A 55,650-nucleotide genomic window follows, 5' to 3' on the forward strand; every position below is an offset into this window, starting at 1 on the left:
GTTCACGGAGCGGCAACCCTGCCTGACTGTGCAATTTTCGTCCGCCAGAAGTGTGCAAATTACGTCCGCCACCGACAATCAACAGGTGTAGATCCCAAACCACACCCTGCTACGCTACCTCCGCGCCGAGTTGTGACGGCCTTGAGCACGCCGTTTGTGAACCACGCCGTGAGGTATTCGCATTGACCAAAGCCAACGACATCTTGGTACTGCCATGCCTCGTTGGTTTCATCAAACGAGCGCCCGTCGGGATTACCAAGTAGCTCCTTTACCTGCGCTGTCGTCATGCCCGGATTCAGCGCCTCTTTGCCACGAGCTGTAGTGCTCGCGCATCCAAGGAGACAGCCGCAAGCCAATACGGTCACAAGCAACTTCATCATTCTTCTTCTCCTTAGTCTGTTGCCCAACTCAGATGTAGGTGACCTAAGTGACGTGACATATCACACTACAGCTTCCTTCACCGATCATTATCGTCGGGTATTCAACGTCGTGTGCTGCATTCTGACACGAATTCCGCCGCGGGATAGGTCTGCAGCTGGTTCACTGCCCCCCTAGAAGCTCCTTCTGTGAACGAAGAGTTTTTGCCAACGTACGCAAGAGCAGTCGCGTTCCTCCACCGTACGCGTTGCGACTGGCTCGCGCCTTGCCCTCGGGACTTCTAGGCCCGGTCGATCGTTCCCACGGCTTCCACGTCCGAATCCGCTCCGACTGCCGGCGTCGTCGCTCCAAGGTCCAACCGTTTGCCATCGGTCACCTCCAATAGTTCGTTCGGCGCAATTTCTGATTCCCGCGCGCGCGGGGCGTCGGTGGCGGGAGCGTTGTTAACCTGCTGCGGTCCATGTGCAATGTTCGCTTGACGCACAAATGCCACCGGCGGGTTCTTCATCGTCGCAAGCGTTTCTAAGGTCGCGCGACATTGACTTTGCGCCTTGAGCGCCAGGCGCATGTAGGTCTCAGCAGCTTGCAGGTACTCTCCCATGTTGAGACCCGCGCGTCGCGCCAACTCGTGAAAGATGCCTTCGAGCACGTGGGCTTGCGCAATCAGCATCGCCTCTGCTCGCCGCAAGTCGCCGCCAGTCACAGTCGCGATTTGGCTGGAAAGTTCATCGGCGAGGGCTGTTAGATCCACATCACCGAACTCAGGCTTTACGAATCTCTGGACGGACACCGCTGCCCTTACGCTCGGACGCAAGGCCACCTTGGCAAGCGTCGTAGAGGTGTCGACACCGGGCGTCGTGCTTACCTTCAAGGCATTGTGCGGCTCGACCTTGGTCTTTGAATCGTTTGCTCTGCGGCCGGTTGTCATGAGCTTTCGTCCGGGGTTTGGAACCCGGGGGCGTCGACACCGAGATGGCGGCGAGTTACCCCCGAGCCGGTAGAAGTCAGAAGGTAGACAGACTCTGACTTTCGCCCAACCGTGAACCACGGGCGAATTCGTTGCCAAGATTCAACCTGGCGATGAGTACATCGAATCTGAAAATACCGGCACTTGAATGCGCCCCCCATGGCGTTTTGGGTAGGTGCAGGTACAGGTGTAGGAGTAGGTACAGGTAAGAGTGCGTCATTGCTTGATGCATCGAATCTTCGCGATGACCGAGTAGGTCAGCCCGCCGGGAATCTGTTCCTGGCGCGATCCTTTCTGGACCGTGCGTACCGTCGCGATGAAGATGTGATTCTCGAAGTTCGACATCGGGATACGATCCAGCCGCACGGGTGTGCCAAACAACGCAGCGAATTCCCTCAGGAAGTCGCTGTGAAAGCCGACCTTGAATCTGCCCCAAGGACCGGGTCGGCCGATCAATCGTTTGACGTTGCAGAAGCGACTGAGCGGCTTTTCGAAGTGCTCGCCCATCGTCATGATGCGGAACATCAGATGCACCTTCGGCGCTCGGCCGAACATCATGAACGTTGAATAGCTGTCGAACGCGACGTCGTACACGCCCGGCGGCACCAGCACGGGCCTGTCGCCATCGAGTTGCGCAATTGCGCCATCCGCGCCGCGCATTCATAGACCCGTCACATGAGTAAGGGTCTGCGGAGATCGCGTCTCCTGCTCGCGCGGTCGGCGCTTCTGATGGCGTTCTCCACGCCTCCGCTCGATCCAGAAGCCCTGAGCGTTGACGGTCATGCCGATTGCGAGCATTTCGCCGGGCTCTCGACAATGACGATCAACCCCGGCTTTGCCTGCTCGATGCAGGTCGAAGGCTGAAGCCGAGTTGAAACGTTGATGGCAACCGCCGCACTCGCAACGGTCGCCGGTCAGGCCTTGTGATATCGTTTGCATGTGAAAACCTCAGGCCGGCTCGCATTACCAGTGCGCCCGGCCTTTTTTCTGCCGGGGCGGCCAATTGGGGTGAGTTCGATCGGTCCGGTGTCACCGGGCGACGGGTTGCACTGAACGGCTGCGCTCGATCTGGCGAGCGATCCAGCTTTCAATGTCCGCTTCGATCCAACCAACGGCGCGAAAGCCGAGGTTGATCGCACGCGGAAAATCGCCGGCGGACATCCGCAGGTAGATGGTGGATCGGCTTAGGCCGGTGCGCGCCTTGACGGCGGGAAGTCTCAGGATGGATTGCGCCACGTTCACACCTCGTAGGGCGTTGTTGAACATGGGCAGCGATTAAGAACGAGCTAGGGGACTAGCCCGCAAGCTGTCTCGTTCGGCGCGCGCAAGAGCGCCTGTTACCGAATGTTTTTCTTTTGCGAGATAGCTGTCGATCTCCTTGCCGACTTGCCTACTGGAACCATGGCAGCGCGGCCCAAAATCTGCTTCACGCGACTAACCGAGAGCGTTTCCTCAATAGCGATCTGCTTCAAGAATGCTTTGACGCGTCCCGCCTTTAGTTCCTGCACACGCTGTCGGATCCTCATCTGTCGTTCCGATGCTGATTCGATGTCAGCATTGCTGCCGACAGGATGGTTCACGGCACGCAACAGTCGTCGACGATCTACAATGAAATGATCCCCCTTAAGCTCGAGCAAATCGGACAGCGCGAGAAGGTGTCCGCCCACTGCAACTGTCAGTTCTCCATTCACCAGAAGCTTCACATAGCCGGCGTGCTTGACGCCTCTCAATAGCCCAAGTTGCCATACTCCGCCTTCGCGGCTGTGATTCAGTGGCCGGCGCAGAGCGAGCACAGCGGCGATAAGGTCAGCGACAGCATCGACGGTGGCCTGCCACTGTTCGAGGTTGTCCAGCGGAACGGCTACGCGATTAATGTCGCGGCGCTTGTCGCATACGATGAACGCTACCGGAGTTGCGGACTGATTGGGGGCGACATCTACCGGCATGACGCATTCCCGCTCGCAGCCGGAACACACTGTGCTGACTGCCGGGCGTGTTCTCACAAGCAACCCGTTAGCCTTCAGGAGTGAGAGCGTTGCTTCTGGCCAGCGCGTCAACTCCTGCGTGCTGATGACCACGGGGGCGCCCTGATTCGCGCCGAGGCGTGCAATTAATTGGGTGAATGGCTCTGGCGCAGTCATCCGCACGCCGATGCTTTGGGCGCGTTGAATGGTGGGGCCGGCTCCTGCGGCTCGATGCTGGAGGCGCGCAGCATGTCGCGGAGCTTCAAATCCAACTCGTCATATTTCAGCGAGCAGGAGTTGGGATGCGTGAGCCGAAAAGTTACTGTCTTCTGTGACTTGCCCGCATCGGTGACTATTGTCGCCGCGATCTCCACTTGCGTGACGTTATAAAGATCCAGCGGCAGCGACTTGCCTATCTGCTCCATTAGCCTGTACACCGCATCAGGCTTCTGCGTGGCGTCTGCTTCAATCGTGATGCGATCACCCTTATTCACGACTGAGGAAAGCCGCAGCTTTCTTATCACGGCACCCTGGATTCCGCTGCCAACGTCAAAGACGAAATCGAAGCCTCGTTGGCGCAGCGGGTTCAGATCGTAAACGCGCCCGTCCTTCGGGTCCGGTGGCAACTCGCTCAGCTTCAAGATTGCCTGGGCGAACATCTCCTGAAGCGGTTCAACCGCCTTGTATGATCCGGGGCAGCTCAGATCGAGGGTGCCATTCTTCTCCGAATAAACGTAGATCACCTCGAAGGCGGGATTGTGCGGGCGACGATCGAACTCGCCATTCACCCATTCCACTGCTTGCTGCGAATAATCCTCTGGATAGGCGTAGAAATAATCCAACTCGCCACGTCTGAACGGCTCCACCACGCAGTTATTCCCTCGACCTTCAGTGCGGTGGAAATAGATACGGATCAGATCCGCCAATTGCCGAAGACTATCAGCGTCCACCGCGACCGAAAGATGCGGAAGGTTCTTACGCTTGCGCCAGTTGGACAGAGTGTCCGCGTGATAAAACAGTGTCGCGGCCTTCCAGAATTGACGGTGGTCAAGGAAGGTAATCATCGCGCGCTCGAAATGGTTAGACATTCCCGCGAGCTTGTCGACGAAGGCCGCATGCATTTGCGGATCTCTGGCCATCGTGAGCAACTGCCATTCCGCTTCATCAAGGATGGCGCGAAATCCCTTTTCGCAACTTAGCTCGAAGATCGAACTGAACTCCGCATCCATTCGGCGGCGATGTTCGTCGGGGATCAGTAGCCATGCTTCGAAGAGGTTCTTTGTTGAATAGTCTCCTCGCTCTGCGAGGCTTGCTATTGCATCCTCTTCCGTCTCGCGGAAGTAGCGCGCGAGCAGGTCCGATGACATCTGCCGAAAGAAGTTTTTCGGTGAATAGTGCCGCGCCATGACTTCCGGGTTACGCGACGTGGGCCTTTTCCGTTTCCCTTATCTACGTTAGAACCCAATTGCTGCGCAAGCGGTTAGGAGTGCGGATATTACGAGGGTTGAGAACGCATCATGCGCTGAAGCGCAGCGGCACTACCTTTGCTCCGGCCCGCAGTACGTCCAGATAATCCGCCCATGCCTGCATCATCTTTCGGCGCTCGGTGAGCCTCTCGGCGCGGTTATAGGCGGCCCGAACCTTGTTTCGCTCGGCATGCGCCAGCTGCAATTCGATGATGTCCGGGTGCCATCCCTGCTCATTCAGGCGGGTCGACGCCATTGCGCGGAAGCCGTGGCCGCACATCTCGTCCGATGCGTATCCAAGGCGGCGCAGGGCCGAATTGATCGTGTTGTCGGAGATCGGCCGCTGGTTACTGAGCACGGAAGGAAAAAGAAACTCGCTAGTCCCGCTCCACGGCCTTAAGTCGTCCAGCAGCTTCACAACCTGCTTAGACAGCGGAACCACATGGGTCTCGCGCATCTTCATGCGCTCGGCTGGAATGCGCCATAGCGGCTCCTTGGCGTCCAGTTCGAACTCTTCCCATCTAGCGCCACGCAATTCTCCGGGGCGAACGAATAGCAGCGGCGCGAGCTTCAAGGCGAAGGCGGTTGAGGCATGGCCCGTGTAGCTGTCAATGGCGTTGAGTAGTTGGCCGATCTGAGCCGGCTCTGTAATGGCGGGCCGATTCGTCCTGACGACGGGAGCGAGTGCGCCACGTAGATCCGAAGTCGGATCACGGTCTGCTCGGCCGGTGGAAATGGCAAATCGGATCACCTGCCCGCAGCGCTGCTTCGCGCGGTGTGCCGTCTCATGTTTCCCGCGAGCCTCGATGCGCCGAACGACAGCAAGGACGTCAGCCGCCGTTAACTTCCGAATTGGTTGTGACCCGATGCTTGGAAATAGCAGCGTCTCGAAAATCCACAGCGCTTTGACATACGTCGTCGGGGAAAGCTTCTTGTGCTGAAGCTCTAGCCATTCGCGGGCGATTGCCTCAAATGTATCGGCGGCAGCCAGTTTCTCCGCCCTGCGTTGGGCGTTGGGGTCTATGCCATCGGCGAGCAGCCGCCGTGCATCGTCGCGCTTCTCTCTGGCGCGCTTCAATGACACATCGGGATAGGCACCAATCGCCAGCAGTTTTTCTTTGCCGTGAACTCGATACTTGAGTCGCCAAAGCCGCGAGCCTTGAGGGTTCACCAGGAGATATAACCCACCGCCATCGAACAGCTTTGTGGGCTTCTCGGCAGCCTTCGCGGCTTGAATCGTCTTCTCGGTCAGCATGGGGGTACGACCGGTGACTAGGTGGAAGATACCCCTACATCTACCCCCAGCTATGCTAGGCTGTCAATGGACGGCTTCGGATGGCGGCGGACGGGTTTTACCGGGAATTACAGCGCTTTTCTTGATTCGCGAGGCGTCTTCGGACGCTCTTGGATTTGGAGATGGTGCTGGCTGAGGGACTCGAACCCCCGACCCACTGATTACAAATCAGTAGCTCTACCAACTGAGCTAAGCCAGCCCGGAGAAGGGCGCGCATTGTAAGCCAGATCCGGCCCGGCGGGAACCTCCCGGTTGCCGACCTTGTCAGGCGGCCACGGTCAGCCTGACACCCAGCGAGTCCAACACCTTCCGGACCGTCTCGTATCGCACCTTGGCGCCGGGAGCGAGCGCTTTGTAGAGACTCTCGCGACCCAACCCTGAGGCCTTCGCGACCTGAGATACTCCGCGCGCCTTGGCTACGTTAGCTACGGCGCGAAGAAATACATCCGGGTCGGGATCCTCCAGCGCGGCCGCGAGATACTCGGCAATGACCTCCTCGTTGTCGAGGAATTCAGAAGCGTCGAAAGGCGCAAGCTCAGCGGAGCGCGACTTGGCCTTCGCTCGTTTCTTTGCCTTCGCCATACTTCACTCCTCCAGCTCTCGTGCAAGCTGGATTGCACGCTTGATATCCCGCTTCTGCGTCGACTTGTCTCCGCCTAGCAACCGCCGCAACCACTCGGCGAACTCGGCCGTTCGGATGAGGGTGTTCACCGGCTGAATTGTATCCGCCTGGATACAGGATTGCCAACGGAGAGGTCTTGGGCTCTTGCACCTAGTGGTTTTTGGCTCGTGCCTACTGACCACTCCAGCCGCAGGGTCGGCCCCGGCCGACCGTCCGTCTGATATACGGTAGGGTATCTTCCACCTCGTCCGAGACGCCATCGTTCGGGCGGGAGCGCCCCTTCAGTCGTCACCAATAGGACGAGTGACCCGAGCCGGATTTCCTCCAACAAGAGTATTCGGCGGCACGTCTTTGGTGACTACGGAACCCGCAGCCACAACCGAGTTTTCGCCTACGGTCACTCCACCAATGATCGTTGCGCCGGTTGCAATCCATGCATTTTTTTCGATCAAGATGGGCTTGCCGATGGTAACGGCGCGGCGTTGCGAAGGTTCAAGCGGATGGCCGGTCGTGATGATGCTCACGTTCGGCCCGATCATCACTTCGTCGGCAATGTCGAGCCCGCCAAGGTCATAGAATGTGCAGTTCTGATTGATGAAGACATTGCGCCCGACGCGAATCTCGTTCCCGTGGGCGGTATAGAACGGAGGAATCAGTAGCAAACTCTCATCCACCTGCTGGCCGATGAGCTCGCTGAACAAGGTTCTGACTTCACCGGCATCGTTGAACGTCAAACGGTTGAGCCTGGCGGTGATCGCCATCGCTCGTTTGGTGTTTGCCACCATCGCCGCTGATTCCGGCGTCCTTCTATGAATGATCTTCGTGCCGCCATCGTTCGACATTCGTTAAGTTCCCCGACCCAAAGCTCAGCATGCGTTTCGGCGCACGAAAACGGCACCGAGATTCGCTAGTGTAGCCGCAAAGCGGAAGTGCCCTCAGTGCACCGCTGTCACAGTGCAGGCTGCGACCTGTCATGGCCGCCAGGAATGTTCGACATCAACATCTCGGGCTACTTTGGCTTTGGCCCGGCGGGCACCATAGGTAGTTGTAGTATCGATCACATCTGATCGGGGACAGCTCACGCCGCCTCGGCCGCAGCCGATGGCTGGTGCCGCACCAACAGAACCGGCACGGGCGCGCGGCGTACGATGTACTCCGCGTCGCTGCCCATCAACAATCTGCGAACCCCGCGGCGCCCGTGAGTGCCGCAAACGATGAGGTCGGCTTTTGCCTCTTCGGCTTCTTTCACGACACATTCGCCGGCCGAGCGCCCGAGCGCCTCGATCAACGCTCGATCGACTTCAACGCCGGCTTTCGCAACCTGCTGCTCGCATTCTTTGAGCAGCTCGGAACCGGCCTGGCGGATGCCTTCGGCGAGCTCGATGACGGCGCCGGCCATCGCTTCCGCGGGCATCATGACGATGGGCTCAACGACGTGCACGAGACGGAGGCGCGCTTTCAAATTGCTGGCGAGCTCGATGGCCTCATCCAAACCTTGCGATGCTGCCGCGCTGCCATCGACTGGAACCAGGATTCGTCGGTACATGACAAAGCTCCTGAGACTGACGAGCGAAAGTGAGCGAACCGTGGCGACGGGTCTATGCGGCCTTGGTCCAACAAATTTTCACACGCGACGATGGCCCGTCTGCTCAGGGCTTCTCGATCAGTTTTCCCGGGTCGGCGTACAGGCTGACGGTCTGGCACTTATCGAGAAGTGCGGCGATTGCCGGGTCGCTTTCATCCAACGGCAATTGGGCCGCGGCGTCCGCCACGGTGAATGGGCGACCGACGGTCGGAGCGGCGGGTGTGCGCCACTCGGTGGTGGCGTCCGAGCTTGCTTCGAAGCGCTTGTTCGATGTCGAGATGTACATCTGCATGAAGATCGCTTCGCGCGTCTCCACGTCGCAGGCCGCCAGGCGGGCATTCAATCTTTCTTTACCCGATGCGATCTCACGCTCCTGGCGCTCCTGCTCCTGACGCCATTTCGTCACTTCCTGCGCAACGAAAGGTTCGTTGTTTCTGGGGACAGACGACGTGGTGTGCGTATCGGAGCAGACACGAGCGAACTGCGCGAGCACGATAAAGGTCACCCAGATCGCCCAGAACGGAAACCTGCGCTCGTTTTGCACCGGGATCGGCGCGGTTACCGTGAACGATGCCGGCTCCGCGACCGGTTTGTGCTGTCCGGCCATGGCGGTGCGTTCCCACCATTCTCGATTTTCCGCTGGAATGGCGACACTCGCATCGCTCCTGGCGCGCTCCAGGATACGCTCTGCCAATCGCGAGTACGTCTGCGAGCGCGTGAGGGCGCTCAGTCGCTCGGCATCGAAGGGCGATGTGAGCACGTGATAGACGTGCAGATATCCTGGCGCAAGCTCCTCGCCCGATCGCCGATCCAAATGGACCTGCGCGCGGCTCGCCAACAGCTCGCTGTAATATCGCAGCAGCTCGTGATACGCGTGCCAGTAGCGCGGATCGCCATCGAACATGTTTTCGTGCTCACGAGCGCCGAGCAACTCGGCTACCCGTCCGCACCATTCGACATCGTCGATCTTGAATTCCTGGATCAGGCGCGCAACTTCACCGGTAAAGAAGTACTGCTCGTCGAGCGTCGCAAAGACATTCTCGGCTTTGATCGTCGCCAGCTTTTCCAGGAACGCATCGCGCCGTCCCTGGGCTAGCAGCGCATGCAGATCGGCAAATGCGCGCCGCTGCGGCGACTCGACGACAGGCACTGGCTCCGCCTGCGGCGTCGGCACAGCCTCATCCACGTGCGATTCGTCCGCCTGTTCCTCCTCCTCGTCCTCTTCCCGAACTCTGGCCAGATACTCCGCGTGTTGCTTGGCGCTTTCATAAGCCTCGCGCAGCTTCATGTAACCCGCCGGATCTTTCTCCGGCGAAGTGACCTTGAGCAACGACGCATACGCCCGTTTGATCGCCCGCTCGTCCGTCGTCGGCTCGATGCCAAGCACCGTCCAGGGAGTCTCGCGCATAGAAGCTAGCGATCCGTCTCTAGTTCATTCAGGAAGGATTCGAACTCTTCGCGCGCACGAGCGATCTCCCGCCGCTCCTGCCGCGAGATCACGCTCTGGAAATGCACGAGCCGACTCGAAATCGCCTCGCGAGCCGCGCCCAACGATTCTTCGTAGGCACGCTCGGCGCGCGCCAGCAATTGTTTGTTGACCAGATCGTTGCGCGGATGCAGCTTCAGCTTGGACAACTCGGCGAAGCGCCGGTCGATCTCTTCTTTGCTGAGCACGCCGGGATTGCCTTCGATGACCAGGCGTTGCTTTTCACCGCTCGCAACCACCGTCACCTCCACTTCGAGCAGGCCGTCGAGATCGTAGGTGAAGCGCACATCCACGCACTGCTGCCGCGCCGGCCCCTTCGGCACTTTCACATTGATCTCACCGAGCAGGATGTTGTTCTTCACCAGCGGGTTCTCGCCCTGGAACACGCGCAGATTGATCTGCGTCTGGTTGTCTTGCAGGGTGTTGAAGCGCTCCTCGCGGCTGATCGGGATGTGGCTGTTACGTTCGAGGATCGGTGCGTACAAGCCCTGCTCGAACTGCTGCTCTCCGACTTGACGCGCGATCTCCACGCCCATGGAGTACGGGCAGACGTCGGTCATCACCACATCGTTCAATGCCGAATTGCGTGCTTTCAAAGCCGCTTGAATCGCCGCGCCTTGCGCAATGGCCTCGTCGGGATTGATGTCGACCACGGGGAAGCGGCCGAACAGCTTGGTCACCAGCTTCCGGATCATCGGCATGCGAGTGGCGCCGCCAACGAGCACGACCTCATCGAGCTGGCCGGTGCGCAGCCGGGCATCGCGCAACGCTTGTTGAATAGGACGCGAGAGCCGGTTCAGCAACGCTTCGCAATGGCGTTCGAAGTCAGCCGCGGTGATGTCCCATCGCAGCTCCTGTTCTTCCCACGTTACGCACATTTGCGCGCTCTGCGCATTGGTGAGCTTGCGCTTGGCAAGCTCGGCCTGGCGAGAGGTGCGCTCGAGCAATGCCTGCGGCGGTTTCAATGGATCGATCTTCAGCGCCGCCGCATGTTCCGCGAGAAACAGTTTGACCAGCTGATCGCGGAAATCGTCGCCGCCCAGGAAATTGTCGCCGGAGCTGGCGTGCACTTCGATGACGCCGTCGAACAGCTCGACGATGGACACGTCGAAGGTGCCGCCGCCCAGATCGAAGACCAGATATTTCGTTTCCGCGTTCTTGTTGGCGAGGCCATGAGAGAGCGCTGCCGCCGTCGGCTCGTTGAGCAGGCGTTCGACGTGCAAGCCAGCGAGCTTGCCTGCGGCGAGCGTCGCCTTACGCTGGGTATCGTTGAAGTACGCCGGCACCGTGATGACCGCTTCAGTCACCGGTGCACCGAGGAACGCCTCGGCGTCTTCTTTCAGCGAGCGCAGGACGAGAGCCGACAGCTCTTCCGCACGAAAGCGCCGGGTGCCGAGCTGAACCTCATACTGGGTGCCCATGTAGCGCTTGAAACCGGCTGCGGTCAGGTGGGGATGGGAGATCAATCGATCCTTGGCGGGCGCGCCCACCAGCAAGCCGCCGGCGTCGTCCAGGCCGACGACCGAAGGGGTCAGGACTTCTCCAAACGCGTTCTGGATCAGGCGCGGCTTATCTTCGACCCACGCGCCGATCAGGCTGTTGGTCGTGCCCAGGTCGATACCCACCAGCATTGTTATTCCGTCCTCCCGCTGCTATCGCGATATTACAAATGCGGGAGGCCCCGCGCGACCGGGCCGCCGTCACAAAACCACCAGGGCTGCCCATTTCGGGCTAGCATTTGCCGTACGTTTGCAAACTACTGGTTTCCCTGATGAACCCACGGTCCTTGACGTTTCTTGCCGTCACCCTCTTCCTGGTTGCTGCCGTGACGCCGGCCGCGTCCCCCTCCCCAGTGAAGCTTTGGCGCCTGGACTGCGGGGTGATTCAGGAAGACGACCTGAACCTGTTCTCCGACACCTATGCGTACGTTGGCAAATCGAAGCAGCTGAGCGCGGCCTGCTATCTCATCAAGCACGGTGAGACGTACATGTTGTGGGACACGGGTGTGTCGACCGAGGCGCTCGGCAAACCGTTGCGAGGACCGGGCGCGACCGGCGAGAGTCTGACCCGGTCGCTGCCCGATCAGCTCGAGAGGCTCGGTGTCGATCCGAAGCAGATCGAAATCATCGGCATCAGTCACTATCACTATGACCACACTGGCCAGGCGGCGCTGTTCCCACAGGCACGGCTGTTGATGGGCAAAGACGATATCACTGCGGTAAGAGCCCCAGGCAGCACGCGCGCCAAGCCGCTAACGCATTGGCTCAACGGCGCCGGCAAGCTGGAAGAAATCACCGGCGATAAAGACGTGTTCGGCGATGGCAGTGTCGTCATGCTCGACTTGCCGGGCCACACGCCGGGCCATCACGGATTGCTCGTGAAGCTGGCGAAGCAAGGCTACGTTCTGTTGTCCGGCGACGTGGCGCACTTCGAGGAGAACTACGCCACGAATGGCGTGCCCATCTTCAACACCGACCGCGCGCAGTCGCTCGCCTCGTTGGATCGCTTCAAAGGTCTCGCCAAGAATCTGCGTGCCACCGTCGTAATTCAGCATGAGCAGGCGGACATCGCCAAGCTGCCCGCGTTTCCGGCGTATGCGGAGTAACGTCAGCTGACAAAAAAAGGCCCGCGACTCACGTCGCGGGCCTCGATCGAGCGATCTGGTTACTTTTTCTTCTGCACGGCCTTGACCGCCGCTTCGGCGTTCACGAAGCCGTAGCCGTCGAGCTGGCTGTAGCCCTTGCCGATCAGGTTGAAGAACTCGCCGCGGAAGCTGCCGCCGCCTTCATAGGTGCCGAAGAAGCTGGCGCCGCCCGGAACAACGTTGCCCGAGGGAATCAGCACACCGCCGCCCAACAAGTCGGCGGAGTTGCCGCCCGCCGCGACATTCGGGCCGGCCGCATCGGCTTCGTCGCGATCGATGCCGAACGACAGCAAGTCGCCGCTGCGGAACGATCCTGAACGGAACGCGAGATCGAGTTGTTTGTATTGGCCGGCGGCACCCGGCGGATCCGCCGGAATCGACAGCGCGGCCGTAACGTCGGACGCATCCAGCCCCACCGTCCGACCGACGACGAACGGCTGTCCAGGCGCGGGAGCCGGTGTGCTCCGTTCATCGAACACGATACCTTTGGGCGTCTGTGTCACATTGCCGCCGCTGCCGTTGATCGACAAGCTGGCCAGTTTGCGCAACCCGAGCTGGGTAATCGTGAACACGTTCGGATCGAACTGACTGATGGAGTTCTGATCCGCCGACGCGTTGATCGCCACCAGGCTGCCGCCCGACAGCGCGAAGCCGGAAGAGAAGAACGGATCGAGATCATGACGGAACGCGCTCTCCTGCAGGATCTTGCGCATCCGCTGCGGCGTCACCGAGCCCGGCCCACCCGCTGCGTCGAGCACCAGCGCCGCAATCGACGCCGCATGCGGAGCCGCCGCGCTCGTGCCGAAGAAGTTCGGGAATGTATCCGGATCGACGATCGAATCCGACGTGAAGAACGTCGTATTGGCGCCATCCATCGCAGCCATGTCCGGCTTCTGCCGGATCACCGGCGAGCGATAACGTTTGTTGTTCTTGTCGAAGTAGATCGTCGATGGGCCGGGCGACGTGAACGCCTCCGGAACGAACGGCGCATAGAACGCATAGGCCGCGACACCCATCGCGCCGGCCGCCGAGTTGTGGCCGTAGGTCACCGGACCGAGATAGCTGAAGTACTCCTGCGGATTCACGCCGCTGAAGCCGACGTAACGGATGCGATCGGCAACGTTCCGGTTCTTGCCGTTCGGCGTATTGGCGCGCGCGACCACCATCTGCAAGGTTGCGCCTGGCAGTTGGCCGATTTCCACCGGTCGATTGGTGAAGCGATTCTGTTCCGCGAAGGAGCCGATGAACGTTCCATTCGGCAGGAAGAACAGCAGGTTGTAATCGGAGAGCACCTGCTCGACGACTTCCACCTCCTGCACGCGATAGGAATAGTCGCCGAACTGCGCCGCCGTGAAGCTGTCCACCAGCACGGTGTAGGTGCCGGCGAGCGGCAGCTCCAGGGTCAGCGATTCCGGATTGGTGCTCGAATCGACGAACTGGATCTCCTGGCCGTTCGGATCGAACAAGGTGAAGGTCAGATCCGGATTCGGCGTGCCGGTTGTGGTGGTATCCGCATCGAGGAAGATTTCGACCAGCTGCCCGGCCGCGCCCGGGAACGTAAATGTCGACGTTCCATTCGGCGGCACCGTGCCAACGCCGGCAACGATCGGCGGTCCCACCGGCGTCGGCGGAATCGGATCGTACGGCTCGTTCCACTGGAACACGATGGTGCTGCCGTTGGTGAATGCGATGGTCTGCGCGATATCGACGTCGCTGCCGCCGGCAAAATCGTGGAAGCCGCCTGCGTACAACGCCGGATCCACGCTGCTGAAGTCGAGATTCGTGCCCGCCCACGAAGCGGGGGCGCCCGGCACGATGTGCACCTTGGAGTCATACGCCTGGGTGGCGGGCCGATTGCCGGCGGAGGAGAAATACGACACGCCCGCCGCCGCGACTTCATCGACCGCCTGCGCGACGATGCCGTCCTGGAAGAACGGTTCCGCCAGATAGATGATGTCGTCGACGATGACATCGGCCTTGAAGCCGGGCACTGCGTTCGGCGCGCCCGAGAAGCCGGCGAGCGCGCGAATGTTATTGGCGAAATTCACTTCGCCGCCGTTCGCGGTCGCGAAGCCGAGCCTCGCCTTCGGCGCCATGTCATGCACGATCTGTAACATCGCGCGGCCTTCATCCGACGCCGCCGGCCAGTCTTGCAGCACGACCACCGGCTCGGTGTTGCCGAAGGGATTGCCGGCGCCCGGCAAGTCACCGGTCGCGATATCGGCGGCGGCGCTGTTCGGGGCCACATTGGTATCGTAGCTGTCCGACATCACTCCGACGGTGATGCCCGCGCCATCGATGCCGGGAATCTTGTCAACGCGATGTTGAACGATGCCCTGGCTGTCGGTCGCACCGACGTTGGTGACCATCGGGCTCGACGGCACGACTGCGAGCACGCCCTTTTTGCCGGCGATGCTTAACAACGAACCGCCCGGCACGTAGGCCTCGACCACACCGGCGCGATAACTCAGGTCGGTGGCCGTGACTTCCACGCCCGCCGTGCTTTTCAAACTTTCGATCACCGTCGCGGCCGGCACTTTGCCATCCAGTGAGATACGCACCAGCGCGCGACCCGCAGTATCGAACTGAATGGGATGAGTCAACTGAACTTCGCTAACTGCGGCCCGACGCGCGGCAGCCGCGGGCTGTGCAAGCTGCTCGAGTCCACCGCCTAGATTTTTCGCGGCAGGCTTGGCATCGGCGCTCAAAGGCGAGAATCCCAGCGCTGCGGCTGTTAGAACCAGGGCGGGCGCGGTCAGGCGCGATGCGCCGGATCGCAGCCGACGCAATCCCTCATGCCTATTCATGAAACATACTCCGTGTTGATATTCCGACGGGAGCCAGATCGTTGTTGTTATCGGGGCGACGATGCGCCCGAAACACATCGGATCTTCCTACGTGAATGATCACGTTCGCGCCCGACGCTACGCCGACGAGGGTCGCGATTCAAGATAGATGCTTTACGCAGTGGGCGAACGTTTGTTACACAGGAGTCACATCGTCGCTGGAAACATTTGTGACTCGCCCGAACCACCGGCTGCTGTTCCTTTTGCTCGCCTGCTATGCCGTGGCGAGCCTCGTGCACTTTGTACACAACGCCGAGTTTCTCGGCGACTATCCGGGCCTGCCAGCGTCGTGGTCTCGGGCCGGCGTCTACCTGGCGTGGATCGGAATGACCGCGCTGGGCGGGGTCGGCGCGCTCCTGGTATACCGAGGACGCGAAACGATCGGGCTGATCTTATTGACGGTCTACGCCGTGCTTGGATTGGACAGCCTCGGCCACTACGTCGTCGCGCCGCTGTCGGCTCACAGCTCCATGATGAACACGACCATCCTGCTCGAAGTTGGGGCGGCGGCGTTGGTGTTATTGGAGGTCACGCGCTACGCTGTGCGCTCTCGAATCCTCAGGTGAAGACATGTCCATCGACGGCCGGCACGACATCGAAGGTCTACAGCGCATTGGCGCCATCGTGGCTGAAGCGCGCGATGCCATGGGCGCTCGTGTGGCGCCCGGCGTGACCACCGCGGAACTGGATGCGATCGGCCGGGAAATCCTCGATCGTCAGGGCGCCCGCTCGGCGCCGCAACTGGCCTATGGGTTCCCGGGAACCACCTGCATCAGCGTCAACGACGACATCGCTCACGGCATCCCGTCCTCGCAGCGCGTCCTGCGCGAGGGCGACGTGGTGAACATCGACGTCTCCGCCGAGCTCGACGGCTACTGGGCCGACACTGGCGCGAGCTTTCCGGTCGGCGCCGTGTCCGTGCAATCGGCTCAGCTTTTGAAAGCGACCCGGCAGGCGCTGCAAGACGCGATGGAACAGGCCACAGCCGGCGCCCCGATGCACAACATCGGTCGCGCGGTGGAGCGTCGGGCCAAGCGTTGTGGATTCAGAGTCGTGCGTAACTTGTGCGGCCACGGCGTGGGCCGTTACATCCACGAGGATCCGCAAGTTCCGAACACGTTCGAGCCGCGCAATCGCATGCTGTTGCAGGAAGGTTGGGTGATCACCATCGAGCCGTTCCTGACGACACGCGCAACGACGGCAGTGACCGCTCCGGACGGCTGGACCCTGCGCACCCCGGACGGCAGCCGAGGTGCGCAGTTCGAACATACAATGATCATCACGCGCGATCGTCCGATCGTCGTGACTTGATCGTCACCACTCGTAACGCAACGTCCCGACGACGGTGCGCGACGCGCCGAAGTAGCAGCTGTTGGAGAACGGGCACGCCGTGACGTGCTTCTCGTCGAACAGGTTGGCCACGTTCAACGCCAGCTGCGCGCCCTCCAAAGCAGACGACAACCGGCCCAGGTCGTAAGAAGCCAGCGCATCGACCAGCACGAAGCTGTCGGTCGTGAAGTGATTGAACTGCTGCACGTTGTTGATGACCGCGTAGGTCGTCGTGCCCTCGGAGCCGCCAACGTAACGAGTGCCGAGGCCCAGGCTCAGTCCGCCCAGCCGGCCTTCGGGACGCGCCACGCCGAAGTCATAGCTCAGGAAAGTCGATGCCATCCACACCGGCGCGCCGAGCAGACGCGTGCCCGTCGTTGAAGGCGTCACGCCGCTTGCCGGCGCGCCTCGGGTGATTTCGGAATCGGTGTACGTGCCGGTGAGCACGACTTCGAATCCCGGCAAGATTTCGCCGCGACCTTCCAGCTCGACACCCTGCACTTTCACTTCGCCGATCTGGATCTGCGCGTTGTTGGGAATGCCATTGGCGCCGGCGCTCGGATGTCCGACCGGCACCTTCTGCCGACGCAGGTCATAGGCCGCGAGCGTGAACAGCGCGTTCATGGCCTGCGGCTGATACTTCAGGCCCACTTCATACTGACGGCCGGTCACCGGATCGAACGGATCGCCTCGATAGGTCGTGCCGGTCTGCGGCTCGAACGATTCGGAATAGCTCACGAACGGCGCGAGGCCCATCGGCAGCTCATACAACGCACCCAGTCGTCCGGTGAAGGCATGCTGGGACAGCGGCGTCAGCACGCCGTTTTTCTTGTTGAGCGTATCCTGCTGGTAGTCGTCGTAGCGGCCGCTTGCGATCAACTGCAGCCGGTCGATCTCGATCTGGTCCTGCACATAGAAACCGATCTGCTCGCGTTCGGTGTCGTTGTTGGTGTAACCCGCCGACAGCCGCGTCAGATCGCGCGTCGGCATCACGCCGCGATAGCTCGGCGCATACAGGCTCAAATTGGGAATGCTGGTGACCGGACTATTGGTCTCGCCGGTATTGAAATGCTGGAAGTTCTCGCCGTCGATGTTTTGATAGTCCACACCCACGAGCACGCTGTGCGCCAGCGGCCCGGTAGCGAACTTGATCGCAAGACTGGTATCGGCGGTGATCGTATCGAAGTCTTCGTCGGCGCCGCCGCCGCCGCGAATGATCCTCGAGAAGTCGGTATTGCGATTCGCACCGGCGCCGGTCGTCGGGAAGCCCGCGACATAGATCTGGCGATAGCTCAGCTCGGTGTTGTGAAAGCGGGCATGGGTCCGCAACGAAACGTGCTCGTTGAAATCATGCCGGAACAGCGCCGAGAACGTGCGCTGGTAACGATCGAACACTTCGTAATCCGGATCGCCGGTGTTGATGTCCTCGGGCAGCTCGCCGAACGGATTCGGCAGCGCCGAGCCGAACGCCGGCACGCCCGAATATCCGCCGCCTTTCGGGTCGTGCTGATAAGCGCCGATCAACGTCAAGCTGGTGTGTTCCGAGGGCGCGAACGTGAGCATCGGGCTGATGTGCGTGCGCTCGCTCTCGGTCATGTCGGTGAAGCCGTCGTAATGCTGCGCGCCGCTGACCAGCCGGAACAACCAATGGCCTGCTTCATCCAGCGGCCGGTTGATATCGATGTTCGCAAGCTGCGTATCGAAATTGCCCGCGGCGACTTCGAGGCGCTGAAACGCGGTCGGCTCGGGCGTCTTGCTGGTGAGATTCACCAGACCGCCCGGTGACGAATTGCCATACAGCACCGACGCCGGACCCTTGACCACGTCGAGATGATCGACGCGATTGAAATCGATCTGCGGCGTCGAGTACGGGCCGGCGATCAGGCGCATGCCGTCGAGATAAAACGTCGGGCTGAAGCCGCGCAGATACATTTGGTCGTAACGGGTCACCGTGCCGCCGCGCTGATTGGCAGAAACGCCGGCGACATAGTCCAGCGCTTGATTGATGGAGCGCGCGTTACGACGCGCCAGCTCGTCGCCATCGATGACTGTGATGGTCTGCGGCGTTTCGATCAGCGGCGTGTCGGTCTTGGTGCCCGACGCTTGTCCCTTGTCGCGGACGCCCGTGACGACGATGGTATTGCGCTCGGCAAGGTCCGCGTTGGTTTCCGCTACAGCGCTATTGCCTGCAACAGTCGCGATACCCGCACCGAGCAATGTTCCTTTCAGCAAACGAACCAGTGAGCCGGCCATAAATATCCCTGACGTGCCAGCCCACTCACGGGCACACGTTGCGTGATTCTCGAGAAATGGCTGGCTCGACCGGAGCGCCCTCTTAATAGGAGGGGGCGCGGTCAGGGGCGGGCTGCTGACCGCGCCCCTTACTTATAAGAGGGGCGCGGCGGCCGAGATGATAATGGTTCGCATCAAGGATGCAAGGCCCGGACGACGGCGGGCTCCCTCAGCGGTTCAGCACCACCACCGAGATCGCGCCGTCCACGTTGACGCCATCGGCCGTGTTTTTCAGCTCCAGAGGCCGTCCGAGAATGCCCTGGTAGGTGTGGCTGAACGTGGCCGTGCTTTTTTCTGCTTTGGCCGGTGTGACCGTGACTTCCAGTTCGTAGTTTTCCGCGTTCAGCCGGCGCACCGCCATGGCTACCACATTGGGCGGCAGGTTCAAGGTGAAGCGCTCGCCGGGCCGCGTTTCGAACGTGGAGCGCACCTTGTTGTCGGTGCCCTGCGTGGCGACGCGGATTTCATAATGGGCGCGAAACACTTCCGTCGCGCCGGCCGCTGCCACGCTCAAAAACGCGGTTCCCAGCAGCACTGCCAGTGTGTTGCCGAATGTCTTCATTGCTTGTCTCCGTGCTCGGTCTTCCCGCCCGTGTATTCGCGATTTCACCCGATCTGGACGCGCCCGAACACGTCGGCGGCGAGCGACGTCCGCAGCCACCGACTCCCCTATTGAACTGCCTTGTGTACCTGTATATAACAACAGGTCCCTGCTGCCTCCACCCCCGTGCCATGGACTACCGTGACCCCGTCGTCGTCATCGACGAGACCATCGACAATCTGGTCTATCTCGTTGAATGGTGGTTGGAAGACCTGGAGCTGCCGGTCGCCCGGGAGTTCGAGCTGCTGAGCCGCGACGACGCCAAGACTCTCTCAGCATTGCGCGCGACCCGAGCGCTGCTGCCGCGCCTGCGCATCGTCCGCTCCAACTACGAAAGCAGTCCTGCGCTTCCCGACGCGAAAGGTTATGCACGCGATCGCGCGATGGATGAGTTTGTCGAGCGCAGCCGGCTCCAGTTTCGACGGCTGCTGCATCCACCCGGCGACGGCCCGCCGCCAGGAACTTGAGCATCGCGCATGGCGTTCGCAGCTTGTGACAAGACTCGAGGAGAGCGTCGTGGAACACGTGGAGAAAATTGTTGACGTGAATTGCCCGATTCACACGGTTTACAACCAGTGGACCCAATTCGAGGAGTTCCCGCAATTCATGGCGGGCGTCAAGGAAGTGCGGCAGATCGACGACACGCATGTGCATTGGCATGCGGAGATCTGGGGCAAGGACAAAGAGTGGGATGCGGAAATCACCGAACAGGAGCCGGACAAACGCATTTCGTGGAAGAGTATTTCCGGCGCGCCCAACGCAGGCACCGTGCGTTTCGAGCCGCTGGGCGCCGATCGCACTCGCGTGCGCCTGGTGATGGCTTACGAGCCGGAAGGCGCCATTGAAAACATCGGCGACGCCGTCGGAATCTTCGGCTCGCGTGTCGAAAACACAGTGCAGGACTTCAAGAAATTCATCGAATCGCGCGGCCGGGAAACCGGCGCCTGGCGCGGCGAAGTCGACAAGAGCCGGCCCGTTTGAAATATCTCTGCCTGCCCCGCAGCACCGTGCATCGTCCTGGAACAGACTCGTGCACGGCGCGTTCGCTTGATACCGAAGCATCGAATCGGAATATCGCTTGTTAGGAAAAAGTTATAAACGAGGTGGGCCATGAAGATTTCAACCCTGCTTTTGATAGGGGCTTTGAGCACCAGTATGGCCGCGTTCGGCGCGGACGCGATCTCAGCCAAGGATTTCGTGAAGAAGGCCGGCGAAGCCGGCGCTGCCGAAGTCGCGATGGGCAAGCTCGGAGCGGAAAAGGCGACGAATGCCGACGTGAAAGCGTTCGCGCAAAAAATGGTGACGGATCACACCAAGGCGAACAAGGAGCTGATGGCCGCGGCCAAGAGCAAAGGCCTGGAAGTGCCGACCGAACCGGGGCTGATGCATAAAGGCATGAAGGAAAAGTTCGAGCATCAGGCCGCGGACAACGACTTCAACGAGGACTTCATGGAACAAATGGTGAAGGACCACGAAGCGGCAGTGGAGCTGTTCCAGACGGCGGCCAACGATACGACCCTGGATCCTGAGCTGCGCGCGCTGGCAAAGAAGACGCTGCCGACGTTGCAGCAACATCTTGCCGATGCGCGGAAACTGGAAGCGAAATTCGACGATAAGGAATGAGACATGCGAGGAAGCTAACCGGCCGGTTAGCTTCCACCGCGGCTCGAATTGAACAACCGCAAGATCAATCGCCCTTATCGCCCTGGCCTCGTTTGGCCTTGCGCTTCGCGCGCTTCCGACGATCGCGCGACAACGACGCGCTCACATCGTCGCTTTCCTTGAAGCGGCCCTTTTTCGACCGGCGCACATAACGCTTATCGCCGCGCGGCGCGATCAGCGTACGCTTAGCTGCCTTGCGGGTGGTCTTCTTGGTGGATTTGCTTCGAGTCGACTGCTTCTTCTTTGCACGTTTCCGGGTTGCCATGCGGGCCTCCTGTGGGTGGTCCCCTGTCATCCTGAATTGAACCCGGCATTCAGTGCGGAGTTCCCTCCGCGCGCTGCTCGATCCGCAATTGCATCACGATGCCCTTGCTCCATGCGTCGGCTTCCGGATCGATCGGCGGATAGGGAATGTCGGCGCGCCGCTTGCGCAGTTCGGCACTCGACACGTCCAAACGCCGGTCGCGGTCGTCGATCATCTGCTGGTTCGCCTGCCCGTCCGCGGTAAAGCCCATCATCAACATCGGCGTTCCCAGCGGCAGTGCGTTCTGCTGGTCCGTGTGCCAGGTATGCCAGGTCTTGCCGTAAGTACCCGCGATCTTCGTCATCAGCTCGCGCTCGACAACTTCCGGGATCCCCGGCGCCACCAGCGACCCCGACCGCACCTCGTGCACGTGGCTATGCCACAGATGTTTCTCTTCCGGCGGCAGCGTGGCGAACAACTTCGCCGTGACGATGTATTCGACGCCCATGAGCTTTGCATCGTCGCCGTTGCCATCGAAGATCACACACTGAATCAGATCCTCGTTGAGATGCCCGCAGTAGTGATGGGCCTCCATCTGCGCCTGCATGTTGCCGTTGTAGAAGTGAAAGCCGTCGAGGTAGGCGTTCAACTCGCCGAGCGGCGCCTTGTTTTGCAGCAGATTCGCGCCGGACTCGAGCATCTTGGTTTTGGCGACCGGCTCGCTGCCCGGCGGCGCGACCTTCGAGCTCGTGTTCTCTCCACCGCAGCCGGCAAGCGTCGCGCTCGCGATAACCGTGCACACCCAAATTCGCTTGCTCATCGGCAGCCTCCACGCATCGCAGCGCGCAATGCTGAAACATCGTTTAGCGAGGGATCCGATTCGATTCCGCCGCGTTTCCCACCCACGGATCCGATCCGAAGCGGAAGAATATAGGCTCACTGCCAGGTTGTTCCCGTCCAGCACCGTGTTTCTCGGGGGAGTCACCATGCGTCCGGCAAGAAAATCGTCCTCGGAACATGTCGTAAAAATCGATCCCGCACTGAACCGGCCCGCCAACGCGGATGAGAGCGTGCCGGAAGCTTTAGTACCCGATGTCATCCACACGAACGTGCAACGAAGCGCCCCGGATACTCCACAGACACGCTGGCAGCGCATCGCGCGCCGTGCCTATGAGTTGGCGCAGCAACGCGGCTTCGCGCCGGGCGCGGAGCTCAGCGATTGGTTGCGGGCAGAGAAAGAGATCGACGTGGCCGACCAGCAAAGGGCGGCCGCGCCGGAGAATCAGCTGACCGGCTAGCACGATTCAAGTCCGACTCGGGGCTCTCTGCTCGCCAAAGAGCCCCTGCGGAGCGTTACCGCTTCGAACCTGCGCCCTGCGTCAGCATCGCGTAACTCTCCTTGGCGTGCTCGAGATGAGCCATCACCTCGGGCAGCGTCTCCATGGAATATTTTCGCAGCGCCTCGTTCTGGCCGGTGCTGATATGCCACTGCAGCAGATTGGCCGTGCGCTGGTGGTCCTGGATCTGCGACGAGATATACGCGAGATCAAAGGTCTGACCCTGCGCCTTGTTCAGCTCGTTGCGCACGCTCTGGTGCTCGGCATCCAGATTCTTCGGCAGATCCGGCTGCATGCCGCGGCCCAGCTTCATCAGCTGCTGGTTCGACTTGGAGTGCACTTCCACCATGCGATCGGCGAATTCGCGCACCGCCGGATCGGTCGCCTTCTTCTGCGCGATCTTGCTCAGCTCCACTTCCGCCTGGCCGCCCAGCGCCGCCTGACGCACGAACAACTTGTCCTGCGTGTTCGAGCCTTCGGGCGCTGGTTTCGCCAGCTCCTTGCCCTCGGTATCGGGAGACATGCCGGCGGGATTGGCGCCCTCTTGCGCGAAGCTGCCGGAGGCCAGCAGCACGCAGCTGCCGGCCAATACCAAAACTGATAGATGTCGTGACATTTGACGTCCTCCTACAGCGCCAGCAGGTAAGCGACCAGCGAATCCTTCTCGTCCGCGGTGAGCTTCAGCCCGAGCACCAGGTTGAAGTACTCGACCGTATCCGCGAGCGTCATCAGGCGACCGTCGTGCATATACGGCGGCGAGTCCTTGATACCGCGCAGAGTGAATGTCTTGATCGCGCCGTCCGGCATCGCGACCTGATCGTTGAACACCTGGCCCAGCTTGTAGAAGCGCTCCGCTTTCAGGTCGTGCATCTGGTGATCCATGAACGACTCTTGCGGAATGTGGCAAGTGGCGCACTTGCCCTTCTCCATGAAGACCTTTTCTCCGGCCAGCTCCTTCGCACTGGCCTTGCTCGGATCGAGCCGACCCAGCGGATCGAGCTTCGGCGCCGGCGGGAAGTCGATCATGTTCTGCATCTGCGCCATCAGGGCGACCTGGTTGGGTCGATCCGGCAGGTGCACGCCCTTGCGCGTGGCGCTGACGTGATCGCCATTGAAGTACGCGGTGCGCTGCTCGAACTCGGTGAAGTCTTCGACCGAGCGCAGCGAGCGTTTCGAGCCATGGATCTGCTGATTGAACATGCCGCGCAGGCTGGTGGTATCGAGACGGAAGCGCGAGGCCTGCGGGCGCACGTCGGGCGTCAGATGGAACGCCGCGTTGGTGTGAAAGTTGGCATGGCAATCCAAGCACGCGACGCCGTCGCTCTGCTCGGCCACCTTTCGATCCTCGGTCTGGTTGAACTCTTCCTGCGGGAATGGCGTGAGCAGCAGACGCAGGCCTTCGATCTGCACCGGCGTCAGGACGCCGACCACCTTCGCGTAATAATTGCGAATGGTCAGCAGCTGGCCGCCGCTGATATCGCCCAGATCCGGCCGGTTGATCAGAAAGATCGGCGCCGGAAATTCCGGCGTCAGGTGATCGGGCAGATCGAAATCGACGTCGAAGCGCTTGAGATTGCGATCCTCGGCATCGCCGATGGCTTTGATCTGGTTTTCCGGGAACACCTGTCCGCCCGTCAGGTGCTTGACGTGGGGCAACGGCATGAAGCCCGCAGGAAACAAACCTTTCGCCTTGATGTCGTCGGGCGTCATGTTCGCCAGCGAGTCCCAGCTCGTGCCGGAGCGCAACTTCACGCGCACGCCTTCCTGCACGCCTTTGCGACCGCCGGACATCTTCACGCCCTGCATGGGCCGATCCGACATGTCGTAGCGCTCGTTGAAAAGGCTCTGCTGGCGTCGCTGCACGGCGGGCTTCGCGCCCTCATCGTTTCGCCGGACTACATCCAGCGGCAACGTTGGCAACGGACGGTAAGTGGCATCGGGCGGCAGTGAATCGGCGAGCGTGCCGCCGCCAGCAATGGTTGCCATCGTCGCCAGACTAAGCAGGATCTTCGATTTGCGCATGGGTCGGCTCCGTGCAGCGGGTGCTTGCATGATTACTGGATTCCTCGCTCGTTATTGAGGCGCTTGAAACGTTCCGATCAGCTCGCCATCCGGATTGAATGCGAGCGTGCGATTCGGATGCTGGCCGCCATCGGGCGGGCACATTCGGTGTCGGTTGGAAAAATTATCTTTAGGCGAAAACGCGCTGACGAACATTCCCAAACAAACAACGCCAGCCTTGTTTCGCATGCTCGTCTCCGTGCACCTGATGCGAGGACGCAAAGTCCGGCGTCCCCACAAAGTTCCTCAGCTGCGATTCACCGCAGTGAGAGGCGCCATCGCAGCCCGGTCGCATTTACAAGATTCCGCGTGCGTGGTCGATTCACTTATGTATTGAGGGAACGGCGGCCGAGCGGGGACCAAAATCGGAGGTTGAGCCGTTTAGTGGCAAACGTGCCCGGCGGCGCTTACCGAATTACTCATTGGCGGATGCGAAGCAAGAGATCCGTGTCATGACCTCAGCTCGTCCGGACCTAGATCTCTCCCGCCGTCTGAACGGCGGGCTCAAGCGCATCGCGTCCGCTCATGGCATCGATGCGGTATTGCACGCGACCGCGACGGCCGCGCGGGAGTTGGCCAATGCGGCTGGACTTTGCGCCGTGCCTAACCATCAAACACATTGCGTGATATCGATTCCCGAACGCGGCACCGTGAGCACATTGAACGGCAACTCGGCTCTGCAGCGCTTGATAACGGGCGCGGTTGCGGCCGGCGAAGCCATCGTGCAGCACCGTCCATTCATGGAAGTGGAACTGCCCTCGGGCCAGCGCTTGCTGGCCGAAACCCTGCTGACTGTGCCGGTAGGCGCCGACTCCGGTTATCTCGGATTGGCGTTCTTCTGGCGCGACGGCCTGACGCCGACAGACGCGCAGATGACGTTGCTACCGGGGCTGGCGTGGACCAGTTGCCTCGCTCTGCGGGCCCAACAGCACGAAAGGCAGTTGCTGGAAAGCCGTCGCGAGCAGCAATTGCAACTTGCCGAGATCGAGCATCGTGCACGCAATGTGCTCGCCACGGTGCGCTCCATCATCCGACGTTCGGGGCAGACTGCCGAATCGTCCGAGGATTTCGCGTCTCACCTCGAGGCGCGCATCAGTGCATTGGCGCGCACACAAGGTGCATTGACCATCGATCAGCATTCCGGTCCGGAGCTGGAAGACTTGATCCGCGCCGAGTTGACGGCGAACGCCGTTCGGGACAATCAGTTCAGCATTGCCGGCCCGTCGTGGCGCCTGGCGCGTCGCGCGGCCGAAACGATGGCTTTGACGCTGCATGAGCTCACCATGAATGCGATCAAGTTTGGCGCATTCACCGTGCCTGACGGGCGGCTCTCGGTGAGCTGGGACATCGACACGAAGCCTGCGCCGACATTGCGCTGGCGCTGGGTCGAGTCGAATATACACATCCCGCGGACGGCCTCGCGCCGTCGCGGCTTCGGCAGGGAGTTGATCGAGCGCCTGCTGCCCTATGAGCTTGGCGCCGTCACGCGCTACACCCTTGACGACGGCGGTGCGCAATGCGAGATCGATCTACCGATCAACGAGCGCACCGCTATCGACGTCGGCCGGACATTGCCATGAGACCCTACCCTGTCGCCGAGAACCAGCTGTCGCTCGCGGGGCTGCGCGTGCTGGTGGTCGAAGATGACTATTTCATTGCCGAAGAAGTCTGCTCCACCCTGCGCGAGCACGGTGCGGAGATTGTTGGCCCCTCGCCCGACATCGAGCGCGGCCTGCAACTCGTCAAGAACCGCGAGATCGATTGCGCCGTGCTGGACATCAATCTGCAAGGCGACCTCGCTTTCGGCCTCGCCCACGAACTGCGTCGGCGCGGGGTGCCGGCGATTTTCGCAACCGGCTACGACGTGTCGGTATTGCCCAGCGAATTCAGCAGTTTCGTGCGGCTGGAAAAACCGGTGAATCTGCGCGCGTTGCTGCAAGCGGTGCAGTCCGCTGGCGCTCGCGGACGAGCGCTGCGGAAAAGTTGATGATGGCTACGCTCATGCCTGAAGCCCGCCTCATTCACCTGTTGATCCGCAAGCTCGAAAACTTCGCGGAGCTGACGGAGGAAGAGAAAGACGCCCTGTACGAAGCGGCCGGGCCGGTGCGAGCGTATGGCTCGCACGAGGACCTGATCCGTGAAGGCGATCATGCGCACGGCGTCTCCGTGATCGTTTCGGGGTTCGCCTGCCGGCACAAGATGCTGCCCGACGGCCGGCGCCAGATCATCGGCTACTTCCTGCCGGGCGACATGTGCGATGCGCGTGTGTTCATTCTGAAGAAAATGGACCACACCATCAGCACGCTCGCTCCCTCATCGGTGACCACGCTGTCGCGTGAGTCCATTCTGGAGATCACTTCGCGCCATCCGCGTCTGACCCGAGCGTTCTGGTGGAACACCCTGGTGGAAGAAGCGATCGGACGCCAATGGCTGGTGAGCATCGGTCAACGCACCGCGTTGGAACGCGTCGCGCACTTGTTCTGCGAAATCTACGTGCGGCTGCAATCGGTCGGGCTCGCGACGCCGGAAGGCTGCGAGTTGCCGGTCACGCAGTCCGAGCTGGCGGACACCGTCGCGCTCTCGACTGTGCACGTCAATCGCACGTTGAAAGAGCTGCGCCGGGTCGGGCTGGTCTCGATGAGCAGCAAGTCGCTGGTCATCCATGACTTCGCCGGCCTGCGCTCGCTGGCCATGTTCGACCCTGGCTATCTGCACCTGGAAGGCGAAGGCCTGATCAAGGACCGTTACAGCCACGGGCTGTTGAAATCGCTGTGATCCGCGCCAGGTCGCGAGTCGATTCCTCCGGCACTCGCACCGGGCCGCAAACATAGAACTCATGCTCGGGCCGGGCGATCACTTCGAAACCGGCCGAACGTAACAGCGCCTCGACGCAACTGGCATTTGGCACCCACCAGTTGCTGTCGTCGTCGGCAACTCGATGCTCGACGAAGGCCATCTTGGGCCACGCTTGCTCGAGCATCAGCTCGCGGCGATTCAACGGCACATCCGGCGGCGTCACGTCGCGCGCAGGGCCGGGCAGGGTCATGCTTTGAAACACCATGAGTCGCTGCGTAGCCCGCCGCACCAGGTCGAGCGCCAGCGTCGGATAGCGCAAGTGATAGAACACGCCGGTGAACCACACCATGTCGTAGCGCCGCTCCGACCCGAGCAGCCCATAAACATCGCCTTCGACGAACTCGACGCGGTCCTTTAAATCGAATTCATGCGCAGCCCAACACGCCTGGCGTACATACATCGGTTCGACATCCACCCCGAGCACGCGCGCACCGCGCCTCGCCAGCTCGAAGCTGTAGAACCCGGCATTGCAGCCGATATCCAGCACCGACCATCCCGACAGATCGTCCGGGATCGCCGCCGCGACGTGTTGCCATTTGAAACTTGGAAAGTCGCCGAAGGGATGATCGGGTGACGTCTGGGTGCCGTCCGGCAAATGCAGATTGTGAAACCACGGCCCCAAGCCCGCGATCTGCTCGCGCACCGAGCTTTGTAACGCCATCGTCGAGCCCTCAATGCGCAGCGAAAGCACGCTCGCCGGATGTTCCGGCGATCGATGGCAGCGGCTTGCGAACCGCAGACCCACGCGCAGCGCTCAGGTAACTTTCCAGCTCTTCGGCACGGTGCACGCTGCTGTGTTCGGCACAGATGCGCTCACGCGCGGCAGCGGCCATCTGCTCAGCTTCGGCATCGCTCACGTTCTCGAGGATTTCCGTTACGTCGCGTGTGGAATCCGCCAGCAGGACTTCCTTGCCCGGCTCCAGCAATTCATCGATGCCGACCCACTCATCCGAAATGATCGGCGTGCCGCAAGCCGCCGCTTCGAACAAACGCACGCTGGGTGAGTATCCGGCCTTGCGCATATCGGCGCGCGTGAGATTCAAGGTGAATCGCTGCCGGCCGTAGAACAGCGCATGCGAGCCGGGAGCCATGTGATCCACGCGCTGTACGTTCTTCGGCCATACCAGATCATCCGGATACTGCGCGCCGACCACGGCAAAGCGCCGCTTTGGCAAGCGACGCGCAGGCTCGTTCAGTAATGTTTCGAGGGCCGGTTGTCGGTCCTCGCTGTAGGTGCCGAGGTAGCCGAGCTCAATGTCACGATGCGTGCCGGTGGGCTGATACTGATCGACGTCCACACTGCAATACAACGGGCGCGCCGATCTGGCGCCGAACTCCCGCTCCAGGCGCTCCAGGATCGGGCCGCCCGTGAAGCTCAACATCAGATCGAACTCTGGAACCTGCGCAGCGCGCAGATATTCGCAGCTGTCATCCTGCAATCGCGCCACCGTCACGGGCGTATCGATGTCGTAGAACGCCTTCACGCCGGTGGCGTGATCGAGCACCCAATCGCAGACCTGCCGCCCCTCGTCGACGTAAGAGCCGACGATCACAGCGGCGGCGGCGCGCAGCCGCGGAGTGTATCTGGCACGCAGCTCATCGACGTCCAAATACAGACGCGACTGGCAGTACGGCAGGATGGGAGCATCGCGATTGCTGGCGTACCACGGCTGATCCCGCTCGAGGAACAGAACTTTGTGACCGAGCCGGTGCAGGCCGCGAATCAACGAGCGATAAGTGGATGCGTGCCCGTTGCCCCACGACGAGGTGATGGACAGGCCGATGAAGATGATTTCGTCAGAGCGCCGCACGGTGCACCTCCTCGTCATATCTGGCCGGCACGGCGCGGCGGGATAGCTGCTCCACCAGCAATTTCTTTACTTCTATCGCGCGATGCTCATAGGTGTGCTCGCTCAGCAGATGCCGGCGGGCGCGCTCCCCCATGCGCCTCGCCTCGCCTGGAGTGAGCGCAGGCAAGACGGCCGCAACGTCCTCACCGCTTTCGACACGCACGACCTCCTTCCCAGGCTCGAGAAACTGCTCCAGTCCCTGCCAGGCATCGCAGATCAAACAGGCGCCCGCGCCGGCCGCTTCGAACACTCGCGTCGGCGGTGAGTAACCGACCTGCGCCATGCTGTCACGATTGATATTGAGGACCGCGAGCGTGGAGCAATTGAAAGCGTTGTGATCGCGCGTATAGACGTGACCCACGTAGTCGACGTTGTCGGTCAGCGCCACGTTGCGATCCCAACCCGAGCCGCCCAGCAGGAATTTCTTATCACGCAGCAAGGCGGCAGGTTTCAGAAAGAACTCGCGCACGCGGGCCTCGCGATCGGGCAGTCGGTTGCCGAGAAATCCCAGCGCGCCGCTGAATCTCGGGTCCGGTTGCACGGGATGATGGGTCGTCGGATCAAGCGCGTTGTAAATAGGAACGCAGCGGCGCGCCCCAAAGTTCGAATATTCTTCAACCACGGGCGGTCCGCCGCCGTAGGTCAGCACCAGGTCATAGTTCGGCACTCGAGAACGGAATGGATCCGAGGCATCGGCTCGCATGCGCTGCAACGTAGCCGGGGCATCGACATCCCAAAACACTGTCAGATTCGAAGCACGCCGTAGCCGCGGCACCTCGGCTTCCAGTTCCTCGTCGAACACACCGACGCCGCTGGCCTTGACGACGATGTCCGCATCTCGCGCCTGTTCGAGCACGGACTGCAAACCATCGGGCGTGGCGGGATAGATCACCACCTTGGCCCAACTCGGATCGGGCATGTCCCGGTGCTGCTGACGGCCGAAGGCGTCCGGCTCGTAGAACGTGACATCGAAACCGCAACGATCCAGGGCGCGGATCATGCCGCGGTAATAGGTCGCCGCACCGTTCCAATAGGCCGACACCAGGCTCGAGCCGAACATGGCCAATGTTACTTTCGCGGTCATGACAGTCCTCCTGCCGCCGAGCGCGGCAAGGCAGCCGTCTGCAGCGTCGTCAAAATCTTCAACAGCTCATCGACTCGATGCGCGCAGGAATGCCGGGCTTGAATCGTTTCCAATCCATGCCGCACCAGACTCGTCGCGAGCTCACGGTCATTGAGAATCGCCCGGAGATGACGCTGCATCTCGTTGCTATTGGCCGCCACCAGGTAATCGACATCCGGCCGGAATAGATTCTCCGAGTCGAGCCACGGCGCACTGACCAACGGAATGCCGCACGCCAAGGCTTCGAACATGCGGATCGTGGGAATACCGTGCAGTTGGCGAGCGTAGGTCTGCCGGGGCACATGCACGGTGCAGCGATGACGAGCAAACACTTCCGGCACGCGATGATTCGGCAGCCAGCCTCGATACGCGATTCCGGCTTCGCGTAGCGACTGCAGCGCATGCTCGGGATAGCGGACGCCGTGCACCGCTGCCTTCAAGCCCAACCGTCGCGTCGGCTCGATCAGATACTCGCGCAGCTCGGCGCTGCGCTCGTCATCGCCCCAGTTACCGATCCAGACGAGATCCGCGAGGTCATCGGCAACCGCCAATGGAGCGAAACGTCGCAGGTCGGCAGCTTCGTGCCACACCCAGCTTTGCGCCGCCCAACCGTGACTTGTGTACTGATCCGCGACCGCCTGACCGAACGCGAGCACGCCGTCGTAGTGACGCAGGTCCAGCGTCCCCATCGCCGACGCGTCGGTGACGCTGCGATGGTGGGTGTCGTGGAACAGTGCCGTGCAGCCGTGCCGGCTGGCGCTCGCGCCGAGCCGCTCGATCAAGCGTGGATCGTTCCACTCGTGAACGATGACCACATCGGCTCCCTCCAGCACTGCATCTAGATCCAGAATCGCAGCGTCGAAAAATCTGCTGCTCAGCTCGGGAAACGTCACGTAAAAATCGGTGAGCGCGCCCTCGCCTCGCTCGGCGAGCAGATTCGTCAAGCTCCAGCCCGCCTCGGGCTCGTAAACCTCCACCGCATGTCCGCGATAAAGCAGCTCGCTGACAATGCCACGCAGGAAATGAGCGTTGCCGTGATTCCAATCCGAGATCAGCGAGTGATAGAACAGGACGAAGTTCATGCGGCGGTTCGCTCCCCATTCTCGTGCTTGTGAAGTAGCGCTCGATACGTCTCCAGATATTCCGCCGCAGTTGACTCCATGCGGTAGTCCTTGGCCCGCACTCTCGCCGCTGTTGCCAGCTCTTGTCGGCGCTCTGGATCGGCGAGGAGCGTGTCCAGCTTCGCGCGCAGGCTTCGGGCATCGCGCGGTTCGAAGAACACAGCCGCACCATTCCATAGTTCGCGCAGTGTCGGGATGCCGGCGAGCACGAGCACGCATCCGGCGCTCGCCGCTTCGACCACGACCAAGCCGAACGGCTCATAAAGCGCGGGATGCACGAATATGCTGGCCCGATGCATCCACTTGTGAACTTCGAGACTTGGCAGCGCGCCGACAGCCCGGACTGCGCATGGCGTGAAAGCCTGACCGTCCGGCCCTGTGACGCTGCCGATGACGTATGCACTCCACCGCGCGTTCCGAGCAGCATCGTCGAGAACGCACAGGTTCTTCGAAGCATCCCAGGGGCGCCCGCACGCCAACACAATGGACTCACGTGAGACATTGCAACTGTAAGCAGGCGGTGCTCGTCCGTTCCTGATAACGCGGGTCGGCGGCGTAAAGGCATAACATGCAGCGAGCTGCTCGAGAAACGCCGCTGTTGGAGCAACCACGATGTCGGCGCTGTTCAGCCCGGTGGCGACGCGGCCGCGATATTCGTTCCACCGTGCCGGCGGCGAGCTGCCATACACCGCTTGCCACCAGGTCCATACACACGAGTGCGCCACGCAAACGACGGGTTGTGTCCACGGCAGCGCTGCATGCGAGTAGCCATTGAGGTGGATGACATCCACTGCATTCGATGCAGCCAGGTCGAGCAGCCATTCGCCCGCCGCATCGACATCGGCCCAAGGAGCGGCCATCCATTCCAATCGATAGTCCGACTCCACGAGTTGTACGTTGCCAAGCGCTGCGGCGGCGTTGCGCTGTTCGCCGCTCGGACGCGGCCCCATGGTCGCCAGCACCACATCGACACCGTGTCCTGACAGAGCCGAGCACAGGTCGAGCGCATATGTCCACACGCCGCCCACCGCATCGGCTGTCATCAGGAGCTTCATGCTCGATAGACCTCCTCGATGAGGGCAGCGCTGCGAACGATGTTCTCGGCTTCGGCATCGAAGCGCTTGCTCACATGCAACTGCCGCAGCCATGCCCGCAGCGCCCGCGTTCCCCAATCGTCCCGCGACGTTCCGAGTTGCTCGCGCTCCGTGCCGTGAAATAAATGAACGTCGAAGTCATAGAAGGAGCCATCGACGTTGCGCCATGAAGCACCGCCGCGCGTGCCCGCGATTTCCATCCGGATTTGCGCCGGCTGGCCGATGTGCGCATACCAGGAGCAACACAGCCGCACGATCGCGCCATTCGCCTGGATGAACTCGGCATAAGCGAGGTCCTCCAGCTCGCCGGCGCGGCCTTGCACCGGTTGCCCGTGAGCGAACAATCGGCTGCGCACCCGCTCCGTCGGCGGCATGCCCTGTACCCACAGCGCCAGATCGAGCAAATGCACGCCGAGGTCCAGCAAACAACCGCCACCGGCAAGTGCGGGACTCTTGCACCAGGACTTGTCAGGTCCGTACGCATTGTGGAAAACCGCGCTGATCGCGATCACCTCGCCGATCTCGCCCGACATCAGCCGACGCCGCAACTCGCGCATGCCGGTGATGTAGCGATAGCAGAAGTCGATGCCGAGCAGACGATCGGCAGCACGGGCCGCCGCTAGCACCCGCTGTACATCGCTTAGCGTGGTCGCGAGCGGCTTCTGGCAGAACACTGCCAATCCGCGCTCCAGACAAGCGATGGCTTGATTGGCATGTAGACCATTCGGCGTCGCGATCACGACCGCGTCCAGATCTTCATCGAGCAACTCATCGACGTCCGGACTTACAGAGGCGTCTGGATGAACAGCAGCGGCCGCGCGCAGCCGATCGGCATCGCTATCGACCAGAGCGGCGACTTCGATGGCGCTGCTGTCGGCGGTCAACGCGTCGAGTCGTTTGCGCCCGATCCATCCCAGGCCGACGAATCCAAGCCGCGGCCGAGCATGAGCAAGTCGCGATGCTGGGATCGCCGATTGGGTCGGCACTTGCAAGCGCGCGCTCACGGAGCGCCCTCGTTGAGCAGCAACGCTTTGACGAAACCGTCCGGGCGGTCCCGCATCAGCTTGAAGCCGAGATCGAGCGAGCCCAGCGATACGGTATGCGTCAACAACGGGAACGGATCGAGCCGGCCTTCCAGCGCCGCTTGAATCGCCTTCTGCACCCCGTCGACGTAGCGATCCATGGAGCGCTCGTGCGCATTGATGACATCCAGGCCGCGCCAGTTCCACTGCTGCATATTCACCTGGCGAGGCCCGTCCTGGTGATAGCCCGCGATGATGAGTCGGGCGCGCTCGGCCGCAATGTCGCTTGCGAGATCGAGACCCGATTGCACACCCGACACCTCGATCACCCGATCGAAGCCCCGGTGGCTGGTGAGCTGCAGGGCTCGCTCGGCATCGTGGCCATCGTCTTTCGTGGCGATGATGTCCTCCGCCTCCATCGTCAGCGCGAGCTGCAACGCCCACTCCCGATGCGACAGCACCACGACGTGCGCACCGGCGTCGGACGCCAGCTGTGTCAGCATCAAACCGATGAAACCGCCCCCTACGACCGCGACCGTCTGGCCGCTGTGAATGTCACTGCGCTCGAAAATATTCATCACACAGCCGAACGGCTCGCCGGGAAACGGCTCGCCGTCCAGTTCCTCCGGCAAGGGCACGACACAGTCACGCGCGGCGACGTCGTACTCGGCATATGCGTGGCCGGACATCAGCGCGACGCGTTGCCCTACCTCGAGATCGTCGACGCCGGCGCCGACTGCATCGACGATGCCCCAGCCCTCGTGCCCTGGCGAACCTGCCTCGAGCGGATATTTGAACCACTCACGCCCTTCCCACACCGGCAGGTTGGAAGCACAGATGCCGCAGCCCTCCAGCATGACACGCACCTGGTTCGCGCCCGGCTCAGCCATCCTCACCTCGCTGATGCGCGTGGTCATGGGTCGAATCAATGTGGCTGCGTGCTGCGATCCCCTCATGTGATTACCCAGGAGCGCCCAGTTGCACGCCGGTCTGCGCGGCCCGGCGCCGCTGCGCTGGATGCAACTCGGAAGAAGTCAGCCACTCGCACAAAGCCTCGACGCCCTCTGTCACGGGAATGCGGGCCTGCCAGCCCGTCGCCGACTGGAATCGCCCGGTATCGGAAACGTAGTAACGCTGGTCGCCGACGCGCCAGCGCTCGAAACGCAGCTCGATGCGTCGTTCCAGCAATTGTTCCAACTGCCGGATCAGCTCCAGCAAGCTCACCGTGTTGCCCGGGCCGCCGCCGATGTTGAACGCTCGCCCCGACAGACGGTCGATCTGGTGTCGCGCCTGTCTGAAGGCATCGACGAGGTCCTCGACGAACAGCACATCGCGAACTTGCTTGCCGTCGCCATAGATCGTGATGGGTGTGCCGGCCAGCGCGCTGCGGACCATGTGCGCAACCCAGCCCTGATCTTCGTTGCCGTGCTGATGCGGGCCATAGATGCAGCTCATGCGAAACACCGTCGTGCGCAGCCCGAAGCTGCGTGAATAGTCCAGAACATATTGCTCGGCCGCGCCCTTCGAGCAGCCATAGGGGCTGTGAAAATCCAGGTTGCGCGATTCATCGATGCCATGCGAGCGCACGCGCAAAGTCGTCGGCATATAGCGTTGCCCGTCGGCTCGAACTCGCAGGTCGTCGAGTGCGCCATACACTTTGTTGGTCGACGTGAATATCAGCGATGGCGCGCGACTGGCGCGTCGTGCCGCCTCCAGCACATTCAGCGTGCCGAACGCATTCACATCGAAATCGAACAGCGGATTGGCCAGGCTGCCGGTCACAGCCACCTGGGCTGCCAGATGGACGACATGCTCGACGCCTCTCATCGCGGCTGCGACTGCCTGGGGAGTTCTCACATCGGCTTCGACAAAGTCGACCTGGCCGGGGTGATGGCGCTGCAGCCACTCGATGTTTCGTTCGCTGCCGGCACGCGCCAGCGAATCGAGGATGCGCACACGTTCGCCGTTGGCCAGCAGATCCGCTGCGAGATTCACGCCGACGAAGCCGGCGCCACCGGTGATCAGGACGCTGCCATGCTGCCCGTTCTTCACTGCGGCGGTCACAGCGTCAGCCCTCTGCGGTCGAGCTCGGCGCTGGCGCGCATGAAGTTGTCATTCGCCGACGTGCCCGCCAGCCATTCGGCCAATTCCACCAGGCCGTCCTCGAACTTCACTTGCGGCCGATAGCCCAGCAGTCGCTCCGCTTTCGAGATATCTGCAAAGCAGTGCCGGATATCCCCTATTCGGTACTTGCCCGTGACCAATGGATCGACGGGCGCATTCACCGCATCGATGACGCTGTTGGCGACTTCCAGCACGGTGCGCGGCTCGCCGGAACCAATGTTGAAAGTCTCACCGATGGCCGGGGTCGTGAGCGCCAACCGACATGCATGGGCGACGTCGCGCACGCTGACGAAGTCGCGCCGTTGCATGCCGTCCTCGAAGATCAACGGCGAGTTCCCGTTGAGGCAGCGTGACGCGAAGATCGCGAGCACGCCCGTGTAAGGATTCGACAACGCCTGATGCGGCCCGTAAGCGTTGAAGAAGCGCAGGGCCACCGTCGGCACGCCATAGGCGGATCCGAACATGTGACACATCTGCTCCTGATCGTATTTCGACAACGCGTACACCGATGCCGGCGCGACGTGCTTGGTTTCCGGAGTCGCGACCGGCTCGAGCTCGCCCTCGGCAGTTTCGATCTCCCAACGGCCTTCGCTCAGCTGCTCGCGCGATCGCAGCTGCGGCTCGCAGTACTGTGAGCCGTTACCGCCGGGCTGCCGGTAGAGTCCTTCGCCATACACGCTCATGCTCGAAGCAACCACCAATCGTTGCAACGGACGATCCATCAACGTTTCCAACAGCAAGGCGGTGCCGCGATTGTTGATGTCCACGTAGCGCTCGATCTCGTACATGCTTTGACCGACGCCGACCGCGGCGGCCAGATGACAGACATGCGTAACGCCCTGCAGCGCTGCGGACAAGGTCTCGCGGTCGCGAATGTCGCCTTCGACGCGTTCGACGTCGGCATGCAGGTGAGCGGGAAAGCCCGGCTCCTCGCCGTGCACTTGCGCGTCGAGCGCATCGATCACGCGCACCCGTGAGCCGCTTTCGGCAAGCAGATTGGCCACGTGCGAACCGATGAAGCCCGCCCCGCCCGTCACCAGCACGAGTGCATCGCCGGACCAGCGGCCATTGCCGCCGCGCCCGGAGAATTGGATGGTTTCATCCGATGTCCATAGCTTGCCCACTAGGAGTTCCTCGACAGCGGTCGGTGACGACTCACGATCGCGAGCCGATATATCGAGGTAAGTAGCAACAAGCGTGCCGCCGCTGCGACATCGTTACACGCAGCGAAAAAGCAGCTCGCAGAGAGCGGACCGGGAAAAAAAGTTACATGGCTACGGAGCGGCTACACGCTTCGACGCGTCGAGCGGCGCGCTTCTCGTCGATCCGAAGCCTTGCATGATTCGTGCATCACCGTTCGCGACAGGCACACCTCGCGGGAGACGGCATTGAACGCTGAGACAGTGAACGTTGGCATCGTCGGCGCCGGCAACTGCGCATCTTCCTTCGTGCAAGGCTTGCACTACTACCACGATGCCGACGACGACGCGGTCATCCCCGGTTTGATGCACGCCAGAGTGGGGCCTTACCACGTGCGTGACATCCGAATCACCTCGGCATTCGACATCACCGCACCCAAAGTCGGCAAAGATCTGTCGGAAGCGTTGCTCGCTCCGCCCAACAACACGCGAGTATTCGCGCCGGTGCCTGCGCTGGGCGTCAAGGTCGCGCGAGGCCGCACGCTCGACGGCATCGGCATCTATCTCGAAGACGAGCTGATCGAGTCGGGTGCCGCGGAAGCGGATGTTGTGAAGGTCCTGCGGGACAGCGGCACGCAGATTCTGGTCTCCTATCTTCCGGTGGGCTCGCAGCGTGCGACCGAATGGTATGCGTTGCGCGCCCTCGAAGCCGGCTGCGCGTTCGTCAATTGCATTCCAGTGTTCATCGCTTCGGATGCCGACTGGCGGCGCCGTTTCGAAGTGGCGCGCCTGCCGCTGGTCGGCGATGACATCAAGAGCCAGGTCGGCGCGACCATCGTGCATCGGGCGCTGGCCAATCTGTTCCGTGAGCGCGGCGTGAGTCTGGATCATACATACCAGCTCAACTTCGGCGGCAACGCCGATTTCAAGAACATGCTGGAACGGGAGCGACTGGTCTCGAAGAAGCTGTCCAAGACGCGCTCGGTCACCAGTCAGATCGACGTGGCGCCGGGCAACATCCATGTCGGCCCGAGCGATCATGTCGAGTGGCTGAGCGACAGGAAGTGGGCCTACATCCGCATGGAAGGCACGGCATTCGGCGGCTCGCCGCTGAATATCGAGTTGAAGCTCGAAGTGTGGGACTCGCCGAACTCCGCGGGCGTGGTGATCGACGCCGTACGCTGTGCGCAGCTCGCGCTCGATCGTCGCGTAGGCGGCGCACTGACAGGGCCGTCGAGCTATTTCATGAAATCGCCGCCTCAGCAGTTCACCGATCACGTCGCGCGCCAGCTGACGCTCGACTTCATCGCCGGCAAGGCCACTCAGGATCAACCTCATGACCAACGACCTCGTGTTCGTGCGCCACGCCACGTGCGAGCGCATGGATGAGATGTTGCTGGGACGCACGGTCGACGCGCCGCTCGCCGCCGTCGGAGTCCGGGAAGCAGAAGCCATGGCAAGCATGCTCGCTCCAGCGCCGGAAGCCTTGCTCGTGGTGAGCCCGCGCCGTCGCGCTCAACAAACTGCGGCAGCCATTGCCGCTCGCAGTCAGTGCGAGCTCGTGACGGCGTGCGACATTGACGAACTGGACTTTGGGCACTGGTCAGGACAAACATTCGCCGAGCTTGCCCAAGATCCAGCCTGGCGGCGATGGAACGAGCAGCGCGACAGCGCAGCTACCCCAGCGGGCGAGCGGATCAGGGACGTGCAGACACGAGTGCTGCGCCATCTGCATCGACTGCGTGAGGCTTTTCCCGGTCGGCCGATGATCCTGGTGACGCACGCGGAAGTGATTCGTGCCGCGCTCCTGTACTGGCTGCAAGCGCCGGTCGATGTATATCGGCGACTGGCGATCAGTCCTGCGTCGATCAGCCGCGTGAGCCTGAACGACTGGGGCCCACGCATCGATGCCATCAACCAGCGGGCATCTCTATGAAAATTGCGATCTTCGGTTTGACCATCAGCTCCTCGTGGGGCAACGGCCACGCCACGCTGTGGCGTGGACTCGGCAAGGCGTTGGCGTCTCTCGGACACGAGTTCGTGTTCTTCGAACGCGACGTGCCGTACTACGCCGCGAGTCGCGACTGGCCTTCGCTGCCGCCGTCATTGGGGGATAGCGAGCTCGTGCTGTACTCGGACTGGTCCACCATCGAGGGCCGTGTCCGCCGCGAGCTTGCTGAGTGTGACACGGCGATCGTCTCGTCGTATTGCTTCGACGCGCAGGCCGCGACCGACACGATCCTCGACGCTCAGCATCCGCTCGCGGTGTTCTACGACCTCGACACGCCGATCACGCTGGATGCCTTGCGCTCCGGCAAGCAAGTTCCTTACATCCCCTGGCGCGGTCTCGGCGATTTCGATCTGGTGCTGAGCTACACCGGTGGCGCTGCGCTGGAAGCACTACGAAGCGATCTGTGCGCGCATCACGTCCGCGCGTTGTATGGCCATGTCGATCCCGACGTTCATCACCCGGTCGCTCCGGTGGAACGATATCGAGCGATGTTGTCGTGGCTGGGCACCTACTCCGCCGACCGGCAGGTCATGCTCGAAGAATTGTTTGTCGCGCCGGCGCGGCTGCGGCCTCGGGACAAGTTCCTGATAGGCGGCGCGCAGTATCCGGAGCACTTTCCCTGGAGCAACAACGTCTATTTCGTCTATCACCTGCCGCCGCAGGAGCATGCGGCATTCTTCTCGTCGTCGCGCCTGACGTTGAATGTCACTCGCGAGCCGATGGCTCGCATGGGCTGGTGCCCGTCGGGTCGATTGTTCGAGGCCGCTGCCTGCGGAGCCGCGGTGCTCTCCGACGAATGGTGCGGCCTGGATGACTTCTACACACCCGGCGAGCAGGTGCTGGTCGCCCGCACCGCCGACGACACGCTGACGGCGCTGGATATGAGCGATGCGAAGCTACAGGCGATCGGACGCGCCGCGCGCGAACGTACTTTGGATGAGCACACCAGCCTGCGTCGCGCGAAGCAGCTGATTGATTACCTGGAGGAGGTTCGCTCGCCGTTTCATCCGCGAGCCATGCAGGGATCGGCACAAAATTATGACCAGACTTTCGACGCAGCGAGGCCATGACCATGTGGGGCATCGTTCCTGCAGCCGGCCGTGGCAGTCGTATCCAACCGTTAGCCTTCTCCAAGGAGCTGCTGCCGGTGGGCTCGCGCATGTTGGACGACACGCAGCGGCCTTGTGCGGTCAGCGAATATTTGCTGGAACGGATGATCCGTGGCGGCGCCGATAAGATCTGTTTCGTCATCGGCGCGGGCAAGTCCGACATTCTGGAGTACTTCGGCGGCCAGTTCGGCGGCGCGGACCTCGCTTACGTCGTGCAGCCCCAACCTGCCGGGCTATGCGATGCCGTGTTCCGTGCGCGTGCCCTGGTGGCGCCCGACGATACTGTCGCCATCGGCTTGCCGGACACCATCTGGTTTCCAGATCACGGCCTCGCCGCGTTGCCTGACGACCAGCTGTCGTTCCTGCTGTTTCCAGTGGAGCGACCGGAGCAATTCGACGCCGTCATGCTGGCGGACGATCAATCGCACGTGGTCGAGATCCGGGTCAAACAACAGGATCCCGGCACGCACTGGATCTGGGGTGCGTTCAAGATGCCCGGCGCCGTTCTGCACGAACTGCATGAGCTCTGGCAGCGACGCAATCGAAGCGATGAGTTCTTTGGAACCTTGATCAATGCCTACCTGGCGGACGGCGGCGAAGCGCTCGGCATCAAGGCCGGCGAGGCTTATGTCGATGTCGGCACATTGCAAGGCTATCGCGCCGCCATGCTGATGCTCGGCGAAACGCCGCCAGGCTCCGCCGCCATGCCGACGCCAGTCGCCCGTGAATCAGCTCGTATCGAGGTGCGGACATGATCGAAGCCGCGATGATCTGGAATGAGCCGAATAACAAATCGCATTGGGATCCGGAGGTCGATCCCGGTTGGCCACAGTTCGCACAGATGGCGTGCCTCGCGGGTCAGGCGATTCGCTCAGCGAACCCTCGCTTGCCCCGCGTGCTCGGCGGCATGTCGCCGATCGATCCGGCCTTTCTGCAGAATCTCGCCGGACGCGGCGTACTCGAGCATGTCGATGTCGTCGCGGTGCACGGCTTTCCGCTCGACTGGAATCTCTGGTGCATCGATGAATGGCCGCAGAAGATCGAGGAAATTCGCGCGGCAACGTCCCTGCCCGTCTGGGTCACCGAGGTCGGCGTTTCGAGCTTCGGGGCCGAAGAGGTGCAAGCATGGGGCGTGGATCGAACTGCCGCGCTACTCATAGGCAAGGCACCGCGCATTCAGTGGTACAGCCTCTACGATCTACCCCGCGCCTGGCCCGCAACGACGCGCCATCGGGAAGCCGAAGGCTCGTCCTATTACAGACATTTCCATATGGGCCTGCTGCGCGAGGACGGCACGCCGAAGCAGGCGTTGGAAAGATTCGGGCAGCACACGCCTGCGATGGGCATCTGTCAGTGGTTCCATTTCGAAGATCCTCGGCTCGATGACGCAGTGACCTGGCTGAAACGTCTCGGCGTGCGTCATCTGCGCACCGGTCTGTCATGGGCCGACAGCTTCCGCCCGAACGCGCTCGCCTGGTTCGATCGGCAGATGCAGGCGCTGCAGGACTTCGATGTCACCGTGACTTTCTGCTTCACGCCCGAGCACCTGGGCATCCTGCCCCATCACACCAGCGCGCCGCGCGAGCCGGAGCGATTCGCCGAGTTCTGCGCATCGATGATCGAGCGTTACGCCCCCGTCATGGCGAGCGATGCACGTGTAACCAACAGAGTGGCCGTCGCATGACCCGCGCATTCATCATCGTGCTGGACTCGCTGGGGGTGGGCGGCGCCCCCGATGCCGATCGCTACGGCGATGTTGGCTCCGACACCTTGGGTCACATCGCGCAACGATGTGCCGGCGGCGATGCCGATCGCAGTGGTATCAGACATGGGCCTTTGGACCTGCCCAATCTCGCCGCCCTCGGTCTGGGCGAGTGTTGTCGTGCAGCCACCGGCATCGAGGCGCCGGGCCTTGAAATATCCGCCTGGCGAATCGGTCATGCGGGCGCCGCCGCCGAAGTCTCGACAGGCAAAGACTCGCAGTCCGGACATTGGGAGATCGCCGGCAGCCCGGTCGATTTCGAATGGGCTTATTTCCCGCACACCGAGCCGTGCTTCCCACGGTCGCTGATCGACAAACTATGCGAGCGCGGCGGCTTCGACGGCGTGCTCGGGAATAAACATGCGTCCGGCACACAGATCATCGACGAGTTGGGCGACGAGCATGTGCGCACCGGCAGGCCGATCTGTTACACCTCCGCCGACAGCGTGTTTCAAATCGCCGCTCACGAACAGCGCTTCGGACTGGAGCGCCTGTATTGGACCTGCAAGATTGCGCGCGAACTGCTCGACGAGATGCGCGTCGGCAGAGTGATCGCGCGACCGTTCGTGACGACCCACGATGGTTATCGGCGAACTTCGAATCGTCGCGACTATGGAGTGCCGCCGCCGTTCCCCACGCTGTTGAGTCGTGCGCAAGGCGCCCGGCGCGAAGTGGTCTCGGTCGGGAAGATCGGCGACCTGTTCTGCCATACGGCGACCGGCCGTGAGCTGAAAGGCAAGGACAACGACGCGGTGTTCGATCAAGCCCTCGATGCGATGAGACATCTTGGGCAGGGCGGGCTGATGTTCGTCAATCTCGTCGACTTCGACACCTTGTACGGTCACCGGCGCGACGTACCGGGTTACGCAGCGGCGTTGGAAGCGTTCGATGCACGCCTGCCCGAATTCCTGCAGCAGCTCGATGACGGCGACCTCGCCATCATCACCGGCGATCATGGTTGCGATCCGACCTGGAGCGGCTCGGATCACACTCGCGAATGTGTGCCGGTGCTCGCGTTCGGCCCGAACTTCAAGCACGGCGGCGTGCAGCGTCATGCCTTGGGCCGACGCGCCAGCTTCGCGGACATGGGCGCGACGGTCGCCCGGCATCTCGGGCTGGCAGCCGGCGATCATGGCCATTCCTTCTTATGGTAGCCGGCCGTGAACACCTGGAACGAAGCCATGAGCCGAGGCGATTTCGGTTCAGCCTGGGCAATCAGCGACGCCGTCCTGGAAGAGCGCGTCCGGCGCGGCGAGATCTGTAGCCACCTGCCCAGGCATCAGCAATTCGTCTGGCATGGCGAGCGGCTGGCGGGCCGACGCGTCTTCGTCCGCTGTTATCACGGACTCGGCGACACGCTGCAATTCGTGCGTCTGCTCGCCCATCCGCGACTGCGTGCTGCCGAACTCACGCTCTGGGTGCAGCCCGCGTTGATCAAGCTGCTGCAAACGGTGCGCGGCATCGATCGGATCCTGCCGCTGCACGAAGGCGATCCGAGTCTCGATTACGATGTGGACATCGAGATCATGGAACTGCCGCATGCATTGCGGCTGGACGTGGACGAGCTCCCCGGCCCCATGCCTTATATATATGTACCCGGCTCCGCGCCGAAGCGGGCGTCGCTGCGCCGGCGCATCGGCGTGTGCTGGTCGGCCGGTGAATGGGATCCGAAACGATCGCTGAGCGCGACCGAGCTGCGTCAATGGGCGAAGTTGAGCGATGTGCGCTGGTTCAGCCTGCAATTTCCACCGGCGACCTGCGCGCTGCCGGCTGCCTCGATCGCTTCTCGAGATATCGTGGAAATGGCCGCCCGCATGCAACTGCTCGATCTGATCATCACCGTGGATACGATGACTGCGCATCTGGCCGGCGCACTCGGGCTGCCAGTCTGGCTGCTGCTGCCTCATGCCCCCGATTGGCGCTGGATGCTCGAGCGCGACGATTCGCCGTGGTATCCGACGATGCGCTTGTTTCGTCAGACCAGCGCCGGCGACTGGACCACCGTCATCGAACAGGTGCATCAGGAGCTGGCGCAGCCGCTCCACTGATCAATCGAGCGCGCGATACTCGTTGAGCTTGTTATAAAGCGTCTTGACGCTGATGCCGAGCACGGCAGCGGTCCGCGTCTTGTTTCCCGAACAGCGTCGCAACGTTTCCTTGATCACCACGCGCTCGATGGCGGAGAGCGACATTCCTTGGCGGAAAGTCACAGCGCAGTCCGCCGTTACGCCGGGTTCGGCGATATCGGCGCCGTATTCCGACGCGCCTCGCAGATCGACCTCGTCGTCGGCGAGAATGAACGCGCGTTGCACGGTGTTGTAGAGCTCACGAACGTTGCCGGGCCAGCTGTGCTCCTGCAGATATCGCATCGAATCGACGGAGAAGCCCTTGTTCGAGCCTTCGGCTTCGTTGAGACGATCCAGAAAACATTGCGCCAGCAAATACACGTCCTCGCCACGCCGGCGCAGTGGCGGGATGTGCAGGTGGAATACTGCGAGCCGATATAACAAATCGGCCCGGAACCGGTTCTCGGCCAGCGCCTGATTGGTGGCCGCGACTACTCTGGCTTGCAGCGGAATATCTCGCTCGCCACCCACTCGATAGAAGCGTCGCGATTCGAGCGCACGCAACAGCTTCACTTGCATCTCGGGCGGCATTTCGCCGGCCTCGTCCAGAAACAACGTGCCACGGCCGGCCCGTTCGAAATATCCTGCTTGCGAGCGGACCGCTCCAGTGAAACTGCCGCGCTCGTAACCGAACAGCTCGGCTTCCACCAAGGTCGCGGGAATGGCTCCGCAGTTCACAGCGACGAACGGCTCTTCGCGACCGGCGCTCAGAGAATGTATGGTCTCCGCGACCAACTCTTTGCCGGTGCCGCTCTCTCCCGTGAGCAGCACGCTGACGCCGGTAGGCGCAACTCGCTGCAAGCGATGAAACAACTCCGTCATCAGCGCGCATTCGCCGAGCAAACGGCCCAACCCTCGGCGGCGTAGCGTGCCCTTCGATCCACACTGCGCGTTGCCGGCCAGAAGCGATCGAGGCCCGGACCAGTCATCGGCAGCGGGAAGATCAATGCTCACAAGGGCTGCACCTTCGGATCTGCTTCGGCGGGGGCGCTGACGCGCGTGCACAAACACGGTATCGAGAATGGCCGCGCTTCGCATTCACATAAGATGCGCAACTCCGGCGCGGTTCCCCTGCCGGGCACGGACAAGGCGAATCTTAAGAAAGGGTTCGGGAGCGCGCCGGAGGCGTGTGGTTTATTTTCCCGCCACGGCCCCTACTATGAGGGGAATGAAACAGGCCGAGATCTTTCCGCAAGCGTTACCGCCCGGGCTGAGCTACCGAGAAGACTTCATCACGGTCGATGAGGAGCGGCAGTTGCTGTCCGAGATTCAACGGCTGGCGTTAAAAGAATCGCAGTATCGGCAATACACCGCCCGCCGGCGGACCGTGAACTACGGCTTCTCGTATGACTTCACTCATCTGCAGTCGAAGCCTGCGCCGCCGATTCCAGAATTCCTGACGCCTTTGCGCGCACGCGCCGCCCAGTGGGCCGATGTACGTCCGGAAAACTTCGTGCAAGCATTGATTGCTGAATATCAGCCGGGCACACCGCTCGGCTGGCATCGCGATGTGCCCGACTTCGAGGTGGTCGTGGGCATCTCGCTCGCGGGCACGGCCCGGCTGCGCTTCCGCCCGTATCCGTGGTCGCCGGAGAAGAAATCGCAGGTGTTCGCGCTGGAACTCGCGCCCCGCTCGGCGTACATCCTGCGCGATCAAGCCCGCTGGGGTTGGCAGCATCACGTGCCGCCGACCAAGGAGTTGCGTTATTCGATCACCTTTCGCACGGCAAGCGATAAGATTCCGGGATCCCGTCAGCAGAGATCCCTTGCCCGTGACTGAGTCCGCCCTTCGCTTCAGCGATGCCGAGCGCGCCGCCGTCTATCGCGCCATCGCCGAGCGGCGCGACATGCGCCATTTCAAATCGGATCCCGTCGACGCCGCGACCTTGGAGCGGCTGTTGAACGCCGCACACTGCGCGCCCAGCGTCGGATTGATGCAGCCCTGGCGTTTCATTCGTATCACCGAGCGCGCCCTGCGCGAGCAGATCCATGGCCTGGTCGAAGAAGAGCGTCATCGAACCGCGGCGGCGCTGGGTGTCCGAGCCGATGAGTTCATGCGCCTGAAGGTGCAAGGCGTGCTCGAATGCGGCGAGTTGCTGATCGCCGCGCTCTGCGAAGGACGCGAGCAATATGTCTTCGGCCGCCGCACACTGCCGGAGATGGATCTGGCCTCGGTGTCGTGTGCAATTCAAAACTTGTGGCTGGCGGCGCGCGCAGAAGGTATCGGCATGGGCTGGGTCTCGCTGTTCGATCCGCTCGCGCTGGCACAGGTGCTCCACATGCCCGACGGCAGCTTGCCGATTGCCGTGCTGTGCCTCGGTCATGTCGAAGCTTTCTATCCCGGTCCGATGCTCGAGTTGACCGGCTGGGCCAAGGCTCGCCCCTTGAGCGAGTTGATGTTCGTCGACCGCTGGAACAATGGCGCGGATCAGAATCTGACGATGACTTCCGCACCGTAAGTGCGGCCCTGCTGCTGAAGTAGCGTTTGTGCGTGCTCTTCGGAACCGGGGAACAGGCGTTCCTCGTCGAAGGCGTTGTAGATGCCCGCCGTCAGCTCCACTTTCGACCAGCGATCGTGGCTGTTCAACGTGAAGTTCGTGATCCAGTAAGAAGGACTGTGGGTCCTCGCGAGCGTCACGGTCTCGCTGTTGTATTGCAGCTCGAGATTCGCGAAGACCTTGCTGTTCAGGATCGGTGTGGAAGCACTCAGCTTGCCGAGCTGGCGCGGTGAATTCGTCAGCTCCAGACCGGTGGCGGTGTCCTTGGCGCGCTGAACCGACCAACTGCCGCGCAGGACGGTGCCATTGTCATAAGAGCCTTCCAGCTCCAGCTCGACACCGCGGGCATGCACATCCTCGAGGTTGTCATAGTAGGGCTCGCCGCTCTCCGTCTCCGCGAGTGTGATCAGGCCATCGATCTGGTACTGATAGCCCGACAAGCTCAACCGATACGTCGAGTTGAAGTAATGCTCGTACACCAGCTCATAGGTGTCGATCGTTTCCGGGCGCAGCGGTGGGCGGTTGGCCTGCTCCGGGTTGTAATGAGCCTCGTATGGATTCGGCGCACGGAACGCTTCGCCATACAGCGCCTTGATGGCCGAATTCGGCAATGGATTATAGATTGCGGCGAGCCGGGGATTGGCAGTGCCGCCAAAGGTCTGCCCATAGTGGTCGTAACGCAAGCCTGCGGTGAGACTGAAATCGTCACGCAACTTCGCTTCGACCTGGCCGAACAAACCGAGCACCGAGCTCGTGTCATCCCGGTCTAGATAATAGAAGCGCGGCTCGATCACATCGTACGCCGCCTGGTACTCGCGCAAGCTGGTGCGATACTCGGCGCCAACGATGATGGTGTAACGATCGGTCGGCAGCAGAGTGAGCTGCACCTCGCTGTTCAGCCACTCTCCCCGCATTTCGTCGCGCGCGATCGCTTCGTAGTCGCCCTCGCCGAGCAATGCGTAATTCATGGGGAAGTCGCCCTCGTACTGGTACGAATCGTACGAGGCGCGCACATTCAAGCTGGCGCGCTCGGTCAATGCGCGCTTGTAGCTCAGCTCCAGGTAGCCGCGCATGTCATCGGTCATGGCGCGCGGATCGTCGAATATCGTGTCGAACGACGCCGTCGGAATCTGCTTGTGACGATCGCTCAGATACAGTGAGGCGGCGAAATCGCCATAGCGCAGGCTGCTGAAGAATTTCGAGGCCTTTTCGTCATCGCGGTCAGCGGCGAAGCCATCGTTGGCGGCCCGCGCATTGTCGCTGGTGCGCTGATCGAACTCGGGATAGTAGAAATTCATGCCGTCGCTGGCGTAATGCGACATCGACACCAGCCAGTCGACGCCGCTATCGAACGTCTTACCGTAAGTCGCCCGCGCCCTGTGGGTATCGTAACTGGCCGTGTTGGCCTCGATCTCGCCGCCGTCGACGCCGCGGCCACGCTTGGTGATCACGTTGATCACACCGAAGAATGCGCTGCTGCCATAGAGCGATGAGCTCGGGCCGCGAATGACTTCGACCCGCTCGATCAGCTCCGCATCGAGCATGGAGTCGCGCCCCACCGAGCCGCTGTCATAGACGTTGTCGTTGAGGCGATGGCCGTCGATCAGCACCAGCACGCGGGTGTCGTAATCGCCGGGTCGTAGGAAGCCGCGCACACCCAGATAGGTGTAATTGCGGTCGTCGGTCGCGTACAAACCCCGAACGCCGCGCAGGACGTCGACCAGATCCGTGTAGCCGAAACGGCGGATGTCTTCGGCGGTCACGATGCTGATCGACGACGGCGCCTGCGTCACGCGCTGCTCGTATTTCGAAGCGCCGTAGACCACGTGCACGTTCATGTCCATCAGCTGCTCGAGGCTGAGCGCATCGAGATCGCGGCCGTCGGCAACGGCGCTGGCGCACGCCAACGTCGCCGCGCCGGCGCTCAGCAACGCGCGCACGAAATAACTTAAGTTAATTCTCATCACCGCAGGATCGCTGCAAGTACAGCCGCAGTACCGCTTCGCTAGCTTCGATGAGTGCGATCTTCGGCGCGCCCGACTGCGCTGTTCATAAGACTTCTCCTTAAGTAGCGGGCAGGCGCTTCGCAAATGCAGCAAAGTGAGAGCCGAGTAGCACTCCGTCGCGGGCATGCGGCCGATGACTCACGCACAATGCACCGTAATGAGTGAACTGCATCGAAGATTGAATTGAGTGCGCCACCGACGCACGAACCGACGCCCGAAGATTCGATCCAAATGAATTGCCTTCTGCACATCGTCGCGATGCTTGTAGCGCTCACGGTTGCTACCGCCAGCGCTCGCGCCGATGCAGCCACTCAACGCGAAGATCAGTTCAAAGCCGCCTACGTGTTCAACTTCGTCAAATTCGTCACCTGGCCCGACCCTGAAGCCACCGGCAACCTGACGATTTGCTTCGTCGGCGGCGACGGTGTGTACACCGCGTTGAGCGCCGGCATCGCCAACAAGCGTGTCGGCGCCCGCCCGCTGGCGGCGCTGAAGATGGACGAGAGGCTGGCTGCGAATGCGTGCGACGCTCTATATATCGAAGCATCGAGGGTCGCCGGTTACCGGCTGCCTGTCGAAGAGGCCGTCCTTACTATCAGCGACGCCGCCGACTTCACTGCCCGAGGCGGAATGATCGGCTTGTTCACCGAGAATCACCGGCTGCGCTTCGCCATCAACGTGCAGAGCGCACAGCAGGCCGGCCTGCGCATCAGCTCCGATCTGTTGAAACTGGCCGCCGACGTGCAGCGGGGGCCGCGATGAGAGTGAAGCAGTGGTTCGAACGGCTGCCGATCGGCGGCAAGCTCACGCTGCTCGCGATCCTGGTCAGCGGCATGGCGCTGCTGCTCGCCGGCCTGGTGCTGACCATCGCCGACTATCGCACCGATCAGAAGGAGATGTGGCGCCGGCTGGAAACGCAGGCGAACATCACGGCACGCGACAGCGAAGCCGCAGTGGCCTTCGACGATCGTGACGCCGCGACCCGATCGTTGTCCGCGTTGAGCGCCGACTCCTCGATCGTCGCGGCGGAGATTCACTACGCGCACGGCGGCGTGCTGGCCCGTTTCGGCCGCGACCTCAGCGGCGCCGCCGACCGCGAGCAGTTCGTCCATGTGCACGCCGACATCGTGCTCGACGGCACCATCGGCTCGGTGCACCTCTGGGCCAATCGCAACGAGCTGAACGAGGGCATAGTCCAGCGCATCCTGCTGCTGGCGGTGGTGATCGTCGGCGCGCTGGGATTCGCCAGCCTGGCGGCGCTGGGCATGCAGCGCTTCATCTCCAAGCCGATTCTTGCTCTGTCACAAGCGGCCGAATGCGTCACTCGCTCCCGCGACTACAGCCTGCGCGTGCACGTTCATAACAACGACGAGATCGGCCGGCTGATCGTCGCGTTCAACGACATGCTGGGACAGATCGAAGGGCGCGACGCCGAGTTGTTGCGCGCACGCGATGAATTGGAACAACGCGTCGCGGCCCGTACGCACGAGCTGGCAACCAGCAACAGCCGACTGGCCGACGCCACGAAACGGGCGACCGAGTCGGCGGCCAGCGCGAGCGCGGCCAACAAAGCGAAGAGCGAATTCCTCGCCAACATGAGTCATGAGATCCGCACACCCATGAACGGCGTGCTCGGCATGACCGATCTGCTGCTCGACACGCGGCTCGATACGATTCAGCGCGACTACGTGCAGACCATCAAGGACAGCGGCAGCGCGCTGCTGACCGTGATCAACGACATTCTGGACTTCTCCAAAGTCGAAGCCGGCAAGCTCGAGCTCGAAGCCGCTGACATGGACCTGCGCGACACGCTCGAAGACGTGGCCCGCCTGCTGTCGGTGCAAGCGCATGCCAAGGGCCTGGAAGTCACATTGCAGATCGATCCGGACCTGCCCGCGGCCGTCCAGGGCGACGCCGGACGTGTCCGGCAGATCCTGTTGAATCTCGGCGGCAACGCCGTGAAATTCACCGAGTGCGGCGAAGTCTCGCTGGCGCTGAGCGTGCTCTCGAACGATGCGCAAGGTGTGTTCGTCCGGTGCGAGGTGCGCGACACCGGCATCGGCATTCCCGCCGATCGGATCAAGGCGCTGTTCTCGCCGTTCACTCAGGTCGACTCGTCCATGACCCGGCGCTTCGGCGGCACGGGCCTGGGATTGTCCATCGTGCGGCGACTGGTCGATCTGATGGGCGGCGACGTCGGTGTCACGAGCCGCGAAGGCGTGGGCTCGACATTCTGGTTCACCGCGCGCTTCAGGAAAGGTCATCCGGTGACCGGCGCATTCTCGGTGCTGACGACGGCGATCCGCGGCAAGCGCGTGTTGATCGTCGATGACAACGCCACCAATCGCAAAGTGCTCACGAACCAGCTGGAGATCTGCGGCGTCGAGCCGGACGTGGCGAGCAATGCGGCCGAAGCGATCAAGCGGATGCGCGAGGCGCATGCGAAGGGCGCGCCGTTCGACGCTGCGCTGCTGGACTATCAAATGCCCGGCTGCAATGGCGCCGAGCTGGGCCGCAAGATCGTCGCGGATCCGCAGTTGAAAGCGACTCGCTTGATCCTGCTGACCTCTTCCGGACAGCGCGAAGACAGCCGCAACTTTGCCGAGCTCGGTTTCGGCGGGTATCTGCTCAAGCCGGTCACGCAGCGGGATCTGATCAAGACCTTGCAGCTCGTGCTGGCTCAGCAGCCCGAGGTGTGGCACCTCCGGTCGCAGCCCATCATCACCGGTGAACGGCTGCACTCGGCGGGGTGCAACGAGAAAAAAGCTCACATCCTGCTGGCCGACGACAACATCGTGAATCAGAAGGTCGCGGTGCGGCTGCTCGAAAAGCTCAACTATCGAGTCGATGTCGTCGACACCGGACGAGCCGCGGTCGATGCCTGGCAGTCGGGCAACTACGATTTGATCCTGATGGATTGCCAGATGCCGGACCTCGATGGCTACGAAGCCACGCGCGAGATTCGCAAGGTCGAGAACGACGGCAAGCGCACTCCTATCATTGCCTTGACCGCGCACGCCATGAAAGGCGCGGACGAGGAATGCAAGGCGGCAGGCATGGATGGCTATTTGTCCAAGCCCATCGATCGCGCCTTGCTGCAAACGACGCTCGCGGGCTTTCTCGGTCGCTGACGATTGCGGATACTCGGACCATGAGTATCCGCATGACGACTCTTGCACTGGCGCTGATTACTCTCGCGGCGTGCGCAACCGTACCCAACCGCCCGCCGCGACCGGCGACATCCTCGTACGGATGTATGGAAGCCGTCGTGAAGGAGAAGGTGCCGTCGAATCTGCCCGATAAGAGACAACACTGTCTCGCCGGCGGCTTGATCGCCCGCTATTGCAGCGGCAGCGAAGCGTACCTGGCCGGCGCCGGCAAAGAATTAAAGGATTTGTTCGGCGGCGGCGACGCCGAATGGGGCGACTGGCGCGCCGATCGAGCCGGCATTGCCTGTGCCCGCTCCGCCAGCGACGACGACCAGCTCGCGAAGTGCTGCGAGCAGAGCGGTTATTGAAGATCAGCCCGACTGCGGGCAGCCGCGCAATTCCAGGCGCAGAATACGGCTCTGGCCAACCTGGAACACACTGGTGTCGATGGTCTGGCCCGGCTCCTTCAGATCCACATCGATCCAGAACACCGAGCCGGCGCGCTTGCGATCGCTGATCTGCGGATTCAGACCGATCGCTTTCACTTCTTCGGAGCGGCGCTGCGCGCGCTGATAATCGGAGAACACGCCCAGCGACAGCACGTTCGGCGGATCCGACCCCGGCATCAAATAAACATCCGTGATGCCGTTGGCGTTGAGCGTTTTGAGTGCATCCTCGGCGGCCTCGCGCGTCGCGAGGTCGCGAACGCTGACCCAATAGCCGGTCCACAGCTCGCCCTGCTCCACCCGCTGACGTGGCGCGAATCCCAGACTGCGCAGAGTGGCTTGTGCTTGCGAGGCCTGACCCAGATCGGCGAACGGGCCGACGCTGCTGCAGGTCAGCGCATCTTCACGCGTCGTCTGTTCAGGCGCGGATGGGGGCCGCTGCACGGTGGTCGGCGATTCGAGCGGCGCAACTTGAGGCGGCGTGATGTCGCGCAGATCGGCGACGCGCTCTTCCTCTTCTTCGGGCTGTGGCTGCTCGGCCGGCTCGTTCTGCGCTTCTTTCGCCAGCACGATGCGAGGCGGCGGAGCGGCTATGCGAATCGGCACGCGATCGAGGCTGCTGACCTGCACATCGATCACTTGGGACCAGATGAAATACAGGGCGTTGACCAGCAGCAACAGCAGACAGAACGCGCGCATGCAGTAGTTATATCGAGCGGCTAGCGCCGCTTCTTACCCTTCTGGCTGCTCTGGCCCCAATACGCGGCAATGTCCGCCACTTCGGCCGGCGTCAATTGCAGCGGCTTCCGATGCTTCACCTTGCCGGCGACGATATCGCCGATCAGGCTTTCCAGCGAGGCCACGCTTTCGCCTTCCCAGTCGTCGGCCTCGTGGCATTCGATGCATTTGGCCTGGGAGGCGGCCTTGCCGGCCTGCACGTCAGCCGCGAGCACCGACAGCGGCCACCAGCCCAGCGCCAGCAGCGCCGAACCCGCGGTCAGTCGTCGGAATCTCGATTCGGCCATCCCAGCGTCCTCAAATTGCTCTCCGCCTCGATCGAGCCGGATGATACACGAAGGCTCCCGCATCACCGTGCCCGGCGGGATCAGGCGGCGGATGATTCAGGTAACGCAGCGACGACCGCCAGACCTCGCAGCACCAGGTCGGGAATTTCTCTGCCGGGCGAACGGATTGACCCCTGCAGCCGGGCGGCTGCGCCACCGGTGAGCAGCAGCACTGGCGGCTCGCCGAGCTGCTGTTCGAGAGTTTCCATGGCGCGCTCGGTCAGGGCCGCGAGCGCCTGGATGGCTCCTTGCTGAATCGCGCCCAAGGTGTTGTCGGCAAACAATGCTTCCCGGGCCTGACCGCCCGCTGCGCGCTGGGCAATATCACTGGTGTTCTTCAACAGACTGGACACCATCAGCTCCGGGCCGGGCACGATCACACCGCCCAGATGCTGGCCACCGGCATCGAGTCCGTCGATGGTCATGGCCGTTCCAACGCTGACCACGCACAGCGACCGCGGCTCGAGCGCCCGCCCGCCCAACAGGCACAACCATCGATCTACGCCCAGCTTGGCCGGCTCCGGATAGGCATTGCGAATGCCGGCCTGCGCAGCCGGCGAATGAACGAATCGAGGCTCGATCCGCCATGTTGTCGCGACTGCCGTGTGCGCCAGCTCGCCCAGGCGCTTGCCGCCGACATTGGCGATCCACACACGCTCGGCTCGCGGACCCGAGCTTAGAATCTGCTGAACGAAATCATCCGGCGTCCAGTTCGAATGCACCGCGGCGGACTGCGGGCCCATGCCCCGCTCATCGAAGCGCGCCCATTTGATGCGTGTATTGCCGATGTCGATGAGCAGCAGCATCGCGATCAGCCCTTCACGGCGCGCAAACTGACTTCACCCGAAACAAACTTGCGCAGCTCGCCATCGACATCGACCAGCAATGTGCCGTCCGCTTCGACGCCGCGCGCAAACCCCATCGTAATTTGCGAGCCGCTCATGACCTTGACCGGAGCATTGGCCAGCGTGTCGAGCTCATGCCATTCATCTTTGAACGGCGCGAAGCCGCTCACCGTGAACGTCTGCAACATGGCCAGCAGCTCGGTAGCGAGCGCGCCGATCAACACATTCCGGGTCGGCGTTTTCTCGCGCATGATCTCGTGAATGTCGGCGATCAAAGCGGCCTCGCGCTCGGCGAGCTGCATGCGGATCGCCGCCGGCATATGCATGTTGATGCCGATGCCGATGATGACTTGCGCCGGACCGGCCGATTCGCCGCGCATCTCGATGAGGATGCCGCCGAGCTTGCGGCCTTGCCATTGCAGATCGTTGGGCCACTTCAAACCGACGCCTTCGATGCCCAGGCGCCTGAAGGCCTTCACCACCGCCACGCCGACCGCGAGACTGAGCGCCGAAAAGGTCGGCGGCGCCTCTGTGAATTGCCAGCCCAATGACATGCAGACGCCACTGCCGAACGGCGCGATCCAACTGCGACCGCGCCGGCCGCGACCGGCGTTCTGCACCTCAGCCGTGCAGAGCTGGAAATGTCCGGCTTGCGGCGGCGACAACTCGGCGACGAACCGATTCGTCGAATCGACGGTCAGCAGCACGTCCGCCCGCTCGAGCTGCGAACGAGTCGCGGCGGGTAACGAAGCAACGATAGCTTCCTTGTCGAGCAGATCGATGGCGCGCGGCAATCGATAACCCTGGCGAGCCACCGATTCGATGTCGACGCCCAGCGCCTTGAGCGAGTTCATCAGCTTCCAGACGCCGCCGCGCGAAATCTTCAGCTTCTTCGCCAGTTGTTCGCCGGAATAGAACGAGCCCTCCGCCAGCATGGCGAGCAGCCGCTGCCGGCGTGCCTGGGCTTGAGTCTTGGGGGTCTGGGCCTTGCTGCTGGTGGGCATCGTTGCGATCAGCGGGGGCGCAGCAGCCAGAGGCGCCGGGCCCGGTTTTCGGTGCCGGCACGCATGCGTTCGATGTTGCCGCGATGGGTGTAACAAACGAACAGAGTCATCACGGCGCCGAACACCAGCACAGCGGTCGACGGCTCGGCCTCGGTGATCGCCAGATAAATAGGAAAGGACGCGACGGCCAGCATGGTGCCGAGACCGACGAACCCGGTCAGCATCACGGCCGCGAGCCATACCCCGAACACGGGCAGAATGGCGACGGGCTTCAGTCCGATGAGCACGCCGATCAACGTCGCCGCCCCCTTGCCGCCGCGGAATCCATACCAGACCGGATAAACGTGGCCAACGACGACCGCCGCCGCGCAGGCCACTGCCAGCCAGTCGCGCTCGACCTGTGGATCGATGCCAATGCCCGGCAGATTCATCGGCGCCAGCAAGCCGGCCGCGAGCCAGCCCTTGCCGATATCGATGATCATGACCCACAGCGCGAACGACCAGCCCTGGGTGCGCAAAGCAT

General features: G+C 62.1%; 58 protein-coding genes and 1 tRNA gene (1 of these 59 only partly in view). 22 read left to right on the forward strand and 37 right to left on the reverse strand.

Features of this window, described 5'->3' with window-relative positions:
• Window positions 1-658: 658 nt before the first annotated feature.
• The 13 genes from GYH35_RS31335 to GYH35_RS31395 form a co-directional block, all read right to left on the reverse strand.
• A complete protein-coding gene (locus tag GYH35_RS31335; RefSeq protein WP_161830456.1) occupies window positions 659-1,306 on the reverse strand; it encodes a hypothetical protein in 648 nt (215 codons plus the stop codon).
• A 255-nt stretch (window positions 1,307-1,561) separates the two neighbouring features.
• Window positions 1,562-2,005 (reverse strand): hypothetical protein, encoded by a 444-nt coding sequence (locus tag GYH35_RS31340; RefSeq protein ID WP_161830457.1) that lies wholly within the window; start codon window positions 2,003-2,005, stop codon window positions 1,562-1,564.
• Entirely contained in the window at window positions 2,006-2,284 is a 279-nt protein-coding gene (locus GYH35_RS35590; RefSeq protein ID WP_456115297.1) for an FDXHR family putative zinc-binding protein, read from the reverse strand. It lies immediately after the preceding gene.
• A gap of 90 nt (window positions 2,285-2,374) precedes the next feature.
• Window positions 2,375-2,581, reverse strand: a complete 207-nt coding sequence (locus tag GYH35_RS31350) for a helix-turn-helix transcriptional regulator (protein ID WP_161830525.1) — start codon at window positions 2,579-2,581, stop codon at window positions 2,375-2,377.
• Window positions 2,582-2,682: 101 nt separating this feature from the next.
• The gene (locus GYH35_RS31355) at window positions 2,683-3,486 is read right to left on the reverse strand and encodes a hypothetical protein (protein ID WP_161830459.1); all 804 of its coding nucleotides are present in this window, start codon (window positions 3,484-3,486) and stop codon (window positions 2,683-2,685) included.
• A complete protein-coding gene (locus GYH35_RS31360; RefSeq protein WP_161830460.1) occupies window positions 3,483-4,715 on the reverse strand; it encodes a hypothetical protein in 1,233 nt (410 codons plus the stop codon). The genes GYH35_RS31355 and GYH35_RS31360 overlap by 4 nt, the downstream gene beginning before the upstream one ends.
• 109 nt (window positions 4,716-4,824) lie before the next feature.
• Window positions 4,825-6,030 carry a tyrosine-type recombinase/integrase gene (locus GYH35_RS31365; RefSeq protein WP_161830461.1) on the reverse strand — a complete coding sequence of 402 codons (1,206 nt, stop codon included), beginning with the start codon at window positions 6,028-6,030 and terminating at the stop codon, window positions 4,825-4,827.
• Window positions 6,031-6,192: 162 nt separating this feature from the next.
• A tRNA-Thr gene (locus GYH35_RS31370) sits at window positions 6,193-6,268 on the reverse strand.
• Window positions 6,269-6,333: 65 nt separating this feature from the next.
• Window positions 6,334-6,651, reverse strand: coding sequence for an addiction module antidote protein (locus tag GYH35_RS31375; protein WP_161830462.1), 318 nt, complete (start codon window positions 6,649-6,651; stop codon window positions 6,334-6,336).
• Between the two features lie 321 nt (window positions 6,652-6,972).
• A complete protein-coding gene (locus tag GYH35_RS31380; RefSeq protein WP_161830463.1) occupies window positions 6,973-7,533 on the reverse strand; it encodes a sugar O-acetyltransferase in 561 nt (186 codons plus the stop codon).
• 236 nt (window positions 7,534-7,769) lie between these two features.
• Complete coding sequence (locus tag GYH35_RS31385) at window positions 7,770-8,237, reverse strand: universal stress protein (protein WP_161830464.1); 468 nt, start codon at window positions 8,235-8,237, stop codon at window positions 7,770-7,772.
• A 103-nt stretch (window positions 8,238-8,340) separates the two neighbouring features.
• A complete protein-coding gene (locus GYH35_RS31390; RefSeq protein ID WP_161830465.1) occupies window positions 8,341-9,684 on the reverse strand; it encodes a J domain-containing protein in 1,344 nt (447 codons plus the stop codon).
• A 5-nt stretch (window positions 9,685-9,689) separates the two neighbouring features.
• Window positions 9,690-11,393 (reverse strand): Hsp70 family protein, encoded by a 1,704-nt coding sequence (locus GYH35_RS31395; protein ID WP_161815501.1) that lies wholly within the window; start codon window positions 11,391-11,393, stop codon window positions 9,690-9,692.
• Between the two features lie 140 nt (window positions 11,394-11,533).
• On the opposite strand from GYH35_RS31395, the gene GYH35_RS31400 reads away from it, so the two are divergent.
• Entirely contained in the window at window positions 11,534-12,367 is an 834-nt protein-coding gene (locus GYH35_RS31400) for an N-acyl homoserine lactonase family protein (protein ID WP_161830466.1), read from the forward strand.
• Window positions 12,368-12,426: 59 nt separating this feature from the next.
• On the opposite strand, the gene GYH35_RS31405 is transcribed toward GYH35_RS31400, so the two are convergent.
• Complete coding sequence (locus tag GYH35_RS31405; protein ID WP_161830467.1) at window positions 12,427-15,213, reverse strand: S8 family serine peptidase; 2,787 nt, start codon at window positions 15,211-15,213, stop codon at window positions 12,427-12,429.
• A 209-nt stretch (window positions 15,214-15,422) separates the two neighbouring features.
• Here GYH35_RS31405 and GYH35_RS31410 point away from each other — a divergent pair, with 209 nt between their 5' ends.
• Window positions 15,423-15,818 carry a hypothetical protein gene (locus GYH35_RS31410; RefSeq protein WP_161830468.1) on the forward strand — a complete coding sequence of 132 codons (396 nt, stop codon included), beginning with the start codon at window positions 15,423-15,425 and terminating at the stop codon, window positions 15,816-15,818.
• Window positions 15,819-15,822: 4 nt separating this feature from the next.
• A complete protein-coding gene (gene map, locus GYH35_RS31415) occupies window positions 15,823-16,563 on the forward strand; it encodes a type I methionyl aminopeptidase (RefSeq protein ID WP_161815505.1) in 741 nt (246 codons plus the stop codon).
• A gap of 3 nt (window positions 16,564-16,566) precedes the next feature.
• On the opposite strand, the gene GYH35_RS31420 is transcribed toward map, so the two are convergent.
• Both GYH35_RS31420 and GYH35_RS31425 read right to left on the reverse strand, forming a co-directional pair.
• The gene (locus tag GYH35_RS31420; protein ID WP_161830469.1) at window positions 16,567-18,834 is read right to left on the reverse strand and encodes a TonB-dependent siderophore receptor; all 2,268 of its coding nucleotides are present in this window, start codon (window positions 18,832-18,834) and stop codon (window positions 16,567-16,569) included.
• 208 nt (window positions 18,835-19,042) lie between these two features.
• Complete coding sequence (locus GYH35_RS31425; RefSeq protein WP_161815507.1) at window positions 19,043-19,435, reverse strand: hypothetical protein; 393 nt, start codon at window positions 19,433-19,435, stop codon at window positions 19,043-19,045.
• 170 nt (window positions 19,436-19,605) lie between these two features.
• Here GYH35_RS31425 and GYH35_RS31430 point away from each other — a divergent pair, with 170 nt between their 5' ends.
• The 3 genes from GYH35_RS31430 to GYH35_RS31440 all read left to right on the forward strand — a co-directional run bounded on the left by GYH35_RS31430 (window position 19,606) and on the right by GYH35_RS31440 (window position 21,097).
• The gene (locus GYH35_RS31430; RefSeq protein ID WP_161815508.1) at window positions 19,606-19,941 is read left to right on the forward strand and encodes a hypothetical protein; all 336 of its coding nucleotides are present in this window, start codon (window positions 19,606-19,608) and stop codon (window positions 19,939-19,941) included.
• 49 nt (window positions 19,942-19,990) lie between these two features.
• Window positions 19,991-20,455 carry an SRPBCC family protein gene (locus GYH35_RS31435; RefSeq protein WP_161815509.1) on the forward strand — a complete coding sequence of 155 codons (465 nt, stop codon included), beginning with the start codon at window positions 19,991-19,993 and terminating at the stop codon, window positions 20,453-20,455.
• A gap of 129 nt (window positions 20,456-20,584) precedes the next feature.
• Window positions 20,585-21,097 (forward strand): DUF4142 domain-containing protein, encoded by a 513-nt coding sequence (locus tag GYH35_RS31440; RefSeq protein WP_161815510.1) that lies wholly within the window; start codon window positions 20,585-20,587, stop codon window positions 21,095-21,097.
• A gap of 64 nt (window positions 21,098-21,161) precedes the next feature.
• On the opposite strand, the gene GYH35_RS34720 is transcribed toward GYH35_RS31440, so the two are convergent.
• Window positions 21,162-21,401, reverse strand: a complete 240-nt coding sequence (locus GYH35_RS34720) for a hypothetical protein (RefSeq protein WP_202624904.1) — start codon at window positions 21,399-21,401, stop codon at window positions 21,162-21,164.
• Between the two features lie 49 nt (window positions 21,402-21,450).
• Window positions 21,451-22,200, reverse strand: a complete 750-nt coding sequence (locus tag GYH35_RS31445; protein WP_161815511.1) for an OBAP family protein — start codon at window positions 22,198-22,200, stop codon at window positions 21,451-21,453.
• Between the two features lie 166 nt (window positions 22,201-22,366).
• On the opposite strand from GYH35_RS31445, the gene GYH35_RS31450 reads away from it, so the two are divergent.
• Entirely contained in the window at window positions 22,367-22,678 is a 312-nt protein-coding gene (locus tag GYH35_RS31450) for a DUF2934 domain-containing protein (RefSeq protein ID WP_161815512.1), read from the forward strand.
• Between the two features lie 55 nt (window positions 22,679-22,733).
• Here GYH35_RS31450 and GYH35_RS31455 read toward each other — a convergent pair whose 3' ends face one another.
• The 3 genes from GYH35_RS31455 to GYH35_RS31465 form a co-directional block, all read right to left on the reverse strand.
• Window positions 22,734-23,333 (reverse strand): DUF4142 domain-containing protein, encoded by a 600-nt coding sequence (locus GYH35_RS31455; protein WP_161815513.1) that lies wholly within the window; start codon window positions 23,331-23,333, stop codon window positions 22,734-22,736.
• An 11-nt stretch (window positions 23,334-23,344) separates the two neighbouring features.
• On the reverse strand, window positions 23,345-24,703 hold the full coding sequence (locus tag GYH35_RS31460) for a cytochrome B6 (protein WP_407700239.1): 1,359 nt from the start codon (window positions 24,701-24,703) through the stop codon (window positions 23,345-23,347).
• Window positions 24,704-24,790: 87 nt separating this feature from the next.
• On the reverse strand, window positions 24,791-24,967 hold the full coding sequence (locus GYH35_RS31465) for a hypothetical protein (RefSeq protein ID WP_161830471.1): 177 nt from the start codon (window positions 24,965-24,967) through the stop codon (window positions 24,791-24,793).
• Window positions 24,968-25,230: 263 nt separating this feature from the next.
• On the opposite strand from GYH35_RS31465, the gene GYH35_RS31470 reads away from it, so the two are divergent.
• The 3 genes from GYH35_RS31470 to GYH35_RS31480 are packed head-to-tail and all read left to right on the forward strand — an operon-like array spanning window position 25,231 to window position 27,553.
• The gene (locus GYH35_RS31470) at window positions 25,231-26,358 is read left to right on the forward strand and encodes an HWE histidine kinase domain-containing protein (protein ID WP_161815516.1); all 1,128 of its coding nucleotides are present in this window, start codon (window positions 25,231-25,233) and stop codon (window positions 26,356-26,358) included.
• Window positions 26,355-26,765 (forward strand): response regulator, encoded by a 411-nt coding sequence (locus tag GYH35_RS31475; RefSeq protein ID WP_161815517.1) that lies wholly within the window; start codon window positions 26,355-26,357, stop codon window positions 26,763-26,765. The genes GYH35_RS31470 and GYH35_RS31475 overlap by 4 nt, the downstream gene beginning before the upstream one ends.
• 14 nt (window positions 26,766-26,779) lie before the next feature.
• A complete protein-coding gene (locus tag GYH35_RS31480; RefSeq protein WP_161830472.1) occupies window positions 26,780-27,553 on the forward strand; it encodes a Crp/Fnr family transcriptional regulator in 774 nt (257 codons plus the stop codon).
• On the opposite strand, the gene GYH35_RS31485 is transcribed toward GYH35_RS31480, so the two are convergent.
• The 9 genes from GYH35_RS31485 to GYH35_RS31525 are packed head-to-tail and all read right to left on the reverse strand — an operon-like array spanning window position 27,513 to window position 37,011.
• Window positions 27,513-28,295, reverse strand: coding sequence for a TIGR04290 family methyltransferase (locus tag GYH35_RS31485; protein ID WP_161815518.1), 783 nt, complete (start codon window positions 28,293-28,295; stop codon window positions 27,513-27,515). The two genes, GYH35_RS31480 and GYH35_RS31485, sit on opposite strands and share 41 nt — an antisense overlap.
• 10 nt (window positions 28,296-28,305) lie before the next feature.
• The gene (locus GYH35_RS31490) at window positions 28,306-29,445 is read right to left on the reverse strand and encodes a CgeB family protein (protein ID WP_202624906.1); all 1,140 of its coding nucleotides are present in this window, start codon (window positions 29,443-29,445) and stop codon (window positions 28,306-28,308) included.
• On the reverse strand, window positions 29,432-30,568 hold the full coding sequence (locus GYH35_RS31495; protein ID WP_161830474.1) for a CgeB family protein: 1,137 nt from the start codon (window positions 30,566-30,568) through the stop codon (window positions 29,432-29,434). The genes GYH35_RS31490 and GYH35_RS31495 overlap by 14 nt, the downstream gene beginning before the upstream one ends.
• A complete protein-coding gene (locus tag GYH35_RS31500) occupies window positions 30,565-31,689 on the reverse strand; it encodes a CgeB family protein (RefSeq protein ID WP_161830475.1) in 1,125 nt (374 codons plus the stop codon). The genes GYH35_RS31495 and GYH35_RS31500 overlap by 4 nt, the downstream gene beginning before the upstream one ends.
• Window positions 31,686-32,783, reverse strand: a complete 1,098-nt coding sequence (locus GYH35_RS31505) for a glycosyltransferase family 4 protein (protein ID WP_161830476.1) — start codon at window positions 32,781-32,783, stop codon at window positions 31,686-31,688. Before GYH35_RS31505 ends, GYH35_RS31500 begins: the two co-directional genes overlap by 4 nt.
• Window positions 32,780-33,826 (reverse strand): Gfo/Idh/MocA family protein, encoded by a 1,047-nt coding sequence (locus tag GYH35_RS31510; RefSeq protein WP_202624908.1) that lies wholly within the window; start codon window positions 33,824-33,826, stop codon window positions 32,780-32,782. The genes GYH35_RS31505 and GYH35_RS31510 overlap by 4 nt, the downstream gene beginning before the upstream one ends.
• Window positions 33,823-34,761 carry an MDR/zinc-dependent alcohol dehydrogenase-like family protein gene (locus tag GYH35_RS31515; protein WP_161815523.1) on the reverse strand — a complete coding sequence of 313 codons (939 nt, stop codon included), beginning with the start codon at window positions 34,759-34,761 and terminating at the stop codon, window positions 33,823-33,825. Before GYH35_RS31515 ends, GYH35_RS31510 begins: the two co-directional genes overlap by 4 nt.
• A 43-nt stretch (window positions 34,762-34,804) precedes the next feature.
• The gene (locus GYH35_RS31520; protein ID WP_161830477.1) at window positions 34,805-35,908 is read right to left on the reverse strand and encodes an NAD-dependent epimerase/dehydratase family protein; all 1,104 of its coding nucleotides are present in this window, start codon (window positions 35,906-35,908) and stop codon (window positions 34,805-34,807) included.
• Window positions 35,905-37,011: an NAD-dependent epimerase/dehydratase family protein gene (locus GYH35_RS31525; RefSeq protein ID WP_161830527.1), complete on the reverse strand. Its 1,107-nt coding sequence runs from the start codon at window positions 37,009-37,011 to the stop codon at window positions 35,905-35,907. The genes GYH35_RS31520 and GYH35_RS31525 overlap by 4 nt, the downstream gene beginning before the upstream one ends.
• Window positions 37,012-37,356: 345 nt before the next feature.
• Here GYH35_RS31525 and GYH35_RS31530 point away from each other — a divergent pair, with 345 nt between their 5' ends.
• The 7 genes from GYH35_RS31530 to GYH35_RS31560 are packed head-to-tail and all read left to right on the forward strand — an operon-like array spanning window position 37,357 to window position 44,037.
• Window positions 37,357-38,496 carry an inositol-3-phosphate synthase gene (locus GYH35_RS31530; protein ID WP_161815525.1) on the forward strand — a complete coding sequence of 380 codons (1,140 nt, stop codon included), beginning with the start codon at window positions 37,357-37,359 and terminating at the stop codon, window positions 38,494-38,496.
• Complete coding sequence (locus GYH35_RS31535) at window positions 38,444-39,043, forward strand: histidine phosphatase family protein (protein WP_161815526.1); 600 nt, start codon at window positions 38,444-38,446, stop codon at window positions 39,041-39,043. Before GYH35_RS31530 ends, GYH35_RS31535 begins: the two co-directional genes overlap by 53 nt.
• On the forward strand, window positions 39,040-40,188 hold the full coding sequence (locus tag GYH35_RS31540) for a CgeB family protein (protein WP_161815527.1): 1,149 nt from the start codon (window positions 39,040-39,042) through the stop codon (window positions 40,186-40,188). Before GYH35_RS31535 ends, GYH35_RS31540 begins: the two co-directional genes overlap by 4 nt.
• A 2-nt stretch (window positions 40,189-40,190) precedes the next feature.
• Window positions 40,191-40,982, forward strand: a complete 792-nt coding sequence (locus tag GYH35_RS31545) for a sugar phosphate nucleotidyltransferase (RefSeq protein ID WP_161815684.1) — start codon at window positions 40,191-40,193, stop codon at window positions 40,980-40,982.
• Window positions 40,979-41,911 (forward strand): glycosyl hydrolase, encoded by a 933-nt coding sequence (locus GYH35_RS31550; RefSeq protein WP_161815528.1) that lies wholly within the window; start codon window positions 40,979-40,981, stop codon window positions 41,909-41,911. The genes GYH35_RS31545 and GYH35_RS31550 overlap by 4 nt, the downstream gene beginning before the upstream one ends.
• Window positions 41,908-43,143 carry a phosphopentomutase gene (locus GYH35_RS31555; RefSeq protein ID WP_161830478.1) on the forward strand — a complete coding sequence of 412 codons (1,236 nt, stop codon included), beginning with the start codon at window positions 41,908-41,910 and terminating at the stop codon, window positions 43,141-43,143. Before GYH35_RS31550 ends, GYH35_RS31555 begins: the two co-directional genes overlap by 4 nt.
• Window positions 43,144-43,170: 27 nt before the next feature.
• On the forward strand, window positions 43,171-44,037 hold the full coding sequence (locus GYH35_RS31560; RefSeq protein WP_161830479.1) for a glycosyltransferase family protein: 867 nt from the start codon (window positions 43,171-43,173) through the stop codon (window positions 44,035-44,037).
• On the opposite strand, the gene GYH35_RS31565 is transcribed toward GYH35_RS31560, so the two are convergent.
• Window positions 44,038-45,069 (reverse strand): sigma-54 interaction domain-containing protein, encoded by a 1,032-nt coding sequence (locus GYH35_RS31565; RefSeq protein ID WP_161815531.1) that lies wholly within the window; start codon window positions 45,067-45,069, stop codon window positions 44,038-44,040. It lies immediately after the preceding gene.
• 214 nt (window positions 45,070-45,283) lie between these two features.
• Here GYH35_RS31565 and GYH35_RS31570 point away from each other — a divergent pair, with 214 nt between their 5' ends.
• Window positions 45,284-45,895, forward strand: coding sequence for an alpha-ketoglutarate-dependent dioxygenase AlkB (locus GYH35_RS31570; protein ID WP_161830480.1), 612 nt, complete (start codon window positions 45,284-45,286; stop codon window positions 45,893-45,895).
• A complete protein-coding gene (gene bluB, locus GYH35_RS31575) occupies window positions 45,888-46,574 on the forward strand; it encodes a 5,6-dimethylbenzimidazole synthase (protein WP_161830481.1) in 687 nt (228 codons plus the stop codon). The genes GYH35_RS31570 and bluB overlap by 8 nt, the downstream gene beginning before the upstream one ends.
• Here the strand turns inward: bluB and GYH35_RS31580 are convergent.
• Window positions 46,544-48,577 carry a TonB-dependent receptor plug domain-containing protein gene (locus GYH35_RS31580; protein ID WP_161815534.1) on the reverse strand — a complete coding sequence of 678 codons (2,034 nt, stop codon included), beginning with the start codon at window positions 48,575-48,577 and terminating at the stop codon, window positions 46,544-46,546. The two genes, bluB and GYH35_RS31580, sit on opposite strands and share 31 nt — an antisense overlap.
• Window positions 48,578-48,850: 273 nt before the next feature.
• Here GYH35_RS31580 and GYH35_RS31585 point away from each other — a divergent pair, with 273 nt between their 5' ends.
• The 3 genes from GYH35_RS31585 to GYH35_RS31595 are packed head-to-tail and all read left to right on the forward strand — an operon-like array spanning window position 48,851 to window position 52,136.
• Window positions 48,851-49,381, forward strand: a complete 531-nt coding sequence (locus tag GYH35_RS31585) for a YfiR family protein (protein WP_161815535.1) — start codon at window positions 48,851-48,853, stop codon at window positions 49,379-49,381.
• Entirely contained in the window at window positions 49,378-51,750 is a 2,373-nt protein-coding gene (locus tag GYH35_RS31590; RefSeq protein WP_161815536.1) for a hybrid sensor histidine kinase/response regulator, read from the forward strand. The genes GYH35_RS31585 and GYH35_RS31590 overlap by 4 nt, the downstream gene beginning before the upstream one ends.
• Window positions 51,751-51,782: 32 nt before the next feature.
• A complete protein-coding gene (locus tag GYH35_RS31595; RefSeq protein WP_161815537.1) occupies window positions 51,783-52,136 on the forward strand; it encodes a hypothetical protein in 354 nt (117 codons plus the stop codon).
• Between the two features lie 3 nt (window positions 52,137-52,139).
• On the opposite strand, the gene GYH35_RS31600 is transcribed toward GYH35_RS31595, so the two are convergent.
• The 5 genes from GYH35_RS31600 to plsY form a co-directional block, all read right to left on the reverse strand.
• Entirely contained in the window at window positions 52,140-52,913 is a 774-nt protein-coding gene (locus tag GYH35_RS31600) for an SPOR domain-containing protein (RefSeq protein ID WP_161830482.1), read from the reverse strand.
• Window positions 52,914-52,933: 20 nt separating this feature from the next.
• Window positions 52,934-53,239, reverse strand: coding sequence for a cytochrome c (locus GYH35_RS31605; RefSeq protein ID WP_161815539.1), 306 nt, complete (start codon window positions 53,237-53,239; stop codon window positions 52,934-52,936).
• Window positions 53,240-53,319: 80 nt separating this feature from the next.
• Window positions 53,320-54,084: a type III pantothenate kinase gene (locus GYH35_RS31610; RefSeq protein WP_161815540.1), complete on the reverse strand. Its 765-nt coding sequence runs from the start codon at window positions 54,082-54,084 to the stop codon at window positions 53,320-53,322.
• Window positions 54,085-54,089: 5 nt separating this feature from the next.
• Window positions 54,090-55,127 carry a biotin--[acetyl-CoA-carboxylase] ligase gene (locus GYH35_RS31615; RefSeq protein WP_161815541.1) on the reverse strand — a complete coding sequence of 346 codons (1,038 nt, stop codon included), beginning with the start codon at window positions 55,125-55,127 and terminating at the stop codon, window positions 54,090-54,092.
• A gap of 8 nt (window positions 55,128-55,135) precedes the next feature.
• Window positions 55,136-55,650, reverse strand: partial view of a glycerol-3-phosphate 1-O-acyltransferase PlsY gene (gene plsY, locus GYH35_RS31620; protein ID WP_161815542.1) — the 3' portion only. Its footprint extends 130 nt past the window's final position; only the last 515 of its 645 coding nucleotides appear in the window; the start codon falls outside the window, past its right edge; its stop codon occupies window positions 55,136-55,138.

Source organism: Steroidobacter agaridevorans, from assembly GCF_009932555.1.
In the GTDB taxonomy this organism is placed as follows: Bacteria; Pseudomonadota; Gammaproteobacteria; order Steroidobacterales; family Steroidobacteraceae; genus Steroidobacter; species Steroidobacter agaridevorans.

What these genes read in the sequence shown, in the direction of transcription:
- GYH35_RS31335 (WP_161830456.1), bottom strand. Translation starts at nt 1,306, where the DNA reads ATGACAACCGGCCGCAGAGCAAACGATTCAAAGACCAAGGTCGAGCCG.
- GYH35_RS31340 (WP_161830457.1), bottom strand. Translation starts at nt 2,005, where the DNA reads ATGCGCGGCGCGGATGGCGCAATTGCGCAACTCGATGGCGACAGGCCC.
- GYH35_RS35590 (WP_456115297.1), bottom strand. Translation starts at nt 2,284, where the DNA reads ATGCAAACGATATCACAAGGCCTGACCGGCGACCGTTGCGAGTGCGGC.
- GYH35_RS31355 (WP_161830459.1), bottom strand. Translation starts at nt 3,486, where the DNA reads ATGACTGCGCCAGAGCCATTCACCCAATTAATTGCACGCCTCGGCGCG.
- GYH35_RS31360 (WP_161830460.1), bottom strand. Translation starts at nt 4,715, where the DNA reads ATGGCGCGGCACTATTCACCGAAAAACTTCTTTCGGCAGATGTCATCG.
- GYH35_RS31365 (WP_161830461.1), bottom strand. Translation starts at nt 6,030, where the DNA reads ATGCTGACCGAGAAGACGATTCAAGCCGCGAAGGCTGCCGAGAAGCCC.
- GYH35_RS31375 (WP_161830462.1), bottom strand. Translation starts at nt 6,651, where the DNA reads ATGGCGAAGGCAAAGAAACGAGCGAAGGCCAAGTCGCGCTCCGCTGAG.
- GYH35_RS31380 (WP_161830463.1), bottom strand. Translation starts at nt 7,533, where the DNA reads ATGTCGAACGATGGCGGCACGAAGATCATTCATAGAAGGACGCCGGAA.
- GYH35_RS31385 (WP_161830464.1), bottom strand. Translation starts at nt 8,237, where the DNA reads ATGTACCGACGAATCCTGGTTCCAGTCGATGGCAGCGCGGCAGCATCG.
- GYH35_RS31390 (WP_161830465.1), bottom strand. Translation starts at nt 9,684, where the DNA reads ATGCGCGAGACTCCCTGGACGGTGCTTGGCATCGAGCCGACGACGGAC.
- GYH35_RS31395 (WP_161815501.1), bottom strand. Translation starts at nt 11,393, where the DNA reads ATGCTGGTGGGTATCGACCTGGGCACGACCAACAGCCTGATCGGCGCG.
- GYH35_RS31400 (WP_161830466.1), top strand. Translation starts at nt 11,534, where the DNA reads ATGAACCCACGGTCCTTGACGTTTCTTGCCGTCACCCTCTTCCTGGTT.
- GYH35_RS31405 (WP_161830467.1), bottom strand. Translation starts at nt 15,213, where the DNA reads ATGAATAGGCATGAGGGATTGCGTCGGCTGCGATCCGGCGCATCGCGC.
- map (WP_161815505.1), top strand. Translation starts at nt 15,823, where the DNA reads ATGTCCATCGACGGCCGGCACGACATCGAAGGTCTACAGCGCATTGGC.
- GYH35_RS31420 (WP_161830469.1), bottom strand. Translation starts at nt 18,834, where the DNA reads ATGGCCGGCTCACTGGTTCGTTTGCTGAAAGGAACATTGCTCGGTGCG.
- GYH35_RS31425 (WP_161815507.1), bottom strand. Translation starts at nt 19,435, where the DNA reads ATGAAGACATTCGGCAACACACTGGCAGTGCTGCTGGGAACCGCGTTT.
- GYH35_RS31430 (WP_161815508.1), top strand. Translation starts at nt 19,606, where the DNA reads ATGGACTACCGTGACCCCGTCGTCGTCATCGACGAGACCATCGACAAT.
- GYH35_RS31440 (WP_161815510.1), top strand. Translation starts at nt 20,585, where the DNA reads ATGAAGATTTCAACCCTGCTTTTGATAGGGGCTTTGAGCACCAGTATG.
- GYH35_RS34720 (WP_202624904.1), bottom strand. Translation starts at nt 21,401, where the DNA reads ATGGCAACCCGGAAACGTGCAAAGAAGAAGCAGTCGACTCGAAGCAAA.
- GYH35_RS31445 (WP_161815511.1), bottom strand. Translation starts at nt 22,200, where the DNA reads ATGAGCAAGCGAATTTGGGTGTGCACGGTTATCGCGAGCGCGACGCTT.
- GYH35_RS31450 (WP_161815512.1), top strand. Translation starts at nt 22,367, where the DNA reads ATGCGTCCGGCAAGAAAATCGTCCTCGGAACATGTCGTAAAAATCGAT.
- GYH35_RS31455 (WP_161815513.1), bottom strand. Translation starts at nt 23,333, where the DNA reads ATGTCACGACATCTATCAGTTTTGGTATTGGCCGGCAGCTGCGTGCTG.
- GYH35_RS31460 (WP_407700239.1), bottom strand. Translation starts at nt 24,703, where the DNA reads ATGGCAACCATTGCTGGCGGCGGCACGCTCGCCGATTCACTGCCGCCC.
- GYH35_RS31465 (WP_161830471.1), bottom strand. Translation starts at nt 24,967, where the DNA reads ATGCGAAACAAGGCTGGCGTTGTTTGTTTGGGAATGTTCGTCAGCGCG.
- GYH35_RS31470 (WP_161815516.1), top strand. Translation starts at nt 25,231, where the DNA reads ATGACCTCAGCTCGTCCGGACCTAGATCTCTCCCGCCGTCTGAACGGC.
- GYH35_RS31475 (WP_161815517.1), top strand. Translation starts at nt 26,355, where the DNA reads ATGAGACCCTACCCTGTCGCCGAGAACCAGCTGTCGCTCGCGGGGCTG.
- GYH35_RS31480 (WP_161830472.1), top strand. Translation starts at nt 26,780, where the DNA reads ATGCCTGAAGCCCGCCTCATTCACCTGTTGATCCGCAAGCTCGAAAAC.
- GYH35_RS31485 (WP_161815518.1), bottom strand. Translation starts at nt 28,295, where the DNA reads ATGGCGTTACAAAGCTCGGTGCGCGAGCAGATCGCGGGCTTGGGGCCG.
- GYH35_RS31495 (WP_161830474.1), bottom strand. Translation starts at nt 30,568, where the DNA reads ATGACCGCGAAAGTAACATTGGCCATGTTCGGCTCGAGCCTGGTGTCG.
- GYH35_RS31500 (WP_161830475.1), bottom strand. Translation starts at nt 31,689, where the DNA reads ATGAACTTCGTCCTGTTCTATCACTCGCTGATCTCGGATTGGAATCAC.
- GYH35_RS31505 (WP_161830476.1), bottom strand. Translation starts at nt 32,783, where the DNA reads ATGAAGCTCCTGATGACAGCCGATGCGGTGGGCGGCGTGTGGACATAT.
- GYH35_RS31515 (WP_161815523.1), bottom strand. Translation starts at nt 34,761, where the DNA reads ATGACCACGCGCATCAGCGAGGTGAGGATGGCTGAGCCGGGCGCGAAC.
- GYH35_RS31535 (WP_161815526.1), top strand. Translation starts at nt 38,444, where the DNA reads ATGACCAACGACCTCGTGTTCGTGCGCCACGCCACGTGCGAGCGCATG.
- GYH35_RS31540 (WP_161815527.1), top strand. Translation starts at nt 39,040, where the DNA reads ATGAAAATTGCGATCTTCGGTTTGACCATCAGCTCCTCGTGGGGCAAC.
- GYH35_RS31545 (WP_161815684.1), top strand. Translation starts at nt 40,191, where the DNA reads ATGTGGGGCATCGTTCCTGCAGCCGGCCGTGGCAGTCGTATCCAACCG.
- GYH35_RS31550 (WP_161815528.1), top strand. Translation starts at nt 40,979, where the DNA reads ATGATCGAAGCCGCGATGATCTGGAATGAGCCGAATAACAAATCGCAT.
- GYH35_RS31555 (WP_161830478.1), top strand. Translation starts at nt 41,908, where the DNA reads ATGACCCGCGCATTCATCATCGTGCTGGACTCGCTGGGGGTGGGCGGC.
- GYH35_RS31560 (WP_161830479.1), top strand. Translation starts at nt 43,171, where the DNA reads ATGAGCCGAGGCGATTTCGGTTCAGCCTGGGCAATCAGCGACGCCGTC.
- GYH35_RS31570 (WP_161830480.1), top strand. Translation starts at nt 45,284, where the DNA reads ATGAAACAGGCCGAGATCTTTCCGCAAGCGTTACCGCCCGGGCTGAGC.
- GYH35_RS31580 (WP_161815534.1), bottom strand. Translation starts at nt 48,577, where the DNA reads ATGAGAATTAACTTAAGTTATTTCGTGCGCGCGTTGCTGAGCGCCGGC.
- GYH35_RS31585 (WP_161815535.1), top strand. Translation starts at nt 48,851, where the DNA reads ATGAATTGCCTTCTGCACATCGTCGCGATGCTTGTAGCGCTCACGGTT.
- GYH35_RS31590 (WP_161815536.1), top strand. Translation starts at nt 49,378, where the DNA reads ATGAGAGTGAAGCAGTGGTTCGAACGGCTGCCGATCGGCGGCAAGCTC.
- GYH35_RS31595 (WP_161815537.1), top strand. Translation starts at nt 51,783, where the DNA reads ATGACGACTCTTGCACTGGCGCTGATTACTCTCGCGGCGTGCGCAACC.
- GYH35_RS31600 (WP_161830482.1), bottom strand. Translation starts at nt 52,913, where the DNA reads ATGCGCGCGTTCTGTCTGCTGTTGCTGCTGGTCAACGCCCTGTATTTC.
- GYH35_RS31605 (WP_161815539.1), bottom strand. Translation starts at nt 53,239, where the DNA reads ATGGCCGAATCGAGATTCCGACGACTGACCGCGGGTTCGGCGCTGCTG.
- GYH35_RS31610 (WP_161815540.1), bottom strand. Translation starts at nt 54,084, where the DNA reads ATGCTGCTGCTCATCGACATCGGCAATACACGCATCAAATGGGCGCGC.
- GYH35_RS31615 (WP_161815541.1), bottom strand. Translation starts at nt 55,127, where the DNA reads ATGCCCACCAGCAGCAAGGCCCAGACCCCCAAGACTCAAGCCCAGGCA.